The sequence below is a fragment of the Pseudomonas sp. CP4 genome, from assembly GCF_047758505.1.
GTDB lineage: Bacteria > Pseudomonadota > Gammaproteobacteria > Pseudomonadales > Pseudomonadaceae > Aquipseudomonas > Aquipseudomonas fluorescens_AO.
In genome coordinates, this window is record NZ_CP180489.1 from 2751044 (window position 1) to 2808714 (window position 57671).

The window sequence follows — 57671 nt, forward strand, 5'->3', positions numbered from 1 at the left end:
ATGGCATCCAGCGCTTCGGCCAACACGGCCGTTTGCTCATCGGCCAACACAGGCAGCGACTCGACCTTCGCCCAGGCATCACCGAGGCTTTCGGCGTCTTCGAGAAATTCAAACAGCAGCCAGCCGCCCTCGCCGTCTTCCAGCCCATCGGCCAACAGCAGCGGCGTGGTCAGGCCCTGCGCAGCGAGTAGCCGCACGCCATCCAGCTCACGCTGAAAATGCCGGGCAGCCTTGCTGCCGACCAACAACTTGGCCAGTACCGGCCGACCGCGCCATACCCCGGCACCGACGTAGCGCTGCCCGGGCAGCACCCGCAAAAGGCTCAGCAACTGCAAATCCGCAGCCCCGGCTGCATCCGCCAGAGTCACAGTCAGCGGCAACGAGGGTGAGCGCCCGGATCGGGCCAGTTCGGACAAGCGCATCAGCGGGTCTCCTTGTGACTGCGCCGTGCCGTCAGCCGATCGAGCCAGCGGTCGAGCAGCGAACTGTCAGTCGGCTGATCGAGATAAGCCGCGAGCAATTGGCGCAAGTCTGCCTCGCTCCACTGCGGCGAACGGCGCTGCAACGGCTCCAGATCTTTGACCCGATCACGCGCGCCGAACAGCAGCGGCCGGGTCTTTTCCAGATCAATCAGTTGCGCCTCGAAACCGTCGCCAGTGGCGCGCAGAAAAATATGCTTGGGATAAAAACAGCCATGCACCTGACGCATGCCGTGCAGACGCCGCGCCAGCAATCCGCAGGCCTTGAGAATCGCCGAATGTTGCGCGGCACTGAGTTGAGCCCAGCGTTCAAGCAACGAATCCAGATCGCTCCAGCCGTCCAGTGCGCGGGTCAGCAAAATGGCGCGCACTTCCCCATCAACCTTGCGCTCACCGAAAAACGCGGCCTGCAATGCCGGGATGCCAAGCTTGCGATAGCGGCTGATATTGCGGAACTCGCGGGCAAAGCTCGGCTCGCCAAGCGGTGCATGCAAGGTGCGGGTCAGATAGTTGCTCTGGCGCTTGAGGTAATAACCCTGGCCTTCCAGGTTCAGGCGGAACACGCTGCTCCAGCCGCCACCAGAAGTGTTGGGCTCATCCACCGCTTCCAGCTGTTTGGCCCACAGCGCGTCGAAAGTGCCGAGACCGTGGCGCTCCAGCAGCCCACGGTCCTGCTCGGCAATAAAATCAGTCATTCACGTCCCTCAAAAAATCTCACCACGTGCCGAATCCGTTTCTTGTCGGCGACATCGAGCCGATCGCACTGGCGGTACTGCTTATAGAAACGCAGGCGTTGGGTATTGGACAGGTGATATTTGGCCAGCTTGTCGAGACAGGCCAGGTCCTTGGTGATCCGGTACTTGAGCCAGAAGCCACGCCAGAACTCACCGTTGGGGCAGTCGATGAGAAAGATACGCGCCTGATCGTCGATCAACAGGTTGCGCCATTTCAGGTCGTTATGGGTAAAGCGGTGATCATGCATGGTCCGGGTATAACCGGCCAGTTGCCGGCTGACGCCGTCGACCCAGGCGCGATCCTTGAGTTTGGGATCCTTGCGCTCGGCCAGCGCCGAGAGGTCTTCGGTGTTGGGCAATTCGCGAGTGATCATGGCGCCACGATCATAAGCCGCACCACGTCGTTCCAGCCCCCAGGCGACCACCTCGGCGGTAGGGATGCCCCACTTGGCGAAGCGCTTGAGGTTCTGCCACTCCATCTTCACCCGCGGCTTGCCGAGGTAGCGACGCAGGCCCTTACCGGCGCCGACGTAGCGCTTGACGTAATAGTTGACGCCGGCGCGCTGCACGCGAATGACCTCCGAGAGCGGGTCGCGAGTCAGGCGTTCACCCTGCAACGCAAATACGGCGTCGAGGCTGCCAAACTCTTCGGCGAGTTCGCTGTACTGCGGCTCAAGCGTCCAGCCCGCCATCAGAGCGCATCCCCGTAACGCTGCTTGCGTTCGTAGAGCTTGTCGGCCTTGCCTTGCAGCCAGTTCAGCAGCGGCGCCTCTTCTGCCAGAATCTGCCGCAGCGGTTGCTGGAAATAACCCTTGAGGAAACGCAGCTTGTCGCGGCGAGTCAGGCCGATGTCCAGCGCGGAAAAATACAGCGCCGCCAGATCCTTGTTGCGCCAGCGCTGAGTGATTTTCGCGCGGGTCTGGGCACGGTGCAGATCGATCACCGAGAGCTTGAAATCTTCCGGCGTGATCGGTTTGTCGGTGTGCAGCAGGAAGTGGCAGATGTAGCAGTCGCGATGATTGACCCCGGCGCGGTGCATCATGCCGGTCATCCGCGCCACTTCGGCAATCAATGCGCGCTTGAGTGTTGGCTCGGGGGGGTGCTTGACCCAGTCGATGCTGAAGTCTTCCAGGCTGATGGTCGGCGCCAGTTCTTCGGTGACGATGAACGAATGCTGATCCGCCGGGTTGCTGCCCTTCTCGCCGTAGGCGACGGCGGTCATGGTCGGCACGCCGACTTCCTGCAGGCGCTGAATGGCTTTCCACTCTTGCCCGGCGCCGAGCACCGGCAGCTTGGCGGTCAGCAGGTTCTTGAAGATTTCGCCCCAGCCGATGCCACGGTGGATCTTGACGAAAAAGCCATGGCCGTCGACTTCCGTGCGCAATGTCCGGCGTGCTTCCAGCTCGCGGTATACCTCGCCCTGCAAGCCTTCGACTGCGGCGAACGGGTCGCGTCCGGCCCAAAGGCTTTTGAACGGTTCAGCCAGCATCAACTTCATTAAGCGTGCTCCGCCAGAATCACATCCGCCGCATGCTGCGGCATGCTGTAGAGGTCGGCCGTCTCGGCGAAGGCCAGACCGTTGCGGCTCCAGGCCGCACGTGCAGCGTCATTGCTCAACATCTCGGTAAGGTATTGCGTCAGCTGCGCCTGCTCGAACGGCTCGTCCAGCACTCGCCCGGCGTCGGCCTCGGCAATGTAATGGGCGTATCCGCAGACCGCGCTGACCAGCACCGGCAAACCGGCCACCAACGCTTCAAGCAGCACGGTACCGGTGTTTTCGTTGTAGGCCGGGTGAATCAACAGGTCGGCGCCGAGCAGAAAACGCGGGATATCGCTGCGCCCTTTGAGAAAGGTCACGTTGTCACCCAGGCCCAGCGTCGCACTCTGCATCTGGAACAATTTGGGGTCATCCTGGCCGATTACAAACAGCCGGGTGCGTTTGCGCAATTCGGCGGGCAGTGCGGCCAGCGCTTTGAGGCTGCGATCGACACCCTTGGTCTTGAAGCCGGAGCCGATCTGTACCAGCAGCAGCTCGTCGTCCCTGAGATCAAATTCGGCACGGAAACCGGCTCGGATTTCATCAGCATTTGCTGGGCGACGACGATCCTGGGCGATGCCCGGCGGCAGCAGATGGAAGCGCTCAAGCGGCGTGTCGTAGTGCTTGATGAACAGTGGTTGCTGCACTTCGGAAATCATCAGCACTTCGGTCTTCGCGTCCTTGGCGAACACCGCGCGCTCGTACTCGGCGAAGTGACGATAGCGGCCCCAGCGGCGATACAGCGAGTTGCGCAGGTTCTGCGCCTTGTCTTCGAAGCAGCCATCAGCCGCGTAGTACACGTCCAGGCCCGGCATCTTGTTGAAACCGATCAGACGATCGACCGGGCGCCTGGCCAGATCCGCCGCCATCCACGCGCTGAGTTTCTCATTGCGACGGTGATTGAAGAACGCCTTGACGGGCGCCACCAGCACTTCAAAACCCGGCGGTATATCGCCTTCCCAGATCAACGTGTAAACACGTATCTGATGGCCGCGCTTCTGGCATTCGAGGGCGATGCGCATGAAATCGCGCTGCAAGCCACCGAACGGAAAATATTTGTACAGGACGAATGCCAATTGCATCAGCGCAGCTCCTCAGCCATCAACAACGTGCTCAGTCGGCTGGCGACACGCTCGGGATTTACACGCGTGAAGCACAAAGGCTGCTCGCGTTTCAGGTCAAACTGACGGGCATCCTGCTCGGTCGGTTGGTAGGTACATTTTTTCTGCATGCAGGGCGCGCACGGGAAGTCGCTGGCCAGATGAATCTGCAGCTTGCCGTAGGCGCCAGTCAGGCCCGGGTTGGTCGGGCCGAACAGCGAAATGGTCGGCACGTCCAGCGCAGCGGCCAAGTGGCCGAGACCGGTGTCCACCGCCACACAAGCCTGCGCGCCGGCGAGGACTTTGCCGACGCCGGCCAGATTGAGCTTCGGCAGCACTTCGGCATGTTTGAAGCCGGCAGCGATGCGCTCGGCGCGGGCTTTTTCCTGTGGGTTGCCCCACGGCAACTTCACGCCAACGCCGAGGTAGCCGACCCGCTCGGCCAGCTCGCGCCAGTAGATTTCCGGCCAGTGCTTGGTGTCCCAAGTGGTGCCGTGGAGGAACACCACGTAGGCATTCTTGCGCGGCAACTCAACCAGTCGCTCGACGTTGAGGCCGTATTCGCCGAGGCCTTTGGGCAAGTCGTAACCCAGAGCGATGGCAAACAACTGCCGTACGCGCTCGACGGCGTGCTGGCCTCGGGCGACAGCGAGTTTACGATCATAGAAGCGCGCAGCCATCGGCTCGCGAGCGGAGGTTTTATCGAGGCCGGCCACCGGCGCTTTGACGTAGCGGGTCAGCCAGGCGCTTTTCAGCAAGCCTTGAGCGTCGATCACCAGGTCGTATTTATTCGCGCGCACGCTTTGCTTGAAGCGTTTCCACTCGCCGCTGGTGATGGTGTTCCACAGATTCTTGCGCCAGCGGCGGATGGCCACCGGAATTACCTTATCGACCGCCGGGTGCCAGCTCGGAATCTCGGCGAAGCCTTCTTCCACCACCCAGTCGAACTTGATGCCCGGGATCGCGCGGGCGGCGTCGGTCAGCGCTGGCAACGCGTGAATCACGTCGCCCAGCGATGAAGTCTTGATCAGCAATACCCGCAAGTTAATGAACCTCGATCACGGAGGCCTGCAACTTCTGCAAGGCATCGTTGACCGCGTCCGGCATCAGCTGGCGCAGGCAGTTGTAATGGCCAAAACGGCAGGTGCGATCGAAGCAAGGGCTGCATTCGATGCCCAGGCGCACGATCTCGACCTGCTCGGCCAGCGGCGGGGTGAAGCCCGGCGAGGTCGAGCCATAGACCGCGACCAGCGGGCGATTCAATGCCGCAGCGACGTGCATCAGGCCGGAATCGTTAGAGACAACCGAATCAGCACAGGACAGCAGGTCGATGGCCTCGGCCAAAGAAGTGCCGCCGCTGAGGTTGACCGATTCTTCGCGCAGGCCCGGGATCAGCCGGGCACGAATGTCCTCGCCGACCGCGTGATCGTTTTTCGAGCCGAACAGCCACACCTGCCAGCCCTCGCGAATGCGCGCTTCGGCGACCTTGGCGTAGTGCTCGGACGGCCAGCGCTTGGATTCGCCGAACTCGGCGCCAGGGCACAGGGCCAGGACCGGGCGATCGAGGCTCAGGCCGAATTTGGCCAAAGCGGCTTCGCGGGTGACCGGGTCAATTTGCAGGCTCGGGCGCGGATACGGCTTCGGCAACTCAGCGTTCGCTTCATAGGCCAAGGCCATGAAGCGCTCGATCATCAGCGGATAGCGTTGTTTGTCGAGGGTACGCACGTCGTTGAGCAGGCCATAGCGGAATTCGCCGCGCCAACCGGTACGTTTCGGGATGCCGGCAAAAAATGGCACCAGTGCCGATTTCAGCGAATTGGGCAGCAGGATCGCCTGATCGTACTGGCCGCGCAGGGATTTGCCGATGCGCCGACGCGTCGCCAGTTCCAGCGCGCCGTGGCCGAGCGGGAAGCTCAAGGCCTTGCGCACTTCGGGCATGCGCTCGAGGATCGGCCGGCTCCATTCGGGCGCCAGCACGTCGATTGCGCATTGCGGGTGGCGCTGCTTGAGACACTGAAACAGTGTCTGCGCCATCACCATGTCACCGACCCAACTGGGCCCAACGATCAGAATATTCATGTGGTTTCCAAAAACGAACCGGGGAGGCATTTACGCCTCCCCGCCTCGATAATCATTGTGGAAGCGGCGCTGCTGGCGATGGGTCATTTCCTTCAACATGACTGTCGACTGTCACTCCGCTATCGCGAGCAGGCTCACTCCTACAGGGTTTTGCATCCGGCCATACATCTGTGGTTCAGCTTAGCCCCAACTCTTTCCAGATCCGCAACACCTGTTGCCGCTCTTCGACAAACTGATCCCCGGCTATCACCCCGGCGTCCTTCTGCAAGGCCTGCCGGTGGGCGGCGGAGCGGTAGGCCTTGTAGGCCTCGCGCAACAGACTGGCATCTTCGGCGGGCATCAGCCCTTCGTGCTCCAGCTCTTCCAGAATGCGGATGTTATCGGTCCAGCGCAGCAGTGGCGGATGGCTGTGTGACCACGCCAGGGCCGCGTATTGCACCATAAATTCAATATCGACGATACCTCCGGCGTCCTGCTTGAGATCGAACGGCACGCCCGCGTCGAACGCATTCGCCGCCGTGCCGGCCGCGGTGCTGCGGGTGCCGAGGTTGTCGCGCATCTTGGCACGCATCTCGCTGACTTCCTGCTGCAGTTTGACCAAATCCCGAGGCTTGCCCAGCACCTGCGCGCGGACTTTCTCGAAGGCCTGGCCAACATCCTGGCTGCCCACCAGCACCCGCGCGCGCACCAAAGCCTGATGCTCCCACGTCCAGGCTTCATTTTCCTGATAGCGAGCGAACGCGCCGAGAGAACTCACCAGCAGCCCGGAAGCGCCGGACGGACGCAGGCGCATATCCACTTCATAGAGCTGGCCGGAGTTGGTCTGCGCCGTGAGCAGGTGAATGATCCGCTGCCCCAGACGCGTGAAGAACTGCGCGCCGTCGATGGATTTCGGCCCATCGGTTTCCGCCTGCGGATCGCCGTCATGGATGAACACCAGGTCCAGATCGGAACCATGCCCCAGTTCGATACCGCCGACTTTGCCATAACCGACAATGATGAAGCCGGGATCGCACAGCGTGCCGTCGGTGCGCAGCGGCGTGCCGTACTTGGCCACGGTCTGCCGCCAGGCCAGGGCCAGCACTTGTTCGAGAATCGCCTCGGCCAGCCAGGTCAGGTAATCGCTGACCTTCATCAACGGCAGGCTGCCGGCGATTTCCGAGGCGGCGACGCGCAAGCGGTGCGCCAGCTTGAAATGGCGCAAGGCTTCCATTTGTTGCTCGAGGTCGTCCTCGGGAATTCGCGTCAGCCGTTCGCGCAACTCGGCCGCCAGTTCCGGCGCCAGCGGCGGCTTGAACAGCCGGCCCTCGTTGAGCAATTCGTCGAGCAGCAGCGGGAAGCGCGTGATCTGTTCGGCAATCCACGGGCTCGCCGCACACAGGGTCAACAGGCGGCGCAGCGCGCCGGGGTTTTCCGTGAGCAACACCAGATACGCCGAACGCCGCGCCACCGCTTCCACCAGTGGCAGCACGCGCTCAAGCACCAAATCGGGATTGGCATGCTCCACCGCTTGCGCGAGCAGTCGTGGAATAAACGCATCGAGACGCTCGCGTCCCAGTCGCTGCATCGCGCGCAATTGCGGACTGCCGCGCAAACCGGCCAGCGCTTTCAGCGCTTTGCCGGCATCGACAAAACCGCCTTCCTGCAACTGCCGGCACGCGGCCTCTTCGTCCTGTTCTTCCTCCCACAGCGGCAGCCATTCACCACCGACCACCACTTCGCTTTCGCCGCCCTCTTCTTCGTCGGGATCAGCGATCACTTGGGCGAAATGCCAGGCCACACGCCCACGCCAGTACATCAGTTGTTCATGGAAGGCGGGCCAATCGGCGAAACCCAGCATGAAAGCGATGCGCGCCTGATCCTGAGCATTGTCCGGCAGCATTTGCGTCTGACGGTCAGCGATCGCCTGAATCGCGTGTTCGGTGTAACGCAGAAACTCGTAACCCTCGCGCAATTCGCTGACCACCGCCGGCGGCAGATAGCCTTGCCCTTCCAGCGTGCTCAGCACCTTTAATAGAGGACGCTGTTGCAGGCTCAGGTCGCGGCCACCATGGATCAGTTGAAAGGCCTGAGCGATGAACTCGACCTCACGAATGCCGCCGGAACCGAGCTTGATGTTGTCGGCCATGCCCTTGCGCCGCACTTCCTGCTGGATCAACTGCTTCATGGTGCGCAGCGCTTCGATCGCCGAGAAGTCCAGATAGCGCCTATAAACGAACGGTCGCAGCATGTCGAGCAACTGCGCGCCGGCCACCTGATCGCCAGCCACCACCCGCGCCTTGATCATCGCGTAGCGTTCCCAGTCGCGGCCCTGATCCTGGTAATACTGCTCCAGCGCATTGAAGCTCAGCACCAGCGCACCGGACGATCCGTATGGGCGCAGGCGCATGTCGACGCGGAAGACGAAGCCGTCGACCGTCATGGGATCCAGCGCCTTGATCAGACGCTGGCCGAGACGGATGAAGAATTCCTGGTTATCCAGCGAGCGTTTCACGCCGACGGTTTCGCCGCCTTCGGGGTAGGCGAAGATCAGGTCGATGTCGGAAGACAGATTCAGCTCGACCGCGCCGAGCTTGCCCATGCCGAGGATGACCATCTGCTGCGGCTCACCACTGCGCCGACCGGTCGGCGTGCCGAATTGCTCACAATGACGACTGTACAGCCATTGATAAGCCTGATCGATGGTGGCGTCCGCCATGTCCGAGAGGTCGCGGCAGGTCTGCACCAGATCGGCCTGGCGTGTCAGGTCGCGCCAGATGATCCGCACCTGATGGCGCGCGCGTTGGCGACGCAAGGCGCGGCCGAGTTCGTCTTCGCTCTGCGCGCTGTTTACGGCGGCGGCGATCTGTGCGCGCAACTCGCCGGGCGCAAAGGGCCGATCGAGTTCGCCGGACGCCACCAGTGCCAGCAACATCAAAGGGTCACGAATGCTCTGTTCAATGACAAATTCGCTGGCAGCGCTGACGCGGGCGAATTGCGCCCAGCGCTCCGGCGTCCAGCTCGACAGGCCGTGATCGTCTTCAAGGGCGGCGACGGACGTACGGAACGACTGCTCGGATCGGCTGACCAACGGCAGGAGAATGGCGGGCAGTTCGGCAAGCACGGGCAGGGTCATGGTCTATCCTTGATCGGCGTATAAAGGGCCGCTTGTAGTGAATGATGAAAACCCGCTACGTGAAGGACTGTCGAACAAAAGTTAGAAATAGCTGAAATTTGTTCTTCTTTGGCATCCAGCATCAAACTTTCACCTTATTCGGATGGAAATCGACCCGCCTTAACGATTATTCTCACAACGCAGTCGGAGGCCACAAGCCTTTCATCTGTAGTTTTACTACTCGTCTATACATTCGAAAGGCTGAAATGCCGGAAGATTTGTAGTAAAACTACACGCCGCCGGAACAACCTGTCGGCAATCCAAGAATTTTAAATCGTCTGCCCACAAGGCCAGTCGCAAACTCAGGCAACCGATTCTGGAAGCCTTTCCGCCCTGGAGCAAGCCATGCAAGACCTCGATCCCGTCGAAACCCAGGAATGGCTGGACGCCCTGGAATCGGTTCTCGACAAAGAAGGCGAAGACCGTGCTCACTATCTGATGACCCGTATGGGCGAACTCGCGACCCGCAGCGGCTCGCAGCTCCCTTACGCGATCACCACGCCTTACCGCAACACGATCCCCGTTACCCACGAAGCACGCATGCCTGGCGACCTGTTCATGGAACGCCGCATTCGCTCGCTGGTACGCTGGAACGCGATGGCCATGGTAATGCGCACGAACCTGCGAGATTCGGACCTGGGTGGTCACATCTCCAGCTTCGCTTCCAGTGCGACCCTGTATGACATCGGCTTCAACTATTTCTTCCAGGCCCCGACCGACGAACACGGCGGCGACCTGATCTACTTCCAGGGCCACACCTCGCCAGGCGTTTACGCCCGTGCATTCATGGAAGGCCGCATCACCGAAGACCAGATGAACAACTTCCGTCAGGAAGTCGATGGTCAAGGCCTGTCGTCCTATCCGCACCCTTGGCTGATGCCTGATTTCTGGCAGTTCCCGACCGTATCGATGGGTCTGGGTCCGATCCAGGCGATCTACCAGGCGCGTTTCATGAAGTACCTGGAGCACCGTGGCTTCATCCAGCCGGGCAAACAGAAAGTCTGGTGCTTCCTGGGCGACGGCGAGTGCGACGAGCCGGAATCCCTGGGCGCGATCTCCCTGGCCGGCCGCGAGAAGCTGGACAACCTGATCTTCGTCATCAACTGCAACCTGCAGCGCCTCGACGGCCCGGTTCGCGGCAACGGCAAGATCATCCAGGAACTCGAAGGCGTGTTCCGCGGTGCACAGTGGAACGTGACCAAAGTCATCTGGGGCCGTTTCTGGGACCCACTGCTGGCCAAGGACGTCGACGGCATCCTGCAGCGTCGCATGGACGAAGTCATCGACGGCGAATACCAGAACTACAAAGCCAAAGACGGCGCGTTCGTTCGCGAGCACTTCTTCAACACGCCTGAACTCAAGGCAATGGTTGCCGATCTGTCCGACGACGAGATCTGGAAACTCAACCGTGGCGGCCACGACCCGTACAAGGTCTACGCGGCGTACCACGAAGCGGTCAACCACAAGGAACAACCGACCGTCATCCTCGCCAAGACCATCAAGGGTTATGGCACCGGTGCCGGCGAAGCGAAGAACACCGCGCACAACACCAAGAAGGTCGACGTCGAGAGCCTGAAGCTGTTCCGCGATCGCTTCGATATCCCGGTCAAGGACGAAGAGCTGGAGAACCTGCCGTTCTTCAAGCCAGAGCCGAACAGTGCCGAAGGCCGCTACCTGGCCGAGCGTCGCGCTGCATTGGGCGGCTTCGTGCCACAACGCCGTGCGCAGAGCTTCAGCGTACCGACTCCGGATCTGGACACCCTCAAAGCCATCCTCGACGGCTCGGGCGACCGTGAAATTTCCACCACCATGGCCTTCGTGCGGATCCTCGCGCAACTGGTCAAGGACAAGGAAATCGGTCCGCGCATCGTCCCGATCATCCCGGACGAAGCCCGTACCTTCGGTATGGAAGGCATGTTCCGTCAGCTGGGTATCTACTCCTCCGTCGGCCAGCTCTACGAGCCAGTCGATAAAGACCAGGTGATGTTCTACAAGGAAGACCAGAAAGGTCAGATCCTTGAAGAAGGCATCAACGAAGCAGGCGCCATGAGCTCGTTCATCGCTGCCGGTACTTCGTACTCCAGCCACAACCAGCCGATGCTGCCGTTCTACATCTTCTACTCGATGTTCGGCTTCCAGCGTATCGGCGACCTGGCCTGGGCCGCTGGCGACAGCCGTACCCGTGGTTTCCTGATCGGCGGCACCGCCGGCCGTACCACCCTGAACGGTGAAGGTCTGCAGCACGAAGACGGTCACAGCCACCTGCTGGCCGCGACCATCCCGAACTGCCGCACCTACGATCCGACCTACGGCTACGAGCTGGCGGTGATCATTCAGGACGGCATGAAGAAGATGACCGAAGAGCAACAGGACATCTTCTACTACATCACCGTGATGAACGAGTCGTACCAGCAGCCAGCCATGCCGGCCGGTGCCGAAGAAGGCATCAAGAAAGGCATGTACCTGCTCGAGGAAGACACTCGCGATGCGGCGCACCACGTTCAGCTGATGGGCTCCGGTACCATCCTGCGCGAAGTGCGTGAAGCGGCGAAGATCCTGCGTGAAGAGTTCAACATCGGCGCTGACGTGTGGAGCGTTACCAGCTTCAACGAACTGCGTCGCGACGGCCTGGCCGTAGAACGCAGCAACCGTCTCAAGCCTGGCCAGAAGCCTCAGCTGAGCTACGTCGAAGAGTGCCTGAACGGCCGTAAAGGTCCGGTCATTGCCTCTACCGACTACATGAAGCTGTTCGCCGAGCAGATCCGTCAGTGGGTACCGTCCAAGGAATTCAAAGTCCTGGGCACCGACGGTTTCGGCCGCAGCGACAGCCGCAAGAAACTGCGTCATTTCTTCGAAGTCGACCGTCATTTCGTGGTGTTGGCAGCCCTGGAAGCACTGGCTGACCGTGGTGATATCGAACCTAAGGTTGTGGCTGAAGCCATCGCCAAGTTCGGCATCGACCCGGAAAAACGCAACCCACTGGACTGCTGAGGAGACATTTTGTGAGCGAACTCATTCGCGTACCTGACATCGGCAGCGGTGAAGGTGAAGTAATTGAACTGTTTGTGAAGGTCGGCGACCGCATCGAAGCCGACCAGAGCATCCTGACTCTGGAATCGGACAAGGCCAGCATGGAAGTGCCGGCCCCGAAAGCCGGCGTCATCAAGAGCCTGAAAGTGAAGCTGGGCGACCGTCTGAAAGAAGGCGACGAACTGCTCGAACTGGAAGTCGAGGGCGCCGCTGAAGCGGCCCCTGCGCCGGCCGCCGCACCTGCTGCGAAAGCCGAAGAGAAACCGGCTGCGGCACCTGCTGCTGCCGCGCCTGCCGCTGCTCCTGCTGCCGCTTCGGTACAGCAAGTGCACGTGCCGGACATCGGTTCGTCGGGCAAGGCACAGATCATCGAGATTCAGGTCAAGGTCGGCGACAGCGTCGAAGCTGATCAATCGCTGATCACCCTGGAATCCGACAAGGCGAGCATGGAAATCCCGTCGCCTGCCGCTGGCGTGGTCAAGGCCATCAGCGTCAAGCTCAACGACGAAGTCGGCACTGGCGACCTGATTCTGGACCTGGAAGTGGCGGGTGCTGCGGCCCCGGCTGCCGCCGCTCCGGCTCAGGCTGCTGCGCCTGCTGCTGCCGCTGCGCCAGCCCCGGCTGCTGCTCCGGCCGCACCGGCCGCTGACAGCGTTCAGGACATCCACGTCCCGGACATCGGCTCGGCCGGCAAGGCGAAGATCATCGAAGTGCTGGTCAAGGCCGGCGACACCGTCGAAGCCGACCAGTCGCTGATCACTCTGGAATCCGACAAGGCCAGCATGGAGATTCCATCGCCTGCCGCTGGCGTGGTCGAAAGCGTTTCGATCAAGCTGGATGACGAAGTCGGCACCGGCGACCTGATTCTCAAGCTCAAAGTCAAAGGCGCGGCACCTGCTGCTGCCCCGGCTGCACCCAGCGCGCCGGCACCTGCCGCTGCTGCTCCGGCTGCCGCTGCCGCTACACCTGCCGCCGCTCCAGCCGCCGCACCGGCCAAGCCGGGCGCGAAGGTTCACGCCGGCCCTGCCGTGCGTCAACTGGCTCGTGAGTTCGGCGTCGAGCTGAGCGCCGTTGGCGCCAGCGGTCCGCATGGTCGCATCCTCAAGGAGGACGTGCAGGTTTACGTCAAGGCGATGATGCAGAAGGCCAAGGAAGCACCGGCCGCTGCTGGCGGCGCTACCGGTGGCGCGGGCATCCCGCCGATCCCGGTGGTCGATTTCAGCCGTTTCGGCGAAATCGAAGAAGTGCCGATGACCCGCCTGATGCAAGTCGGCGCGGCCAACCTGCACCGCAGCTGGCTGAACGTGCCACACGTGACGCAATTCGACTCGGCGGACATCACCGAGCTGGAAGCCTTCCGTGTAGCGCAAAAAGCCGTGGCCGAGAAGGCTGGCGTCAAGCTGACCATCCTGCCGCTGCTGCTCAAGACCTGCGCGCACCTGCTCAAGGAGCTGCCGGACTTCAACAGTTCGCTGGCGCCAAGCGGCAAGGCGATCATCCGCAAGAAATACGTGAACATCGGCTTCGCCGTCGACACTCCGGATGGCCTGCTCGTGCCGGTGATCAAGAACGTCGACCAGAAGAGCCTGCTGCAACTGGCGGCCGAAGCGGCTTCGCTGGCTGAAAAGGCCCGCACCAAGAAGCTGTCCTCGGACGAGATGCAAGGCGCCTGCTTCACCATTTCCAGCCTCGGTCATATTGGCGGCACCGGCTTCACGCCAATCGTCAACGCGCCGGAAGTGGCGATCCTCGGTGTTTCCAAGGCAACCATCCAGCCAGTCTGGGACGGCAAAGCCTTCCAGCCGAAGCTGATGCTTCCACTGTCGCTGTCCTACGATCACCGTGTGATCAACGGCGCTGCAGCTGCACGCTTTACCCAGCGTCTGGGCAGCCTGTTGGGCGACATCCGCACCATCCTGCTGTAACCCAAACGGCCCTCCGGCAACGGAGGGCTGTTTGCTGCACCCTTTCGAGCGCCACACGCTCGTACCTCAACCCCGTCAATTGACGGGGCTTTTTTTTGCCTGAAATAAACCGGATCGCGCCTCTTTCCTACAACCTGCGCTGACATCGGCCACAGGCCTGGTCCACTTAACGCCAATATTTTCCGCCGCCGGCCAACTAACCTCTGCTCAGGAAAGTTGCTTCAATGCGCTCCGCTTATTTAATTCATCTTATTAAAATCTCGAACGGAATCGATCATGTTCAAACCGACTATCGGCCCTATTGTGGGCCACACCACAACTAACGAAGTACGCATTTTCATTCGCGGCGAACAGCAGGACAGAAAAAGAGTGTTTGCAGGAGTCCGCGCTCGCAAGGCCGGTGCGGAAAAATGGTCCAACAGCGTATTTGCACTTTTGAATCCGGCTAATGACATGTCGGGTGTGCTCGTATTGCACGATCTCGATGCCGATTGTGAATACGAATATCAAGCCGGTTGCCTAAGTCCGATGAACCCGGTGCATACCATCGACACGGTGGTCGAGTTTCCATTGCAATGGCCGCGTCAGCTCTACCGCTTTCGCACCCGAACTGCGCAGGGCAACCAGCCCCGCAGCTTTATCGTCGGTTCGTGCCGTTATCTGCGGATCACCGCAGGCATCGCTTCCCTGCCGCAACTGGGCGACCGCATCTTTGGCTCGATCAATCAACTGATCGAAAACAGTCATCTACCGGTCAGTGCGGTAATCATGACCGGCGACCAGGTTTATGTAGATGACTTGAATATCATTGCACCGGATCGCGAAGCCAAAGACATTCTGAAGAAATATCGAACGGCATTTTCGCAACCGAATATTCAACGACTGATGTCCAATACATCTACTTACATGATGCTTGACGATCATGAAATCGAAGATAACTGGCCCGCCAATGCCAAAGATGCGGACAAGGACTTGTATCGCAATGCCATGGCCGCTTATGAACTTTATCAAGCCAGCCACAGCCCGGTTTATGCATGTAACGGCAAGGGCCAGATAGACCGGGACAGCTTGAAGCATTACTGGTATCAGTTCGGCGACAGCGATATCGCTTGGTTCGTTACCGACAGTCGCACCCAGCGCAACCTGTCGAAAGACGATCGGCGCATTCTCGACGTCGAACAGGAACAAGCGCTGCTTGAATGGCTGATTCACACTCCGGCACGGGTGAAATTCGTGGTGACCAGCGTGATGTTTTATCCCGACCGCAAGCTTCACGGTGACGATGCCTGGAAAGCTTTTCCCGAACAGCGTCTGCGCCTGCTGGAAACCATTCGTACCCATCGGATCAAAAACGTGGTGTTCGTCTCAGGCGATGTCCATGGCTCGCTGACCAGTCGCTTGACTCACAGCGAAGACACCGATTTCGAAGTGCACACCATCGTGTCGTCACCGCTGCACAACAGCAAACTGTTGCCGTATGCCAAAGCCTCGACGTTTATCCTCGATCAACCGCTGGTGCGCACGGCAGCCGGGGATTATCGGCACGAGCTGACCGGTGCCGTGGTGAGTCAGGACAATTTTGCGCATGTGGTCGTTGAGGCTGATCAGATATGGGTCAACTACCATGACCGCGATGGCAAGAAGCTGCAGTCGATCAGAATGAAATTGCGTTGAAACAGCAAAAGATCGCAGCCTTCGGCAGCTCCTACACCAGGCGCATTACCCTGTTGGGGCGGCGTGAAGCTGTGATCTTTTGTTCATTTCAGTCATGCACTGGAGAAATGTTCACTGCAGCCGACATATTCTTATAGCACTTGGCCTTCATCTCTCTTGTCAGTCGGTGCCGCAATGATGCAACCTTGCCGCAGCCAACAGACAAGAGGGCGAGAGCCCGGCGCATTCAGCATATTTCCAAGCGAGTTCCCTTCATGAAGAGCCAACCCGATGCCGCCAGCCGTATGGCGGCCGAGGTAGTGACGCAGTTGCCTGTGCCCTCGCGGCTCGGCATGCTGCGTTTCGAGCGCTTGAATGAAGCCAGTTGGGCGATGCTGTTCCTCGATCCCAACTGCGAACGCCAGTTCGGCCAGCCGGCCGTCGAGCTCTGCGCCCTGGTCGGCTCGCCCTACGCCAGCCTGATGGAGCCCGAAGCGCGCTACCAACTGCATGACGCGATCCAGCAGCAGTTGAGCAAAAGCGCGCATTACGTGGTGCGCTACACCCTGCACACCGCCGCCGGCGCGTTGAACATCCTCGAGCTGGGTGAAGCCTACAAACAGCACAACCGGCATTTGCTGCGCGGCTACCTGCTGGCCGTCGACGAGGTGTTCGACGAAACCCAGGCGCTGCCTTCGGTGGATCTGGAAACCCAGAACTCGCGCCTGCAAATCGCCCTTGAGCTGAACCAGCGTGCCCAGCAGGAACAACTGCAGCATCTGGAACGCGTACGCGCCCAGCAGGATCTGATTCTGCTGCTCGCACGCCAGCGCTACAGCACCCACAATTCGCTGCAGGAAGCCGCCGAGCTGATCACCCGCTGCGCCTGCGACATTTACGAGATCGACTGCGCCAGCCTGTGGAACCTCGAAGGCCAGCGCTTGCTGCCGATCTCCGCCTACCATCGTGCGACCCAGGAATACCTGCTGCCGGAGCCGATCGATATCAGCGGCTTCCCCGATTACATGGAGGCGCTGCACAGCAGCCGCGCCATCGATGCCCACAACGCCATGCACGACCCGCGCACCCGCGAGATGGCCGAGGCGATGCGTCCGCGTGACGTTAACGCCATGCTCGACGCCAGCATTCGCGTCGACGGGCAAGTGGTCGGCGTGTTGTGTCTGGAACAGACCGGCGCGACCCGCGCCTGGCAGTCCGACGAAATTGCCTTTGCCGGCGAGCTGGCCGACCAGTTCGCGCAAGTGATCAACAACCACAACCGCCGCACTGCCACCAGCGCCCTGCACCTGTTTCAGCGCGCGGTCGAGCAAAGCGCCAACGCCTTTTTGCTGGTCAACTGCGACGGCGTTGTCGAGTACGTCAACCCGAGCTTCACCGCGATCACCCAGTACACCACCGAGGAAGTCCACGGCCAGCGCCTGTCGGAGTTGCCGGCGCTGGAAAACCTCAGCGAGCTGCTGTTCGACGCGCCCTCGGCGCTGGCCCAGAGCAACAGCTGGCAGGGTGAATTCAAGAGCCGCCGGAAAAACCTTGAACCCTACTGGGGGCAGTTGTCGATTTCCAAGGTCTATGGCGACAACCGTGAGCTGACGCATTACATCGGCATCTACGAAGACATCACCCAGACCAAACTCGCGCAGCAGCGTATCGAGCGCCTGGCCTATACCGACAACCTGACCAACCTCGGCAATCGTCCGGCATTCATCCGCAATCTCGATGAGCGTTTTGCCCGCGACAGCGATGCGCCGATCAGCCTGTTGCTGGTCGATATCGACAACTTCAAGCGGATCAACGACAGCCTCGGTCACCAGACCGGCGACAAACTGTTGATCAGCCTCGCCCGGCGCCTGCGCAACAGCCTCAGCCCGAGTGGGAGCCTGGCGCGTTTTGCCAGTAACGAATTTGCCGTATTGCTCGACGACACCGATCTTGAAGCCGGGCAGCAGATCGCCAGTCAGTTGCTCATGACCCTCGACAAGCCGATGTTCGTCGACAATCAGCTGATCAGCGTCACCGGCTCCGTCGGCCTCGCCTGCGCGCCGCTGCACGGGCGCGATCCGCAGACACTGATGCGCAACGCCGGTCTGGCGCTGCACAAGGCCAAGGCCAACGGTAAACATCAGTTGCAGGTGTTCACTGAAGCGCTGAACGCCGAAGCCAGCTACAAACTGTTCGTCGAGAACAACCTGCGCCGCGCCCTGACCCAGAACGAGCTGGACGTGTTCTACCAGCCGAAACTGTGCCTGCGCAGTGGGCGCCTGCTGGGTATGGAAGCGCTGTTGCGCTGGAACCATCCGGAACGCGGCATGATCCGCCCGGACCAGTTCATCAGCGTCGCCGAGGAAACCGGCCTGATCATTCCGATCGGCAAATGGATCGCCCGTCAGGCCTGCCGCATGAGCAAATCCTTGACCGCCGCCGGCCTGGGCAATCTGCAAGTGGCGATCAATCTGTCGCCGAAACAGTTCTCCGATCCGGATCTGGTCGCCTCGATCGCCAACATCCTCAGGGAAGAAGCGCTGCCGGCGAGTCTGCTCGAACTGGAGCTGACCGAAGGCCTGCTGCTGGAAGCCACCGAAGACACCCACTTGCAGCTCGACCAGCTCAAGCGCCTGGGCCTGACCCTGGCCATGGATGACTTCGGCACCGGATACTCGTCGCTGAGCTATCTGAAGAAATTCCCGATCGACATCATCAAGATCGATCGCAGCTTCATCCATGAAATTCCGGACAACCAGGACGACATGGAAATCACCTCCGCCGTGATCGCCATGGCCCACAACCTGAAACTCAAGGTCGTCGCCGAAGGCATCGAAACCGCCGAGCAACTGGCGTTCCTGCGCCGGCATCGTTGCGACGTCGGCCAGGGTTATCTGTTCGACCGACCGATTCCCGGTGACGAGTTGATTAAAGCCCTCAAGCGCTACCCGCGTGGGCCGCTGTGCCTCTAAAGCCTGCCTCTATGAAGATCCCTTGTGGGAGCGAGCCTGCTCGCGAAGGCGATAAAACCATCGACATCTTCGTCGCCTGACACCCCGCTTTCGCGAGCAGGCTCGCTCCCACAGTTTTGATAGTGCGAATTCCGGCATCATTCGGCACACTGGCGGTCTGACTTTTTACCTCCAACCTGACTGAGAGGAACGCTCATGGTTCTGCGCTCGGAAATTCTGGTGAACAAAAACGTGCTTCCAACCAAAGAACAAGCCCTGCCCGGCCGCGAAACCCCGATGACTCTGCCGGAAAAACACTTCGTCTTCGAAGACACCCCGCTGCTCGGTCCATTCTTTCAGGACGTCGACTTTGCAATCTTCGGGCTGGGTTGCTTCTGGGGCGCGGAACGACGTTTCTGGCAGCGCGAAGGCGTGGTCAGCACAGTCGTCGGTTACGCCGGCGGCTTCACGCCGAACCCGACGTACGAAGAAGTCTGCTCGGGCCTGACCGGCCACGCCGAAGTGGTATTGGTGGTGTATGACAAGGCCCAAGTCAGTTACGAAGAACTGCTGGCGATGTTCTGGGAACTGCACAACCCGACTCAGGGCATGCGTCAGGGCAACGACATCGGCACCCAGTACCGCTCGGTGATCTACGCGACCACCCCGGAGCAACTGGATGCGGCGCTGAAAAGCAAAGACGTATATCAGGCGGAACTGGCCAAGGCCGGTCTGGGTGAAATCAGCACCGAGATCGACCAGGCCCCGACCGTGTACTTTGCCGAGGCTTATCACCAGCAGTATCTGGCGAAGAACCCTGAAGGTTACTGCGGGATTGGCGGCACCGGCGTGTGCATGCCGAGCTAAAAGCTGCTAGCGGCAAGCTTCAAGCTGCAAGCGCTGTTTTCGCTTCAGCTTGTAGCTTGTAGCTTGTAGCTTGTAGCTTCATTCCGCTATTAACCAATCCATCTGCCAGCCACCCTGGGTCTGCCCCAGTTTCCTCGACAACCACGGCAGCAACTCACGCAACTCTTCCTCCAGCCCCCACGGCGGATTGGCGATCGCCAGCCCGGAACCGTTCAGGCTGTTCGGCGTGTCCAGCGGATGCACCAGCAGCTCCACACGCAGCAACTTCGGTGCACCCGTGCCTGCCAGGTCCTGATAAAAACGCCGCAGTGCACGCTGATCCTTCACCGGATACCAGATCGCAGCCACGGTCTGGCGCATGCGGCCGATGGCTTCTTTCATCGACGCCGCACAACGCTGCATCTCGTCCAGTTGCTCGAACGGCGGATCGATCAGCATCACCGCCCGCTTTTCCTGCACCGGCAACATCGCCCGTGCCACGTGCCAGCCCTCGCCCAGATGCACTTTTACCCGACGATCGCCGGCCATGTTGTCCTTGAGCAACACGCCATCTTCGGGGTGCTTCTCGTTGAGCATCACCCGATCCTGCGGCCGCGTCAGGCGCCGCGCCAGCTCCGGCGAACCCGGGTAATAGCGCAACTGGCCATCCGGGTTCATCTCGTGCAGCACCTTCATATAGTCGGCAGTCAGCGCCGGCAGGTCCGGCTGATCCCACAACCGCGCAATGCCTTCCAGGTACTCGCCGGTGCGATTGGCCTGATCGCCCTGCAAGTCATACAGACCAATGCCCGCGTGGCTGTCGAGATAGGCAAACGGCTGCTCCTTGCGCGACATCAGGGCGATGAGGCGGGTCAAGGTCAGGTGTTTGAACACATCGGCGTGATTGCCGGCATGGAAGGCGTGACGATAATTCATGGCTGCTCCTGCGAGGGCCGCAAAGTTTACCTTTTACCGGGCGGCAAGTCAGGGGTTCACAGCCGAGTGGACAAAAGCCTTTCCCTCACCCTAACCCTCTCCCGGAGGGAGAGGGGACTTACGGTGGCGATCTTGCGAGTTACATCGACCTGAATGATCGACGTGATATCAGGCTTGGCCAAGCGTAGATAAGCGCCCAAGTCGCAAGTCGTCACACGACCAGTTCCCAGAAAGAACTCCACCATCCAGGCTTGGCCAAGCGAAGTTCACCACTGAAGTCGCAGGTCGGCGTACATCACCCAGACAACTCGGTCAGTCCCCTCTCCCTCTGGGAGAGGGCTAGCGTGGGGGGCTTTGCTTTTATGCCGTTAAACTGGCTGACCATGAACGACAGGAAGTCAAAAACTCATGCGATATCTCATCATCTGTTCACTCAGCCTTCTAAGTCCATACCTCGCCCTTGCCGACGAAACTCACATTGAACAGGCACGCCAGACACTAAAGAACTACGGGCTGAGCCACTGCATTCTGAAGCCATTCAACGAACGCTCAGCGCTGGAAAAAGACATTGCGCTGTCCGCCAATGCCTATTCATTCATGGGCAACGGCCTACATTCCATCCTGCAAAATGAAGACACGCTGCAAGTGCTGCACGATCCCTATAAAGAAACACTGAGCTACATATCGGCGGCTTACCAGCAGACACCTTCACGCAGCAAACACTCAAATGAAAAAGTGGTGTTCCTTGCGTGCCTGAAGATCTACAACTCCGAAGCGTTCAGCCGCTTTATCAAAACTCAAGATGCCTACATCTCTGACTGACCCCCTGATTTCAATCAACATCAAAAGATCGCAGCCTTCGGCGGCTCCTACACGGGATGGGCGCTCACTCTGCCGAAGGCTGCGATCTTCTGATCTTCAGGCGGGCAAGCTGCGCAGGCGCTTGCCGATGACATCGAGCACGTCACAGCCGTCACGCAATGGGATGGCGCACAGCAGGGCGAAGTCGCTGAGGATCACAGAGTCGCATTCGATCGAGCCGCGCATGCACATGTTTTCCAGAACCTGGACCACGGCGCGGATGCGATGGTTGGCGGCGTCCATGAGGATGTCGAGGGGCACGTGGGTGTCGATGAACAGGCTGGGCATGTCGCTGCAATTGCCGGTGAGGGCCATGAAGCGGTTGTCGGGGTGAGGCGTGATTTTTTCGTAGGGTGGATCAGTATGCATATTGGTCATTTTCCGGGTCCCATGATTGATAAACGTGAGCCGCCATCACACCTTCCTACGGGTTAGGGTGGCAGCTGTGCGCAGGAGTAGGAACCGAGCAATCATGGACCTCGGCCACGCCGAAGCGTGCCCCACGCACAGCCGCCGCGAACGATCTTACGGACTTGAACCAAGTGCCGCAAAAAGCCAACGAACTGTAACGTCATGAATGCGGGGATCCTTCACCCTGCCACCGCTCTCGCAGTGACAACGAAAAGACTATCCCTGCAACCCACCACGCACCAGTTCATGAAAACCGCCGCAATTCGAAGGAAACGTCCGAAGCGTTTGCCCCGAAATTTCATTCTGCCTCTGCCAGTAAAAACTCCAGAAGCGCCGATCGTGACGAATCTTCCGACATCGATAATTTGAAAAACTGCCCGACCTTGCAGCGCAGGACCGTCTCGGGAAACGCCTCGAACACGGCCGGCTGCTCCTCGCTCAGCCACTGCAGAACATTGGCGATGCGTACGCTCGCATCAGTCTGCGCCAACAGCGATTGCGGCACGCTCCACCACGGGAAGACCCGCCCCGAAACCAGCGCACGCCCCCCGACGTCAATGGCTTGCCCATTCATCAAGGCTCGCGAAACGACCGGCAGCAATTGCGCGGGATTGACCTCGCCAGACTGCAAAAGAGGCAGCAGAAAACGACCGTCCCAAAAGCGGAAAAACACCCCTTTACCGTCCGGCATCAGCACTTGAGTCAGACTACGGAAATGTTCGACCAGCACTTCCAGATCTGCCGAAGACACCGCCAACCATCCCCAATCCCGGGATTCTGTTTCCGCCACCCAACGTAAAAACTCACTGTCCGCAGCGACAATTCCCACATAGGGCATCACCGCATCCCACTCGGCATAAATGGTCTCGGCCCACACTGGACTCGCTGTGCCCTGCCAGGCTTTGAACGCATCGGCGTCGCTGGCGCGGCTGAAAACTGAAAACAGTTGTTCTGACGCCAGCAGCGGCTGACGCGCCAGCCAATCTTCGGGGGTTAACGCTTCAGGCTGCACAAACACCATCCTTACAACGCTCACACTCTTCGCAGAACGGCGCGTCACCTTTGAAACTCATGATCTGTGCGGCCGTGAGAATCGCCGCCGGCGCAGCGGCCAGTTTCTTCGCCAAACCCGGCACCACCGGCGCCGCGCTCATCGCCGCCATCGGCGCGCCGCCAACAACAATCGGCACGCTGCTGAAAATTCCGCCGGGGCCGATGTTGATCCACTGTCCGCCGGCCTGAATCGTCGCGCTCGCGCCGCCATCGATGACCACTTGCTGGCCTGCGCTGATATGGATTTGCGCCGAGGCGCTGGTGGCTTGACTGTTCACCCGAACCTGTCGATCGCCGAGCACGGACAAATGATCATCCTGCCTCACTTCGGTCTGACGCTGGCCGTGGGTGATGCGCTGTTCGTCGGCCTTCAGTTCATGGCGGGCGGTGCCGGTGACCACCACACTGCGCTGGTTGTCGACCTGCAACTGCTGGTCGTTGAGCACATGCTGGGTCCAGTTGCGCTGGGCACGCAGGTAGATTTCCTCGGCACCCTTTTTATCCTCGATGCGCAGTTCGTTATAACCGCCACCGCCAGGGCTGCTCTGGCTGCGGAAGATGCTGCGGGTCTTGTCCGCCGGCAGGTCCAGCGGCACCGGAGTCGCCGCATTTGGCAGGCATCCCATGACCAGCGGCTTGTCGGCATCGCCATCAATGAAGCCGACCAGCACTTCCATGCCGACTCGCGGAATCAATACGCTGCCGTAGTGATCGTGAGCCCAACCGGTCGCGACGCGCAGCCAGCAACTGGAGTGCTCGTTCAATTCGCCATCGCGGTCCCAGGCCAGTTGCACTTTGACCCGGCCAAATTCATCGCAATGGACCTCCAGGTCTTTCGGTCCGGTGACCACGGCGGGCTGGTAACCGGACATGCGCGGCTTTTCCGGCGCCAGCGCCGGACGGAAGATCACGTCCCACGGCGTGGCCACGAAAGTATTGCGGTAGCCCTGGAAGGATTCGCCATCGCTGGTCACCGACTCTTCCAGCACTTGCGGCTGGCGCCCGCGATGTTCGACGGTGGTGAGCAACCACAGATCATTCCAGTCGCTGCGTGGATGCTCGGTGAGTTGCAGGAAATGCCCGCAGACCAGTGAAGACTCGTCGCTGCTGCCCTCGGCCTGACGGTAATCGGCAACGTGCCGTTCCAGCGTTCGCCGAGTCAGCTGTTTGCCGGTTTCGCGATCACTGAATTGGCCGGGGAAGTGATAGTCCTCCAGCACCGGACGCTGCTCGCCGTCACTGCGACTTTCCAGAGACAGGCGTGGTTTTTCGAAGTTGTAGTCGCGCCGGGTGACGACGCTGGTGCGGGTTTCCACGCGCACATTGAAACGTTGAATCGCCGGCGCGCCAGCGGACATGCCGCTGCCCGGCAGATAAAGCGTCGGCTCGGGCAGCCTGGGGAACACGGTCTGGTCGTCGCCGAACACCAGCAGATGGCCTTCGGGGCTGTGTTGAAAGTGGTAATGAATGCCGACTTCGGCACACAGACGCTGGATAAAGGCCAGATCGCTTTCGGCGTATTGCACACAGTACTCGCGCTGCGGGTATTCGCTGCCCAGGCGAAATTCAAAGGCATCGCGCAGGATCGAATGGTCCTTGAGAACCTGAGTGACGATTTGCGGCACGCTCTGATGCTGGAAAATCCGCTGGTTGATGCGATGCCCGAGATACGTCAGACGCGGGACGAAGCTGAGGTGATAGCGTGTCAGGCGTTTCCCGGAGTCTCCCTGTCCGACCTGATAAATCTGACCATGAATACCGCAACCCTGAGCCTCGAAACTCAGAAACGCCTGACCATGCAGCAGGCTTTCCAGATCCAGGTCCGGCCGCTCGCTGACCAGTTCCAGTTCGAAGCGAAATGGCTGGCTGATGGCTTCCCTGCCCGTGAACTCAAGAACTTTGAGGTCATGCTGGGCGCCTTCGAGGGTCAACGTGAAACGCGGTTGATTGGCAGGCGCGAACATCCGATGTCTCTCTGCAGTGTGAGGGCGGGCGATTCTGCATGAGGGGCAAGGGGTGATGGGCAGGTGACGGGGAATTCAGATTTGCCCTACGTGGTTTGCTGAAAGGACCTTTAGAAATTAGCACTTTGCCTACAGACATTCCTTCAAGCCGGTCAGTGTCCCTGTGGGAGCTGGCTTGCCAGCGATGAGGTCGGCACATTCAACTTATCGCTGACTGACACACCGTCATCGCTGGCAAGCCAGCTCCCACAGGGTTCTCCAGTGTTATTGAAGAATCACAGGCAATAAAAAACGGCCCGCCTCCTGTAGGAAACGGGCCGTTTTTATGTGAGCCGAAGCTCAGTTCATCACTTGTTCAGGTGGAAATCTTTTTCCGCCGCTTCGAAGCGCTGCACCATGCCAGCAGTCGGCGCGCCGAGCTTGCTGACGATGTAGATGGCCAGGCTGGCGAAGATGAAGCCAGGGATGATTTCGTACAGCCCCATTACTTCCCAGTGCTTCCAGGCCACCACGGTGATTGCGCCGACTAGAATACCGGCCAGTGCGCCGTTGCGGGTCATGTCTTTCCAGACTACCGAGATCAGCACGACAGGACCGAACGCAGCACCGAAACCGGCCCAGGCGTAGGACACCAGGCCCAGTACGCGGTTTTCCGGGTTGGCAGCCAGCGCGATAGCGATCAGGGCTACCAGCAGCACCATGGCACGACCGACCCAGACCAGCTCCAGTTGCGAAGCGGACTTGCGCAGGAAAGCTTTATAGAAGTCTTCGGTCAGGGCGCTCGAGCACACCAGCAACTGGCAGCTCAGGGTGCTCATTACCGCAGCCAGAATGGCCGACAGCAGTACACCGGCAACCCATGGGTTGAAGAGAATTTTCGCCAGTTCGATGAACACGCGCTCCGGGTTCTCGGTCACAGGACCGGCCACTTCCGGGTGCGCCGAGAAGTAAGCGATACCGAAGAAGCCCACCGCAACGGTGCCGCCCAGGCACAGGATCATCCAGGCCATGGAAATGCGACGTGCCTTGGCAATCGACTTCACCGAATCCGCCGCCATGAAACGCGCGAGGATGTGCGGCTGACCGAAGTAGCCCAGACCCCAACCCATCAGCGAGATGATGCCGATGAAGGTGGTGCCTTTGAGCATGTCGAAGTTGCTTGGATCTTGCGCTTCGATGGCGAGGAACGTGGTGTCAACGCCGCCTGTGGCCAGCAGGACGATGATCGGCGTAAGGATCAGCGCGAAGATCATCAGCGTGGCTTGTACGGTGTCGGTCCAGCTCACCGCGAGGAAACCGCCGATGAAGGTGTAGGCAATCGTCGCCGCAGCACCGGCCCACAGCGCCGTTTCGTAGGTCATGCCGAACGTGCTTTCGAACAGACGGGCACCGGCGACGATGCCGGAAGCGCAGTAGATGGTAAAGAACACCAGAATCACGATCGCCGAGATGATCCGCAGCAAGCCGCTTTTATCTTCGAAACGGCTGGAAAAGTAATCCGGCAGAGTCAGGGCATCGCCGTTGTGCTCGGTCTGCACACGCAGACGGCCGGCGACAAACAGCCAGTTCAGGTAGGCACCGACGATCAGGCCGATGGCGATCCAGCTTTCGGACAGACCGGACATGTAGATGGCGCCCGGCAGGCCCATCAGCAACCAGCCGCTCATGTCGGAGGCACCGGCAGACAGCGCGGTGACGACGCTGCCGAGGCTGCGACCACCGAGAATATAATCGGAAAGGTTGTTGGTGGAGCGATAGGCCATCAAGCCGATCAGCACCATTGCTGCGATGTAGATCACGAACGTGATCAGGGTTGGATTGCTTACGCTCATTGAGTTACGCCCTGGCTTTGTTTTTATGTAGCGGCGGTGGTGAACCGCTCGCAAACGACGACGTTTGGCAGACGATCCGGGATCCCGCGCATTTAAGACTGATGTTTCCCCAGGAAAGCCATCAGCCGATGCACCGGGTTATTCCCGGTTGCACCTTGGCGGCGAATGCTATGCAACAAAGCAAATAAGGTGCAACCAGTTTCGCGAGAATTAGTTGCACCCAGCCGGATTAATCGACGATCGCCCCGTTTTTGCTCCCTTTTGTCGCAGTCATGGCTCTTTGCTAGAAGCAAAAGCACCAAGCAGGAGCAGCACTTTCGTACCAGAAAATATTTCCTGACGAGCTGCGTATTATTCCGGCAAAAAAAGGGTTGCACCCGGTTGCACCTCATTCAACGCACGGCTAATCTTGCGGCCAGCTGATGCCACGCAACTGTGGCAACCATGAGGATAAAAATATGGCTACCACCACCCTTGGGGTCAAACTCGATGACCCGACCCGCGAGCGCCTGAAGGCTGCCGCAACCTCGATTGATCGCACGCCGCACTGGCTGATCAAGCAGGCAATTTTCAATTACCTGGAAAAACTCGAGGGTGGTGCAACCCTGACCGAGTTGAACGGTTTGACCGCCAAAGACGCCGATGACGCAGGCGAAGTGCAGACCGATCACGCTCACCAATGCTTCCTCGAATTCGCTGAAAGCATCCTGCCGCAATCGGTTCTGCGTGCTTCGATCACCGCCGCCTACCGCCGCCCTGAGCCGGAAGTGGTGCCGATGCTGATCGAGCAGGCGCGCCTGCCGGCCCCGATGGCTGAAGCCACCAACAAACTCGCCGCGACCATCGCCGAAAAACTGCGTAACCAGAAAAGTGCCGGCGGTCGTGCCGGTATTGTTCAAGGTCTGTTGCAGGAATTCTCCCTCTCGTCCCAGGAAGGCGTGGCGCTGATGTGCCTGGCCGAAGCGCTGCTGCGCATCCCGGACAAAGGCACCCGCGATGCGCTGATCCGTGACAAGATCAGCACCGGCAACTGGCATCCGCACTTGGGCAACAGCCCGTCGCTGTTCGTCAACGCTGCGACCTGGGGCCTGCTGCTGACTGGCAAACTCGTCTCCACCCACAACGAAGCCGGCCTGACCTCGTCGCTGAGCCGCATCATCGGCAAGAGCGGCGAGCCGATGATCCGCAAGGGCGTCGACATGGCCATGCGCCTGATGGGCGAACAGTTCGTGACCGGCGAAACCATCGCCGAAGCGCTGGCCAATGCGAGCAAGTTCGAAGCCAAGGGCTTCCGTTATTCCTACGACATGCTCGGTGAAGCGGCACTCACCGAAGTTGACGCGCAGAAATACCTGGCCTCGTACGAACAAGCGATCCACTCGATCGGCAAAGCCTCCCACGGCCGTGGGATTTATGAAGGCCCGGGCATTTCCATCAAGCTCTCGGCCCTGCACCCGCGTTACAGCCGCGCGCAGTACGAGCGGGTGATGGACGAGCTGTACCCGCGCCTGCTGTCGCTGACCCTGCTGGCCAAGCAATACGACATCGGTCTGAACATCGACGCCGAAGAAGCCGACCGCCTTGAGCTGTCGCTGGATCTGCTCGAGCGTCTGTGCTTCGAGCCGCAGCTGACTGGCTGGAACGGCATCGGTTTCGTCATCCAGGCTTACCAGAAGCGTTGCCCGTACGTGATCGACTACGTGATCGATCTGGCCCGCCGCAGCCGCCATCGCCTGATGATCCGCCTGGTGAAAGGCGCGTACTGGGACAGCGAAATCAAACGCGCCCAGGTCGAGGGTCTGGAAGGCTATCCGGTCTACACCCGCAAGGTGTACACCGACGTTTCCTACATTGCTTGCGCACGCAAACTGCTGTCGGTGCCGGAAGTCATCTACCCCCAGTTCGCTACGCACAACGCCCACACCCTGTCGGCGATTTACCACATTGCCGGTCAGAACTATTACCCGGGCCAGTACGAATTCCAGTGCCTGCACGGCATGGGCGAACCGCTCTACGAGCAGGTTGTCGGCAAGGTTTCCGAGGGCAAGCTGAACCGTCCGTGCCGCGTTTACGCCCCGGTCGGCACTCACGAAACCCTGCTGGCGTACCTCGTGCGTCGCCTGCTGGAAAACGGTGCCAACACCTCGTTCGTCAACCGTATCGCCGACCAGTCGATTTCGATTCAGGAACTGGTGGCCGATCCGGTTGCGCAGATCGAGCAGATGGCCACCGTGGAAGGCGGTTTCGGCCTGCCGCACCCGCGCATTCCACTGCCGCGTGATCTGTACGGTGCCGAGCGCGCCAACTCCAGCGGCATCGACATGGCCAACGAACATCGTCTGGCTTCGCTGTCCTGCGCTTTGCTCGCCACTGCACACAACGACTGGAAAGCCGCGCCGATGCTCGGTTGCGCCTCCAGCAACGAAACGCCGGCAGCCGTGCTGAACCCGTCCGATCACCGCGATGTGGTCGGTCACGTTCAAGAAGCTACCGTCGAAGACGTCGACAACGCCATTCAATGCGCGCTGAACGCCGCGCCGATCTGGCAGGCCACGCCGCCGGCCGAGCGCGCGGCGATTCTGGAACGTGCCGCTGACTTGATGGAAGGCGAGATCCAGCCGCTGATGGGCCTGTTGGCTCGTGAAGCCGGCAAGACCTACGCCAACGCCATCGCCGAAGTCCGCGAAGCCGTCGACTTCCTGCGTTATTACGCAGTGCAGGCGCGCAACGATTTTAGCAACGACGCCCACCGCCCACTCGGTCCGGTGGTGTGCATCAGCCCGTGGAACTTCCCGCTGGCAATCTTCAGCGGCCAGGTCGCTGCGGCATTGGCCGCCGGTAACCCGGTACTGGCCAAACCGGCTGAGCAGACTCCGCTGGTTGCGGCTCAGGCTGTGCGCCTGATGCTCGAAGCCGGCATCCCGGAAGGCGTGCTGCAACTGCTGCCGGGCCGTGGTGAAACCGTCGGCGCCGGTCTGGTCGGTGACGAACGCGTCAAAGGCGTGATGTTCACCGGTTCCACCGAAGTCGCGCGCTTGCTGCAACGCAACATCGCTGGCCGTCTCGACAGTCAGGGCCGTCCGATTCCGCTGATCGCCGAAACCGGTGGCCAGAACGCGATGATCGTCGATTCCTCGGCACTGACCGAACAAGTGGTGATCGACGTAGTGTCGTCGGCCTTCGACAGCGCCGGTCAGCGCTGCTCGGCACTGCGCGTGCTGTGCCTGCAGGAAGATTCCGCCGATCGCGTCATCGAAATGCTCAAAGGTGCGATGGCCGAAAGCCGTCTCGGCAACCCCGAGCGTCTGTCCGTGGACATCGGCCCGGTGATCGACGCCGAAGCCAAGGCCGGCATCGACAAGCACATCCAGGGCATGCGCGATAAAGGTCGCAATGTTTACCAAGTGGCGATTGCCGACAGCGAAGAGATCAAGCGCGGCACCTTCGTCATGCCGACCCTGATCGAGCTGGAAAGCTTCGACGAACTGCAACGCGAAATCTTCGGCCCGGTACTGCACGTGGTGCGCTACAAGCGCAAAGAGCTGGATAACCTGATCGGCCAGATCAACGCCTCCGGTTACGGCCTGACGCTGGGCGTGCACACGCGCATCGACGAGACCATCGCCAAGGTGATCGACAACGTCAACGCCGGTAACGTCTACGTCAACCGCAACATCGTTGGTGCCGTGGTCGGCGTGCAGCCGTTCGGCGGCGAAGGCCTGTCGGGTACTGGCCCGAAAGCCGGTGGCCCGCTGTATCTGTATCGCCTGCTGTCGACGCGTCCGACCGACGCCATCGAACAATCCTTCGCTCGCGGTGACGCCATCGTCGCCCCGGACGTGCGCTTGCGCGATGCCATGAGCCAATCGTTGAACGCGCTGAAAGCCTGGGCCGACAACAACAAGTTTGCCGACCTGAGCACTCTGTGCGTGCAATACGCGGCGCAATCGCAGAGCGGCATCACCCGCGTGCTGGCTGGCCCGACCGGCGAGAAAAACAGCTACGCGATCCTGCCGCGCGAACACGTACTGTGCCTGGCGGAAGTTGAGGGTGATCTGCTGACGCAACTGGCGGCTGTGCTGGCGGTGGGCGGTTCGGCGGTGTGGCCGGAAACCGAGCTGACCAAGGCGTTGTTCGCCCGTCTGCCGAAGGAAGTCCAGGCGCGAATCAAGCGCGTTGCCGACTGGAACAAAGACGAAGTGGTGTTCGATGCCGTGCTGCATCACGGCCACTCTGACCAGTTGCGCGGCGTCTGCCAGCAGATCGCCCAGCGTGGCGGTGCAATCGTTGGCGTTCAGGGCCTGTCCCAGGGCGAGACCAACATTGCCCTGGAGCGTCTGGTGATCGAACGGGCATTGAGCGTCAACACCGCTGCGGCGGGGGGTAATGCCAGCCTGATGACGATTGGATAAAAGCAGCTACAAGCTTCGAGCGACAAGCTGCAAGTAAAAGCAAACTGCTCTTACTTGCAGCTTGAAGCTTGTGGCTTGTGCCGCCCCATCACCCTTATCTATCTTCCTTCCCCATTTTTATGGGCCTACCTAGACTGCGGCATACTTTCTTTAAGGTAGGCCGCCATGTCCGAGACGCTGCTCAGTTCCCGCAATCTGGCTTTCGAGCTGTACGAAGTCCTCGATGCCGAGGGCCTGACCCGGCGCGAGCGCTTTGCCGAGCACAATCGCGAGACCTTCGACGCCGCCATCGGCACCGCGCGCAACATCGCCGAAAAGTATTTCGCCCCGCACAACCGCAAAGGCGATGAAAACGAGCCGCGCTATGAAAATGGCCAGGCCATTCTGATTCCCGAAGTGAAACCAGCGGTGGATGCCTTTCTCGAGGCGGGATTCCTCAACGCCGCGCGCAGTTTCGAGGCCGGCGGCATGCAATTGCCGACCCTGCTGTCGCAAGCCTGCTTCGCGCACTTCCAGTCCGCCAACGCCGCGTCGACCTCGTACCCGTTCCTGACCATGGGCGCGGCCAACCTGATCGAGAGCTTCGGCAGCGCAGAGCAGAAACAGCGCTTCCTGCAACCCATGATCGACGGACGCTTCTTCGGCACCATGGCCCTGACCGAGCCCCACGCCGGTTCATCACTGTCGGATATCCGCACCCGCGCCGAGCCTGCATCCGACGGCACCTATCGCCTGAAGGGCAACAAGATTTTCATTTCCGGTGGCGATCACCCGCTGTCGGAAAACATCGTGCACATGGTTCTGGCCAAACTGCCCGACGCCCCGCCGGGGGTGAAAGGTATTTCGCTGTTTATCGTGCCGAAGTTTCTGGTCAACGATGACGGCAGCCTCGGCCAGCGCAACGACGTGCTGCTCGCCGGCTTGTTCCACAAGATGGGCTGGCGCGGCACCACATCGACGGCGCTGAACTTCGGCGATAACGGCGAGTGCGTCGGCTATCTGGTGGGCAAGCCGCACCACGGCTTGAGCTACATGTTCCAGATGATGAACGAGGCGCGGATCGGCGTCGGCATGGGCGCAGTCATGCTCGGTTATGCGGGCTACTTGTACTCACTGGAATATGCTCGCGAACGGCCGCAGGGTCGGGTGCCCGACAGCAAGGATCCGAGCACGGCGCCGGTGGCGATCATTCAGCACGCGGACGTCAGACGCATGCTGCTGACGCAGAAATCCTACGTCGAAGGCGCATTTGACCTCGGCCTGTATGCCGCGCGGCTGTTCGATGACACCACTACGCTGGAAACCGAAGCCGAGCGTAAACAGGCACATGAGCTGCTGGACCTGCTGACGCCGATCGTCAAATCCTGGCCTTCGGAGTTCTGCCTGAAGGCCAATGAACTGGCGATCCAGATTCTTGGCGGCCACGGCTACACTCGCGAATACCCGGTAGAGCAGTACTACCGCGACAACCGCCTGAATCCAATCCACGAAGGCACCCACGGCATTCAGTCGCTGGATTTGCTCGGGCGCAAACTGTCACAAAACGGCGGCGCCGGTCTGAAGCAATTGATCAGATTGATCGCCAACACTGGCGAACGCGCCACTGAGTACGACTCGCTGACTGCGCTGCGCGAACCGCTGGAAAAACTCGTGGCCCGCCTGCAAACCGTGACCATCGGCCTGCTCACCGATCTGGCCCAAGGCAAGGTCAACAGCAGCCTGGCGAACTCGGCGCTGTACCTGAAAGTGTTCGGCCACGCAGTGATCGGCTGGCGCTGGTTGGAGCAGGCGATCCGCGCCGAGGAAGGCCTGGCCAAAGGCAATTCGGCGGATGTCGACTTCTATCAGGGCAAGTTGCAGGCGGCGCGGTATTTCCTGACATGGGAAGTGCCGGGATGCCAGCATGAGCTGGACTTGCTGGAGGCGCGGGATGATACGTGTCTGGGGATGCGCGAGGAGTGGTTCTGATCCGGATTATGCGTAGTGGCTGATGCCGTCTTCGCGGGCGAGCCCGCTCCCACAGGTATTGTGGCGTGTTCATGATGCGTGAACACCCCAGAACCCTGTGGGAGCGGGCTTGCCCGCGAAGAGGCACGAGCTGACGGAGCATCAACTCAACTTGAACCCACCCATCTGCCGCGCCAGATCATCCGCCAGCCGCTGCAACATCTGACAATCCTCACGACACGCACGAACCTCCCCCGCCGTCGCCCGCGCCAGATCGGAAATCCCCTGCACATTGCGGTTGATCTCTTCAGTCACCGCCGACTGCTCTTCGGTCGCTGTCGCCACCTGATGGTTCATATCGCTGATGCGCTCGACCTGGCCGGTGATCGCCGTCAGCGATGCACCGGTCCGCTGGCTTGATTCAACCCCGGTGCCAGTTGCCGCCTGGCCGGTGCGCATCGAAGACACGGCGTTCTCCGCACCTTGCTTGAGGCTGCCGATCATCAGTTGAATTTCGTCGGTCGAGGCCTGGGTTCTGCGGGCCAGGGTGCGCACTTCATCAGCGACCACTGCGAAGCCACGGCCCATGTCGCCAGCGCGGGCGGCTTCGATGGCGGCGTTGAGTGCCAGCAGATTGGTCTGTTCGGAAACGCCACGAATCACCGCCAGCACCGAATCGATCGACGCCACTTGCTGCGCCAGCTCAGCCACCGCCCCCGCCGCCACGCCGATGTCATCGGACATGCTTTCGATATGACGGATCGAGCCGCCGACCACCTCCCGCGCCTGCAACGCTTCATCACGGGCTGTTTGCGAGGCGAGCGCGGCATTGCCGGCGTTCTGCGCGATTTCCTGCACGGTCAGGCCCATTTCGTGAACGGCCGTGGCGACCATGTCGGTCATTTCCTGTTGGCGGCCGGATCGCTCGGCGGTGTTGTCTACCACCTTCGCCACTTGGCCCACGGCCGTGCGCAAGCGCTCGCTGGTGGTCAGCACTTCGCCGATCATCGCGCGCTGGCTGTCGAGGAAACGGTTGAAGCCGCGAGCCAGGTCGCCGAGCTCATCGGCACGACTGGAATCTAACCGGTGAGTCAAATCTCCACCACCGCTACCGATGGCCACCAGCGCCCGTGTTACTTGTCGAATCGGTCGCACCAGCCCCTGCGCCAGCCACACCACAAGCGCCAGGCAAACCAACGCCACCACCAGACCGATGCCGCCACTCATCCACATCGCTTTGCGCGCTTCGGCGTAGATCTGCGACTGTGGCACTTCGGCCACCAGCGTCCAGCCGAGATCGCGCAGGGGCAGGCTGAAGGCGAGGAAGTCTTCACCGTCGCGCTGGAAGCTGCTGTTGACCGCCTCTTTGTGGCCCATCAGCGCTTGCGCCGCGTTGGCACCGATCTGCTCGGTCAAGGTGCGTTTGCCGCTGAACTGCGCTTCAGGATGGACCTGAATCAGACCGTCGGAACGCACGAGATAGACCTTGCCGCGCTCGCCGAAGCTGAAGTTGTGAATCAGCTCCGACAGCTCTTTCATGCTCAGCCCGAGCCCGGCGACACCGACGACTTTACCGGCCTGCTCGACCTTCAAATCGATGAACAGGGCCAGCTCGCCAGTGGCGCCGTCGTTGTCGATATTGAGGGTGCGCGGCTGATTGCTGTCGAGAAAGGAATAGAACCAGGCGTCGGCCGGTTTGGCGCGACTGAGGGTGCGATCCAAGCCTTTTTCGGTGATGTAGTGGTTGGATTCAGTGCCGATGATCAGCGCGGTAAACGCTTTGTGTTCAGCGCGGATGCCTTCCAGATACTGCGCGAAGAGCGCAGTTTTGCTGCTGTCTTCGCCGGATGCCAGCCAGTCACGCACCATGCTGTTGCTGGCGATGTCTTTGGCGGCGGTGAGCGGTTGTACGAGGATCCGTTCGATGTCGTTGCGCGTCGCTTCAATGCTCGACGGCAGCGCTTGTTCGACCAGATAGCTCTGGGCGAGGCGGTTGACCACCAGGGTATAAATGCCAACCACAATCACGATGCTGATCAGCAGGGCCGCGCCCATGCCGAGAATCAACTGCCACTGAATACTGCGTCGCCACCACTGCATGGAACACCCCCAAGGAATAAGTGGCCGAAACACTGCAACAGCCGTGCCGATTGTATACATCCCAACCGACAATCTATTCCCTGGTTGTGCGCAACCTCATCAGCCCTGACTGATGGTCTTGGCAATCGTCTCGACCGTGGCGCTGACTTGCTCTTGATAACGCTCGAGTTCTTCTTTGTGCTGCTTCTTCATTTCGATCTGCTGCGAGCACAGATTCATCGCTGCCAGCACCAGCAAACGGTCACCGATCAGCGTCGGGTATTTGCGCTTGGTGTCTTCCAGCGCTGCCTTGAGCATCATCGCCGCGTCCAGCAGGGTCTGTTCTTCCCCGGCCGGTGCCTTGATCGAATAGTCCTCGCCGAGAATGGAGATGACTTTTACCCCTGCTGTGCCGTGGTTCATGCGCTGACGGGACCGGCGTTGACGCGATCAACCAGCGCCTGAATGCGCGCGGCGGTGGCGCCGTGTTTTTCTTCCTGCTCCATCAGGTTCAGTTGCAGGTTTTCGTTTTCATCCTTGGCCTGGGCCAGTTCCGTGGACAGGGTCTGGTTGGTCTGCAGCAGGGTCTGGTTCTGTTGCACCAGGTCGCTGACGAGCTGTTCCAATTGGCTGAGGGATGCTTCCAACATTTTGATCTTCCAAGCGTTTTTCAAAGGGCGCGTACGATAAAGAAAAGTCACCACGGATGCCAGGGTTAAACCGGCGCAAGGCCTTGATTTTCCTGGGTGGCGAAGCTTCTCGCGAGTTTAAAAGACTGTGAATGGTCGATCTGGTTCCTGCACTTCGTCGCACAGAGCCGTCTGCGACAAATACGCACACCACCTCAAGACTTTAGTCGTATGACCGATAAGTCACCCATACAGCAGTCTCAGCCCGCATGGATGCGGCCCTTTTCGGTATCCGCCCATGTCCCTTCGCAATATGAATATCGCCCCACGGGCGTTTACTGGTTTCGCCCTGATCGGCGGCCTGATGTTGATCCTCGGCGTGTTTGCGCTGAACCAGATGAGCAAAATCCGCGCGGCCGGCGAAGACATCGCCACCGCCAGCGTGCCATCGATCAAGGCCCTCGATGAGTTCACTCAACTGACCCTGCGCCTGCGTGTGCTTTCTTACCGCCTGCTGATCAACCGCGAACCCGACGTGCAGCAGAAAACCATCGAGCTGTTCGACCTGCGCAACCGCCAGATCGCCGATGCGCAACGCGCCTATGAGCCACTGATCGAAGGCCCGCAGGAACGTGCGGCGTACGATCAGTACGTGCAATTGCTGGCGCAGTACCGTCAGCTTGAAGAGCGCATGAAAACCCTGTCGCGCAACAATCAGGTCGACGAGTTGCGGCAGATGCTCAACAGCGATTTGCTGAGCAATTCGGAAGCGGTGAATACCGCGCTGGCGCGCTTGCTGGAGATCAACACCCAGCAGATCGCCGAGACCAATCAAGGTGCCAGTGACCAGTATTCAATGTCGTTCAACCTGGTCGTCACCCTGTTGGTGATTGCCAGCGGCCTGACGTTGCTGTTCGCCTGGTTATTGACCACTAGCATCACCAAGCCGATTTCCAAGGCACTCGAAGCGGCGGAAACCATCGCCGAAGGCAACCTGACCCAGCCGATCCATGTCGATGGCGAAGATGAAGCCGGGCGCCTGCTGGCGGCCATGGCGAAGATGCAATCGAAGCTGCGCGACACCCTGCAGCGCATCTCCGGTTCGGCCACACAGCTTGCGTCTGCTGCGGAAGAGCTGAACAGCGTCACCGACGAAAGTGCTCGCGGCCTGACCCAGCAGAACAATGAAATCGAGCAGGCGGCCACTGCGGTCAATGAGATGACCAGCGCCGTCGAGGAAGTCGCGCGCAACGCGGTCAGCACTTCGGAAGCCTCGAAGAACGCCACCACTTCGGCGGGCGACGGTCGTGATCTGGTGCAGGAAACCGTCAGCGCCATCGAACGCATGAGCGCCGATGTGCAAAGCACCGCGTCCCTGATCGGCGATCTGGCCAATGAATCCCGCGACATCGGCAAGGTGCTCGACGTGATTCGTGGCCTCGCCGATCAGACCAACCTGCTGGCCTTGAACGCAGCGATCGAAGCGGCTCGTGCCGGTGAGGCCGGTCGTGGTTTTGCCGTTGTGGCGGACGAAGTGCGCGCACTGGCCCATCGCACCCAGCAGTCGACCAGCGAAATCGAGCGCATGATCGGCAGCATCCAGAGCGGCACCGAACACGCCGTGGATTCAATGCGCAACAGCACCGAACGCGCCGAATCGACGCTGAACATCGCCCGTGGCGCGGGGATGTCGCTGGACACCATCAACAGCGCCATCGTTGAGATCAACGAGCGCAACCTGGTCATCGCCAGCGCCGCCGAAGAGCAGGCGCAGGTAGCGCGTGAAGTCGATCGCAACCTGGTCAACATCCGTGATCTGTCGGTGCAATCGGCGACCGGGGCGAATCAGACCAGCGCGGCGAGCAATGAGCTGTCGCGCTTGGCGCTGGATCTGAACAACATGGTTGGGCGGTTCAGCCTGTAACACACTTCGCTGGAACTTCCCCTGTGGTGAGGGGATTTATCCCCGTTGGGTGGCGAAGCCGCCCCAAAAACAGCGTATGCGGTTCCACCTGAGGACCCGCGTACAACGGTTTTACGACGGCTGCGCCGCCGAACGGGGATGAATCCCCTCGCCACAGTCATCACTCGCCGCATCTGCAAGGCGATTCTGCACAAAAGCTTTTTGACAGCATCACATTTCAACAGGTTAGAATCGCTGGCACGCAGACTGCATGGTCAGTTTGTGCCTCGTCTTTACGCTTCTGGAGTACTGCCTTTGAATGCGACGACCATCAACAGCCTGTTCTTGATCGGCGCGTTGCTGGTAGGCGCAAGCATTCTGGTCAGCTCGCTTTCTTCACGTCTCGGCATTCCGATTCTGGTCATCATTCTCGCGGTCGGCATGGCGGCCGGGGTCGATGGTGGCGGGATCATTTTCGACAACTACCCGACGGCCTATCTGGTCGGCAACCTCGCCCTGGCGGTGATCCTGCTCGACGGCGGTTTGCGCACGCGGGTATCGAGTTTCCGCGTGGCGTTATGGCCGGCGCTGTCGCTGGCCACGGTCGGCGTCTTGATCACCACCGGGCTGACCGGCATGGCCGCTGCGTGGCTGTTCGACCTCAATCTGATTCAGGGTCTGCTGATCGGTGCCATTGTCGGTTCAACCGATGCCGCTGCGGTGTTCTCGTTGCTCGGCGGTAAAGGCCTCAACGAACGGGTCAGCGCCAGCCTGGAAATCGAATCCGGCAGCAACGACCCGATGGCGGTGTTTCTCACCGTGACCCTGATCGACATGCTCGCCAGCGGCGAGACCGGCCTGCACTGGAGTCTGCTGACCCACTTGATCCGCGAATTCGGCATCGGTGGCGTGATCGGTCTGGGCGGCGGTTGGGTGATGCTGCAATTGGTCAACCGCATCAATCTTGCCGCCGGGCTGTATCCGATCCTGATCATCGCTGGCGGGCTGGTGGTGTTTGCGCTGACCAACGCCTTGCACGGCAGTGGCTTCCTTGCCGTGTACCTGTGCGGTCTGGTCATCGGCAACCGCCCGGTGCGCAGCCGCCACGGCATTCTGCACATGCTCGACGGCATGGCGTGGCTGGCGCAGATCGGCATGTTCCTGGTGCTGGGCCTGCTGGTCACGCCCCACGATCTACTGCCGATCGCCCTGCCCGCCCTCGGTCTGGCGCTGTGGATGATCCTGTTCGCGCGGCCGCTGTCAGTGATGGTCGGCTTGCTGCCGTTCAAAGCCTTCCACGGTCGTGAAAAGGCTTTTATTTCCTGGGTCGGCCTGCGCGGCGCGGTGCCGATCATTCTCGCGGTGTTCCCGCTGATGGCCGGCCTGCCGCAAGCGCAGCTGTATTTCAATCTGGCGTTCTTCATCGTGCTGGTGTCGCTGCTGGTGCAGGGTACGAGCCTGCCGTGGGTGGCCAAATTGCTCAAGGTGACCGTTCCGCCAGAACCCGCGCCGATATCCCGGGCGGCACTGGAAGTGCATGTGACCAGCGAGTGGGAGCTGTTCGTTTACAAGCTCGGCGCGGAGAAATGGTGCATCGGTTCGCCCCTGCGTGAGCTGAAAATGCCCGAAGGCACACGCATCGCCGCCCTGTTTCGTGGCCAGCAACTGCTCCATCCGTCGGGTAGTACGGTGCTGGAAGTCGATGATTTACTGTGTGTTATTGGCCATGAACACAACCTGCCGGCCCTCGGCAAACTGTTCAGCCAGGCGCCGCAACGTGGCCTCGATCTGCGTTTCTTCGGCGACTTCGTGCTTGAAGGAGACGCCCAGCTTAAAGCGGTTGCAGCGTTGTATGGCTTACCGGCCGAAGGCATCGATCCGGACATGACTTTGGGCGCGTTCATTGCGCAAAAAGTCGGGGGTGCCCCCATCGTCGGTGACCAGGTGGAATGGAACAACACCCACTGGACGGTGGCGGTCATGGACGGGAACAAGATCGGCAAAGTGGGCGTCAGATTCCCCGAAGGAAGTCGCCCGGGCCCCGGACTCTTCCTCTAAACTGCCTCCACTCTCACTTGCTTGACCGGTCTCTATGCCTACCCTGCGCTCCTTTTTCGCCGCGGCCCTGCTGGGCCTCAGTCTTGTCGTCGGCCCGCTGCATGCTGCCGAACCACCGTCCAGCGATGCCGTGCAGGCCAGCCTCGACAAGCTGGCCGACAGCAAACTGCCGGACGCCGACAAGAAGACCCTGCAGACCGTCATGCAGAACACCCTGAATCAGCTGAACAACCAGCGTGATTACGAGCAGAAGCTGATCGATCTCAAGCGTCAGCTGGCCAACGCGCCGAAGCAGACGATCGAGAACACCCGCGAACTCAGCCGCCTCAAGGCCACCGCACCAGTGCCGGTCGCGCAGCGTTTTCCGAAAGAGTCGATCCAGCAACTGGAGCAGATCCTCACCGATCGCTCGACCCAGCAAAGCGATCTGCAGAAAGCCCTGGCCGAAGCCAACAGCCTGATCATCACCGCGCAGACTCGCCCCGAGCGCGCTCAGGCGGAGATTTCCGCCAGCCAGACGCGCATCCAGCAGATCAACACTATCCTCAAATCCGGCAAGGACACGGGCAAAACGGTCACCGCCGAACAGCGCGACCAGTTGAACGCCGAACTCGCCGCACTCAATGCACTGATTCCGCTGCGCCGCCAGGAACTGGCCGGCAACACCCAGTTGCAGGATCTGGGCAACGCTCAGCACGACTTGCTTTCGGAGAAATCCGATCGGCTCGACCGCGAGATCCAGGAATTGCAAACCCTGATCAATCAGAAGCGTCTGGCGCAGTCGCAGGAAACCGTCACCCAGCAATCGATCGAAGCGCAGAAGGCCGGCGGCAGCAGCCTGCTGGCGAGTGAGAGCGCGACCAACCTCAAGCTTTCCGATTACTTGCTCAAGAGCACCGACCGTCTCAACGAAGTCACGCAGCAGAACCTGCAGACCAAACAGCAACTCGATACCCTGACCCAGAGCGATTCGGCACTGGATGAGCAGATCAGTGTGCTCAAGGGCAGCCTGCTACTATCGAAAATTCTCTATAAACAGAAGCAGGCACTGCCGCACTTGAAGGTCGACCGCGACCTCGCCGACCAGATTGCCGATATTCGCCTGTATCAGTTCGATGTCAGCCAGCAACGCGAGCTGCTGAGCAGTCCGGCCACCTACGTCGACAATCTGCTGGCCACGCAGCCGCCGGAGCAGGTCACGCCGCAATTGCGCAAAAGCCTGCTTGATCTGGCCAACACCCGCGCTGATCTGCTCGAGCGGCTGAACCGCGAGTTGAGCGCGATGCTCAACGAATCGATCACCCTGCAGCTCAACCAGAAGCAATTGCTGAGCACCGCGCAAAGCCTGCGCGCGACGCTCGACGAACAGATGTTCTGGATCCCCAGCAACAAGCCGCTGGACGTGGAATGGATGCGCGGCGTGCCCGAGCGCCTTGAGCGGCAGGTCAACACCTTGCCGTGGGCGTCGAGCCTGAGCGAGCTGACTGACGGCCTGACCCAGCGGCCATTGTTGTTCCTGCCATTGGCGCTGCTGATCGGCGCCCTGTTGTGGCGACGCAAGGCCCTGTACGGACGACTCAACAAGGTTCACCAGGACATCGGCCATTTCAAGCGCGACAGCCAGTGGCACACGCCGCAGGCGATTCTGATCAATATTCTGTTGGCGATGCCGGTGGCGCTGGGTCTGGCGCTGTGCGGTCTGGCCTTGCAGATCGACGCGCGCGGGCAGAACGCCAATATGGGCGCGGCGCTGCTGCAGATGGGGCAGGCCTGGCTGGTGTTCTACACCGCGTACCGGATTCTCGCGCCCGGTGGCGTGGCGGAATTGCACTTCCGCTGGGAAAAGCCACAGGTCGAGTTCCTTCAGGGCTGGGTGCGTCGACTCGGCCTTGTAGTAATGGCGCTGGTGGCCGTGGTGGCCGTCGCCGAGTTGCAACCGGCGGCGCTGGCCGATGACGTGCTCGGCATGCCGGTGGTGCTGACCTGTTACGCCTTGATGGCCTGGCTGCTCAGTCGCCTGCTGATCAGCAGCCCGACGCACCAGAACGCTTCGCTGTTCCGCAAAGCCGTCGGGGTGATGTTCACCCTGCTGCCGATCGCCCTGTTTGTCGCGGTGTGCTTCGGCTACTACTACACCGCGCTGAAACTCAGCGACCGCTTGATCAACACCCTGTACCTGCTGATGTTCTGGCTGGTGATCGAGGCCACTTTCGTCCGGGGCCTGAGCGTTGCCGCGCGGCGCCTGGCTTACCAGCGCGCGCTGGCCAAACGGCAGGCGGCGAAAGAGGCCGGCGACGGCGAAGCGGTGATCGAAGAGCCAACCCTGGACATCGAAAAGGTCAACGAACAGTCCCTGCGCCTGATCCGCCTGGCCCTGCTCGGCGGTTTCATCGCGGCGCTGTACTGGGTCTGGTCGGACCTGATTTCGGTGTTCTCGTATCTGGACAACATCACCCTCTACGAATACACCAGCGGCACCGGCGCCAACATGAGCATGGTGCCGATCAGCATCGGCGACATGCTCGGCGCGCTGATCATCATCGGCATCACCTTCGCGCTGGCGCGCAACTTGCCCGGTCTGCTCGAAGTGTTCGTGCTGTCCAAGCTCAATCTGGCGCAGGGCAGCGCTTATGCGACAACCACGCTGCTGTCCTACGTGATTGCCGGCGTCGGTTTCGTCACCACCCTGTCGACCCTCGGCGTCAGTTGGGACAAGTTGCAGTGGCTAGTGGCGGCGCTGTCGGTGGGCCTCGGTTTCGGCATGCAGGAGATCTTCGCCAACTTCATCTCCGGCATCATGATTCTCTTCGAACGCCCGGTGCGGATCGGCGACACCATCACCATCGGCAACCTGTCGGGCACGGTAAGCAAGATCCGCATCCGCGCCACGACCATCACCGATTTTGACCGCAAGGACATCATTGTCCCGAACAAGACGTTCATCACCGGGCAACTGATCAACTGGTCGCTGACCGACACCATCACCCGCGTCACGTTGAAACTCGGCGTCGATTACGGCTCGGATCTGGACCTGGTCAAGGAACTGCTGCTCAAAGCAGCTCGGGAGAACCCGCGTGTGCTCAAAGAACCAGAGCCGCACGTGTACTTCCTCAACTTCGGCGAAAGCACCCTCGATCACGAACTGCGCATGCATGTGCGCGATCTCGGTGACCGCAACCCGGTGCTGGATGAGGTCAACCGCTTCATCAACCGAGAGTTCAAGAAGCAGCACATCAACATCTCGTTCCGGCAGATGGAGGTTTATCTGAAGAACCTGCACGGTCAGGAATACAAGATGGTGCCTGTGGAGCCGGAGAACAAAACCATCGTGCCGGTCGTCGACGGGCAGAAACCGTTGCCGGAACCGCCACCGAGCAAACTCGACTAACCGACATGGTCCCAGCAGAATGCTCGGACATTCTGCTGGAGCCGGCCCGTGAAAGCCCTCGACGAACTGACTTTCGACAACCGCTTTGCCCGTCTGGGCGACGCGTTCTCCGCGCACGTGCTGCCCGAGCCGATCGACAATCCGCGCCTGGTGGTCGCCAGCCCGGCCGCTCTGGCCTTGCTCGATCTCGATGCGGCCAGCGCCGACACCGAAGAATTCGCGCAACTGTTCGGCGGCCACAAACTGTGGGCCGATGCCGAGCCACGGGCGATGGTGTATTCCGGCCATCAGTTCGGCGGCTACACCCCGCAACTGGGTGACGGTCGCGGCCTGCTGCTGGGCGAGGTCTACAACAACGCCGGCGAGCATTGGGATTTGCACCTCAAAGGCGCCGGGCAGACGCCGTTTTCGCGCATGGGCGATGGCCGCGCGGTGCTGCGCTCATCGATCCGTGAGTTCCTCGCCTCTGAAGCGCTGTACGCGCTGAACATTCCGTCTTCGCGGGCCGCCTGCGTCATCGGCTCCGACACGCCGGTCTGGCGGGAAAAGCAGGAACGCGCGGCGATGGTGCTGCGTCTGGCGCCGAGCCATATCCGCTTCGGCCACTTCGAATATTTCTACTACACCAAGCGCCCCGAGCAGCAGAAACAGCTCGGTGAGCATGTGCTGGCGATGCACTTCCCCGAATGCCTCGAACAACCGGAACCGTATCTGGCGATGTTTCGCGAGATCGTCGAGCGCAACGCCGAGCTGATCGCCAAGTGGCAAGCCTATGGCTTCTGCCATGGCGTGATGAACACCGACAACATGTCGATCCTCGGCATTACCTTCGACTTCGGCCCGTTCGCCTTCCTCGATGACTTCGACGCGCATTTCATCTGCAATCACTCCGATGATCAGGGCCGCTACTCGTTCAGCAATCAGGTACCGGTGGGCCAGTGGAACCTCAGCGCCCTCGCACAGGCACTGACGCCGTTCATCAGCGTCGAGGCCCTGCGCGAAACTCTCGGCTTGTACCTGCCGCTGTTCCAGGCACATTACCTCGACCTGATGCGCCGCCGCTTCGGCTTCACCACTGCCGAGGACGACGACCAGCAACTGCTGGAAAACCTGCTGCAACTGATGCAGAACAGCGGCGTCGACTACACGCTGTTCTTCCGCCGCCTCGGTGAAGAGTCAGCCGAACAGGCCATCGCCCGCCTGCGCGACGATTTTGTCGATATCAAAGGTTTCGATGCCTGGGGCGAACGCTACGTCGCCCGGGTGACTCGCGACGGCAATGCCGATCAGGCACAACGCCGAGCACGGATGCATGCGGTCAATCCGCTGTACATCCTGCGCAATTACCTGGCGCAAAAAGCCATCGATGCCGCCGAGCAAGGCGATTATTCCGAGGTGCGCCGGCTGCATGCGGTGTTGAGCAAGCCGTTTGAGGAACAGCCGGGAATGGAAGGTTATGCCGAGCGGCCACCGGAGTGGGGCAAGCATTTGGAGATCAGTTGTTCTTCGTAGGCGCTTCAGCTTAGCGGGTCGATTGCACTGATTACACGGTCGACGATGTCAGACATTGTCACGTCATCCAGTCGCTCGATGAATTTGGCCGTGCCGTCTCGTACCCGTTGTTCTATGTCAAAACTGCGAACCTGATTACACACCGCTACACCATTGGTTTCGTGGCCAGTAATGGCGACCGCCAAACCCATATTCCGGCTGAAATTCCCACCGCTAGTAACAGGCACCGTCATGCTCAGGCCCAATGCGTTGATCTCTCTGGGCGTGATCACCACAAAGCGATGTCTGTTCATCATCTCCCGCCCCGCCACTGGGTTTGGATCAATCCAGTAAACGTCACCCCGCTGAGGGGGCTGTCGGCGCACCATCAACCCAGCTCCCGGCCGACAGAATCACCTTCAAGGGTCTCGCTAGTCTGGGCGTTAAGTTTCTGCAATTCTTCTGCGCCTTCGAGTAGCTCTGACAAACTATAACGCTTACGCGTAGCGGCTACGGCTGGACGAGCAATCAGTTCGCCATCGACCACATTCAGCTCTAGCTGTGCGCCAACCTCCAGATGCAACAACTTTAAAAGCGTGGGCGGAATCGTAATGACGGCAGCGCCGCCTTGGCGGCGTATCTTGGAAGTTACGGACATTATGTCGCTCCGATTTGATGCATAGGAACCATCGATTCCTGGATTAGTGCAACAAAAGTAGCACGCAGATAAAGACAAAGCGATCTCCTCACGACAAGCGTAAAACGCCGAATTGGTCTTCAGACTAGCCATCGATCCCGGAACTGTTTTGAGAAAAATGTGAGCAGTTGCGACATTGATAAGTTGGCAGATCGACTTCAAATCAGTTCTATAGACTCCTATCAGAGAACCAATCATGACCACCCCACTCCTCATCCCCTGCCCCACCTGCAACGGCCTCAACCGCATCCCCGCCGAGCGCCTGGCTGACCAGCCCAAATGCGGGCGCTGCAAGTCTGCGGTGCTGTTGAGCAAACCGTTCGAGCTCAAGCAAGGCGATTACGCCAGTCAGATCAAGGGCGATCTGCCGTTACTGGTGGATGTCTGGGCGGACTGGTGCGGGCCGTGCAAGTCGTTCGCGCCGGTGTTCGAACAGGCTGCGGCGCAGTTGGCGGGCAAGTGTCGGCTGGCCAAGCTCGACAGCGAGGCGAACCAGCAGTTGTCGGCGCAGTTGGGGATTCGCTCGATTCCAAGTCTGATTCTGTTTAGAAACGGCAGGGAAGTGGCGCGGCAGAGCGGTGCGTTGCCATTGCCGCAGTTGATGGCGTGGCTGCGTAGCCAAGGGATCTGACCCAACACAGAAACCTGTGGGAGCTGGCTTGCCAGCGATTGCGATCGATCAGTCACGAAAGATGCAGAGTCTGCCGCCCTTATCGCTGGCAAGCCAGCTCCCACAGGGATTAAGAATTCTTCGAGGGATCAGTGGTCTTCCAGCAGATTGTGCAGTTCCACAAACTGCTGCGTCAGCTTGTGCCGTGGATCGAGGTGGATCAGCGGCATGCTGGCCTGGTGCGACTCGCGCATGCGCACCGAACTGCTCAGGTACACCGGCAATACCGGCAAGCCTTCGGCAATCAACTCATCGAGCATCTGCTGCGGCAGGCTGGCCCGCGCCTGAAACTGATTGACCACAATGCCTTCTACCTCCAGGCCTTCGTTATGGTCATCCTTCAATTCCTCGATCTCGGCGATCAGTCCGTACAGGGCCTGACGGGAAAAGCTGTCGCAGTCGAAGGGAATCAGCACGCGATCCGCCGCAATCAGCGCCGATACCGCGTAAAAATTCAGTGCTGGCGGGGTATCGAGATAGATCCGGTCGTAGTCTTCCGATAGCTCATCGAGCAACTTACGCAGCTTGTTGATCTTGTGTTTCGCCTCTAGCTTGGGCTGTAGGTCGGCCAGCTCGGCGGTGGCGGTAATGATGTGCAGGTTGTCGAACGGAGTTTCGTAGATGTCCGCCTGATTCTTTTTCGAGAACGGCCCGGACGACAGTGTCTGTTTGAAGAAATCGGCGATGCCCATCGGAATGTCATCGCCGGTGAGCCCGGTCAGATACTGAGTGGAATTGGCCTGAGCATCGAGGTCGACCAACAACGTGCGATAACCCTCGCTGGCGCTGACCGCCGCCAGATTGCAGGCAATGCTCGATTTGCCCACGCCACCTTTCTGATTGAACACCACGCGCCGCATGACCAAACCTCCGTGTATCAAAGAATGACCGAGTGTAGTTGGCGGTGGCCGCGCTTCGCTACCTTCACCGACATGGACTACGCCGCCAGGTGTAAATATCGGCGCCCACGCATGGAAAAAACCGCCAGCCGTCACAGAGACACCTGACAGACTGACCCTGGGGAATATGGATAATGGCCAAGTGATAGCCACTCCAGCGAACCGCTCGGTACATTTTGTTGAGCAAAATGTAACCAACATTTGCTACACACCCGTCGCACCGGGATAATGCGCGCCACCCGGCGCCCTGCGCCAAGCCAAGCCTGCTGCGGCGCTGGCGACTCAACGCGTCAACGAAAGCCCGCAGGGGCGGGATGAATGTCCGTGATCAACTTCAACATCGCCCAATGGCGCGCGTGGGCCCCGGGGCTCGACAGCGTGGACGCCTGGCAGGCCTGGAGCCGACAACCGGTCGTGCTGCAGAGCAGTGATGCCGCGCCCGATGTGTCGTTTCTGCCGGCCATGCAACGCCGTCGCCTCAGCCGCCTGGCGCGGATGGCCTTCAGCGTTGGCTGGCCGCTGGCCGAAGGCCGGGACCATCTGCCGCTGGTGTTCGTTTCCCGGCACGGCGAAACCCCCCGCACGTTTGAAATTCTCCGTGACCTGGCCACCGAACAGCCTTTGTCGCCGACCCAATTCAGCCTTTCGGTGCATAACGCGATCATCGGTTTGTGGTCGATCATGCGCGGTGAAACCAGCGAAATGACCGCCCTCGCCGCCGCTGGCGACGGTCTGGAGCACGGCATGCTTGAAGCTGCCGCACTGCTCGAAGAAGGCGCCCCGGCCGTGCTGTTGGTGATCACCGAAGAACAACCGCCCGAGGCGTATTCGCAGTGGGTCGATGACGTGCCATTCCCTTACGCGCTGGGTTTATTGCTCACGCCCGGTACCGACTGGCGGCTGACCCTGAGCAGCAGCCCAAAACCACAGTCCAAAGTGCACTGGCCCCACGCGCTGAACCTGCTGCGAACCCTGCTCGGCCAGCAACCTGACTGCCAACATGCGTGGAAGAATCGTGTATGGACCTGGCATCGCAACCCGTGACCGCCAAATACCGCGACGCCTACTACTGGCGCCTGCTGGCCACTGCTGCGAGCTTCGCTTTGTTCGGGCTCGGCGGGCTGTGTCTACGCGTGCTGGTATTCCCGTTGCTCGGTTGCCTGCCCGGTGACGCACTTGAACATCGCCTGCGCGCCCGGCGCACGGTCAGCCGATTGTTCTGGTTTTTCGTGCGGTTCATGGCCCGCACTGGCGTGCTCACCTATGACATCGAGGGCGCCGAACGCCTTGGCCGGCCGGGACAGATGATCATCGCCAACCACCCGTCGCTGATCGACGTGGTTTTTCTCATCGGTCTGGTGCGCCACGCCAACTGCGTGGTGAAGAAAACCCTTTGGGAAAACCCATTCACCCGTGGCCCGCTGCGCCGCACCGAGTACATCAGCAACGACGGCAGCATGGACATGCTCGACGCCGCCGCACAGTCGTTGCAGGACGGCCAGACCCTGATCATTTTCCCCGAAGGCACGCGCACCCAGCCGGGGCAGGCGCCGGCCTTTCATCGGGGGGCGGCGGCGATTGCCCTGCGCGGTGCGAAAATCGTTACCCCGGTGATCATCAAGGTCAGCCCGACCACCCTGACCAAAGCCGAGCCGTGGTATCGCATCCCCCATCGCCGCGTGCACTTCAGTTTTCGCGTGGGGGCCGATATAGACCCACAGACCTTCGCCGCGCAAGGCCCCGCACCGCAGGCCTCGCGCAAGCTCAACGATTATTTGCATGACTATTTCATTAAGGAGCTCGCCGCAGATGAGCGAACTGAACACCGCTAGCCTGGTGCGTGACATCAAACTGCTGATCATCGACGCCTTGGGCCTGGAAGACATCAGCCCAGAAGACATCGGCGACGAGCAGACACTCTTCGGCGAAGGCCTCGGCCTGGATTCCGTGGACGCGCTGGAACTGGGCCTGGCGATCCAGAAAAAATACGGCATCAAGATCGACGCCGATGCCAAAGACACCCGTAACCATTTCACCAACGTGGCCAGCCTTGCGGCGTTCGTCACGGCAAAACAGGCAGCTTGAGACCGGACCATGCAAACTCGTGACGATATTTTCAACACCCTGCGCGATGCCCTGGTCGAGCTGTTCGAACTGGATCCGGCCCGTGTAAGCATGGACGCCAACTTGTATCAGGACCTGGAAATCGACAGCATCGACGCCGTCGACCTGATCGATCACATCAAACGCCAGACCGGGAAGAAAATCGCCGCCGAAGAATTCAAGTCGGTGCGCACTGTCGGTGACGTGGTCGAGGCGGTGTTCCGTCTGGTTCAACCGGCCGCATGAGCCGACTGATCGGCCTGGGCCTGCTGCTGGCCGGTCTGCTGTACCCCTTTGCGGTGTATTTCGGCATGGAGCATTTCGCCCCGTGGCAATTTGCGCTGCTGCTGGGCAGCCTGTGGCTGGCGCGCGCCCTGACCGGCGAACGCAAGTCCGGCAGCCTGTGGATGGCCTGCACAGCGATCGGGTTCTGCCTGTTGTTAGCGGTGTTCGACAGCCCGCAGCTGTTGCGCTGGTACCCGGTGCTGATCAGCGCGTTCATGCTGGTGCTGTTCGGCGTGAGCCTGAAATACGGCCCGCCGATGGTCGAGCGCCTGGCGCGGTTGCGCGAGCCGGAACTGCCTGAGGTTGCCATTCGCTATACGCGCAAGGTGACGCTGGCCTGGAGCGTGTTTTTCTTTTGCAACGGTTTGTGCGCCGCCCTCCTCACTCTGTGGGCGCCGCTGGATTGGTGGATGTTGTACACCGGCCTGATCTCCTATGGATTGATCGGCCTGATGTTTGCCATTGAATGGCTGATACGACAACGGGTAAGAGGCCGTACATGAATTGGATAAAACTTGAGCAGCTGTTGCTCAAGGCACTGCCGGCACGGGCGATCTGCCATGCGCCGGCCCTCGATCACACGCAACTGCGGGAGCAGGCTCTGAGCGTTGCCGCAGGCCTGCAAAGCCGGGGCGTGAAACGACTGGCCGTGCATCTGGAAGATGCTGCCGACCTCGCCATCGCCCTGCTCGGTGCCTGGCGAGCCGGCGTCAGCGTGTTGCTGCCGGCGGATCTGCAAGCGCAGACGCGTCAGCGCTGGTCGCAGGAAGTCGATCTATGGCTGACCGATCAACCCGGCGACGCCCAGTTGCACGACTTCACTCAACCCGGCCTGCACGGCGCCGAACTGGATCTGGGTCGGTGTCGGCTGAGCCTGTGCACCTCCGGCTCCAGCGGCGACCCCAAGCGCATCGACAAGACCCTGCGCCAATTGGCCAACGAGGTCGAAGCGCTGGAACAGTTGTGGGGCGCAGACCTCGGTCAAGCCTGCATCATCGGCAGTGTCGCCACGCAACACATCTATGGCCTGCTGTTTCGCGTGTTGTGGCCACTGTGCGCCGGGCGCCCGTTTGTGCGCCGGCAACTGGCCTTTTCCGAAGACCTGCAGCGCGCCAGTCGCGAGCATTCGGCCTTTGCCTGGGTCGCCAGCCCGGCGCTGCTCAAGCGCATGGGCGACAACCTCGACTGGCCGGCCCTGAGCGCGGTGCGCCGGGTGTTTTCCTCCGGGGGCGCGTTGCCACTGGAGGCTGCGCAAAGCCTGCAACAGCGCTTGCAGCAATGGCCGACGGAAATCCTCGGCAGCTCGGAAACCGGCGGCATCGCCTGGCGTCAGGGCGAGTCGTTGTGGCAACCGTTTGCTGGCGTCGAACTGAGCCAGGACAGCGACGGCGCCCTGCTGATCGCCTCGCCTTACCTGCCTGCCGGCCATGTCGAACACAGCGCCGATGCCGCGCGCATTGCCGCCGATGGTCGTTTCGAACTGCTGGGGCGACTGGACCGCATCGTCAAACTGGAAGAAAAACGCATCTCGCTGCCGATGCTTGAGCAGGCCTTGGCAGCCCATGACTGGGTCGCCGAAGCGCGCCTCGGTGTGGTCCAGGAAAACCGCGCCTCGCTCGGTGCGCTGCTGGTGCTCAGCGAATCGGGCCTGTTCGCCCTGCGCGAGCACGGCCGCCGTGGCCTGACCGAAACCCTGCGCAAACATCTGAACCAACATTGCGAAGCCCTCGCCCTGCCCCGACGCTGGCGCCTGCTGCGGCAAATGCCGTTGAACAGCCAGGGCAAACTGGCGCAAGCCGACGTCGAAGCGCTGCTGCTGGCCGCACGGCCGAAAGCCCCCGAAGTGCTGGAGCAGAGCGCAAGCGACGGCGAATGGAGCCTGCAACTCAGCGTGCCGCCGGATCTGGCCTACTTCAGCGGACACTTTCCCAAGGTGCCGGTTTTGCCCGGCGTGGTGCAGGTGGAGTGGGCGCTGAATCTGGGTCGGCAGTTGCTGAATCTGGACGGCGCGTTTGCCGGAATGGAAGTGCTGAAATTCCAGCAACTGGTGCGCCCGGGTGATGAAATCCAGCTGCATCTGCGTTTCGATGCCGAGCGCGGCAAGTTGTATTTCGCTTATCGCAATGACACGGCGACGTGTTCCAGCGGACGCATTCTCCTGGGGCCTGCCCATGCATAACCCCTGCGCCGTAATCCCGGTGTACAACCACGAAACCGCAATCACCACCGTGGTCGATGCCCTGCTCGCACAAGGTCTGCCGTGCATTCTGGTGGACGATGCCAGCGAGCCGTCCTGCGCACGGGTGCTCGACGCCCTGGCCGAGCGCGACAGGGTTTTCCTGGTGCGTCTCACAGCCAATCAGGGCAAGGGCGGCGCGGTGATGACCGGTCTGCGCGAAGCCTCGCGTCTGGGCTACAGCCATGCCTTGCAGGTCGATGCCGACGGTCAGCACGATTTGCACGACGTCTCGCGCTTCGTCGGCGAATCCCGCGCCCATCCCGAGGCGATGATCTGCGGCTATCCGCTGTTCGACGAGAGCGTGCCGAAAGGGCGTTTGTACGCGCGCTACCTGACCCACGTGATGGTGTGGATCAACACCCTGTCGTTGCAGATTCGCGATTCGATGTGCGGCTTCCGCGTCTATCCACTGGCGCCGACTTTGGCGGTGATCGACTCGGCCAAAGTCGGCAAACGCATGGATTTCGACTCGAACATTCTCGTGCGTCTGGCCTGGCGCAATCAGCCGATGCGCTGGCTGCAGACCAGCGTGCATTACCCGTTGGACGGTGTATCGCACTTTCGCCTGTTCCACGACAACGCGCTGATTTCCAGCATGCACACGCGGCTGTTCTTCGGCATGTTGCTGCGTTGGCCAGTGATCCTCTGGCGGCGGTGGAAACCATGAGCGAAGAAGTCGACAAGAAGCACTGGGCCGACCGCGAAGAGCGCGGCAGTTTCCTGCTGATGAAATTCACCGCGTTCGCCGCCAAAGTCCTCGGCCGCCGCCTGCTCAGTCCGTTGCTCTATGGCATCGTCCTGTATTTTTTCCTCTTCGGCCGCGTCGCCCGGCGCAGTGCCTGGCAGTACCAGCAGCGGCTGGCCGAGTGGAGCCGGCGCGACGACCTGCGCCCGAGCCACTGGCGGGTGTTCGGCCAATTCATGACCTTTGCCGATTCGCTGCTCGACAAGCTCGATGTATGGAACGGCAAGCTGAGCATCGAGCAGATCGAAATCATCGACCCGGCGCTGCTGCGCAAGCAGTTGCGCGGCAGTCGCGGACAACTGCTGGTCGGCGCGCATCTGGGCAATCTCGAAGTGTGCCGCGCGCTGGCGGAGATCGGCGAAAAGGTCACCATGAACGTGCTGGTGCACACCAAGCATGCCGAGCAATTCAACCGCTTGCTCGGCGAGGCCGGGGCGACCAATCTGCGCCTGATCCAGGTCAGCGAACTCGACCCGGTGATCATGCTGCAACTGCATGAACGGCTGGAACGCGGCGAGTGGCTGGCGATTGCCGGCGACCGCGTGCCGCTGCACGGCGGGCGCAGCGTGATGGTGGATTTTCTCGGCCATCCGGCGCCATTTCCGCAAGGCCCGTGGTTGCTGGCCGGCCTGCTCAAGTGCCCGGTCAATCTGCTGATGTGCCTCAAGCAACCCGACGGCCACTATCGCCTGACCCTCGAACCGTTCGCCGACGCGGTGGTATGGACACGCCGCGAGCGCGAGCAGGTCATTCATCAGTGGGCCACGCGCTACGCGCAGCGCCTGAGTCACTATTGCCTCGAAGCCCCGCAGCAATGGTTCAACTTTTACCCTTTCTGGAAGACCGATGACGACGCCAACCCATGAGCCGGTAACCTTCGGCGAACGCCCTTTGCGCATCGAAGACGTGCTGGCCCTGGCCAACCGTCAGGCGCCCGTGCAGTTGCAGGCTGACGCCGACTATCGCGAGCGCATCGCCAAGGGCGCGCGGTTTCTCGATTCGCTGCTGGACAAGGAAGGCGTGATCTACGGCGTCACCACCGGTTACGGCGATTCCTGCGTGGTCGCGGTGCCGCTGCATCACGTCGAGGCGCTGCCGCGTCATCTCTACACCTTTCATGGTTGCGGCCTGGGCAAACTGCTCGACGCGCAGGCGACCCGTGCGGTGCTGGCGGCGCGTTTGCAGTCGCTGTGTCACGGCGTCTCCGGGGTGCGCGTCGAACTACTTGAGCGTCTGCATGCGTTTCTCGAATACGACATCCTGCCGTTGATTCCCGAAGAGGGTTCGGTGGGTGCCAGCGGCGATCTGACGCCGCTGTCCTATGTCGCCGCAACCCTGTCCGGCGAGCGCGAAGTGATGTTCCGTGGCGAACGTCGTCAGGCTGCCGACGTGCATCGCGAACTCGGCTGGACGCCGCTGGTGCTGCGCCCGAAAGAAGCGCTGGCACTGATGAACGGCACAGCGGTGATGACCGGCCTCGCCTGCCTCGCCTTCGCTCGCGCCGATTACCTGCTGCAACTGGCCACGCGCATCACCGCGCTCAACGTTGTCGCGCTGCAAGGCAACCCGGAGCACTTCGACGAACGTCTGTTCGCCGCCAAGCCGCATCCGGGACAGATGCAGGTCGCCGCGTGGCTGCGCAAGGATCTGGCAATCGACGCGCCAACTGCACCGCTGCATCGTCTGCAGGATCGCTACTCGCTGCGTTGCGCGCCGCATGTGCTCGGCGTGTTGGCCGACAGTCTGAACTGGCTGCGCGGCTTCATCGAAACCGAGCTGAACAGCGCCAACGACAACCCGATCATCGACGCCGAAGCCGAGCGCGTCCTGCATGGCGGGCACTTCTACGGCGGGCACATCGCGTTCGCCATGGACAGCCTGAAAAACCTTGTGGCCAACGTCGCCGATCTGCTCGATCGGCAACTGGCGCTGCTGGTCGACGAACGCTACAACCACGGCTTGCCGAGCAACCTCTCCGGCGCGCCAGCCGATCGGGCGATGATCAACCATGGCTTCAAAGCGGTGCAGATCGGCACCAGCGCCTGGACCGCCGAAGCGCTGAAAAATACCATGCCGGCCAGCGTGTTCTCGCGCTCCACCGAATGCCACAACCAGGACAAGGTGAGCATGGGCACCATCGCCGCCCGTGATGCGATTCGCGTGCTGGAGCTGACCGAACAGGTCGCCGCCGCCACCCTGCTTGCCGCCAACCAAGGCGTGTGGCTGCGCGCTCAAGCCTTCGATGCGCGCCCGCTGCCGCCGGCGCTGGCGGCGATGCACGAAGAACTCGGCAAGGATTTCCCGCCGGTCATCGAAGACCGCGCCCTGGAAGGCGAACTGCGCCTGTGCCTGCAACGCATCGCCGCGCAACACTGGAGGCTGCATGCGTAGTGCCGGAGTGCTTCACGCCGATACCGAAATTCTCGTGCCGTTTTTCGACGTCGACACCATGCACGTGGTCTGGCACGGCCATTACGTCAAATACCTCGAAGTGGCGCGCTGTGCGCTGCTGGACAAGATCGGCCACAACTACACGCACATGGTCGAGTCGGGTTACGCCTGGCCGATCATCGACCTGCAATTGCGCTACGTGCGCGGCGCGGTGTTCGGCCAGCGGCTGAACGTGCGAGCCAGTCTGGTCGAGTGGGAAAACCGTCTGAAGATCAATTATCTGATCACCGACCTGCAGACCGGCGAACGCCTGACTCGCGCCAGCTCAGTGCAGGTCGCTGTTGAAGTCAGCAGCCGCGAGATGCAACTGGCTTCACCAAAAGTCTTCACCGATGCCGTGGAAAGGATGCTGCGATGAATGTGTTTTTCAGAAGCCTCGGCGCGCTGGCGCTGCTGGCCGTGTCGTCATGGGCCAATGCCTTCGACCTGCAACAACTCAGTGAACAACTGGCGAAACCGGACGTGATCCACGGCCAGTTCATTCAGGAAAAACACCTGCGCGCCCTGCCGCAGCCGCTGGTCAGCAAGGGCAGCTTCGTCCTCGCCAAAAATCATGGCCTGCTGTGGCTGTTGAAAACCCCGTTGCAACAGGACTACCGCATCACCGCCAATGGCATTGCCCGCCGTGACGCCAGCGGCTGGCAACTGCTGCCGAACAAGAGCGCCGGTGCCGAGCAGAACCGGCTGTTTCTCGCCGTGCTGCAAGGTGACAGCAGCGGTCTGCAACGGGATTTCGAACTGGCCCTGAGCGGCACGGCGCAGCAGTGGCAACTGACCCTGACGCCGCGTTCGGTGCTGCTCAAGCAAGTGTTCAAGCAAATCAATATTGACGGCGGTGCTCTGGTGCAAAGCATCGAACTGCTGGAAACCCAGGGCGACAGCACACTGCTGCGCATGCAGGACAGCACGGCCGGGCAACCCCTGAGCGAAGCGGAGCAACATGACTTTGCCGAGTGAACGCAGGCTGCCCTGGCTGTTTCTGAGCCTGCTGCTGGCCGTCGTCGCGCTGGCTGCCTGGCAGTGGCGCGACGGTGCGCCGCTGTCGGCCAATCTCATGGAGCTGGTGCCTGGCACCAATCCAGACGCGCTGGAATTGCGCGCCGAGCAGCGCATGCAAGAGCCGCTCAACCGCGAAATGCTGGTGCTGGTCGGCCACGCCGATCGCCAGCAAGCGCTGACCATGGCTCAGCAACTGGGCGAACAATGGCAGGCCAGCGGTCTGTTCGAAACCGTGCAGTGGAACCTGCAAGCCGACTTGCCGGCGCTACGTACGCAATTGCTGCAAGGGCGTTTGGCGATGCTCTCGGCGGATGACCGGCAACTGCTCAGCGAGCATCCCGAGGTGTTCATTCAGCAGCGGGTGCAGGCGCTGTTCGACCCGTTCAACGGCTTCACCCTGGTGCCGAGCCAGGACGATTGGCTGGGCCTGACCGGACGCATCCAGAACAGCCAGCCAAAGCATGGCGCGGTGCAACTGGACATCGGCAGCGGCGCATTGGTCGCCGATGCTGGCGGCAAGAGCTGGGTGATGCTGCGGGCGCGTACCACCGGCAACGCCTTCGACATGAACCTGCCGCTGCAAGTGGCAGAACTGCTCCAGCACAGCCGTGAACAGGCGGCGCAAAGCGACGTGCAGTTGCTTGCCGCCAGTGGCCTGCTCTACGCCGCCAACGGCCAGCAACAAGCCACCCGCGAAATGACCTGGGTCGGCGGTGGTGCGACGGTCGGCATTCTGCTGTTGCTGCTGTTGGCGTTTCGTCGCTGGGGCGTGCTGCTGGCGTTTGTGCCGGTGCTGGTCGGCATGCTGTTCGGCGCGGTGGCCTGCGTGGCGCTGTTCGGTCACATGCATGTGATGACGCTGGTGCTCGGCTCGAGTCTGATCGGCGTTGCCGTCGATTACCCGCTGCACTATCTGTCCAAGAGCTGGAGCCTCAAGCCCTGGCGCAGCTGGCCGGCCCTGCGCCTGACCTTGCCGGGGTTGACCCTGAGCCTGATCACCAGCGTCATCGGCTATCTGGCGCTGGCGTGGACACCGTTTCCGGCATTGACGCAGATCGCGGTGTTCTCCGCTGCCGGCTTGCTCGGTGCCTATCTGTCGGCGGTCTGCCTGCTACCAGCGCTGCTGAGGAATGTCGAACTGCGCCCGGCGCAATGGCCGCTGCGTCTGGCCGAACGCCTGATTCAGCTGCGCGAGGCACTGCTCGCTTGCATCCGCACGCCCGTGTTGCTGGCGCTGCTGATCGCCTTCTGCGTCGGCGGCCTGATGCAATTGCAGAGCAAAAACGACATCCGCCAATGGGTCGGTGCGCCGCAGCATCTGACCGACGAAGCGCAGACCATCGCGCGCATCACCGGGTATCAACCGACCAGCCAGTTCTTCCTGATCCGCGCGGCCAATCAGGAGCAGTTGCTCGAGCGCCAGGCGGCGCTGAGCGAGCGGCTGCAGCAACTGGTCAATCTCGACAAGCTGCAAGGCTTTCTGGCCCTCGATCAACTGGTCAGCGCGCCGAGTCAGCAACAGCAGGTGCGCGAATCGCTGAACAAGCTGCCGTCGCTCTGGCAACCGCTGCTCGATCTCGGCGTGCCAGCAGCGGCTTTGCAAAACGAACTGCAGCAGTTACAGACGCTGCCCACTGAAGACATCGACGCCGCGCTGGCCGGCCCGCTCGGCGAGCCGTATCGCACACTGTGGCTTGGCCCGACGGAAGACGGCGTTGCGGCAATGACCAGCCTGCAGGGCTTGAACAATCCGTCGTTGTTGCGTGTGCAGGCGCTCGATCTGCCGGGAGTGGTGCTGGTTGATCGTCTCGGTGACCTGAACAAGGTCTTTGCCGCCACACAGATCAGCGCCGCTGAACTGAAACTCGCCTCCTGCGTGTTGATCGTGCTGGTCCTGTTCCTGCCGTTCGGCCTCACTGGCGCGCTGCGTATCGTTGCCCTGCCGCTGCTGGCGGCGCTGTGCAGTCTGGCCAGCCTCGGCTGGCTCGGTCAGCCGCTGACCCTGTTCAGCCTGTTCGGCCTGTTGCTGGTGACGGCGATCAGCGTCGATTACGCGATCCTCATGCGCGAGCAGGTCGGCGGTGCAGCGGTGAGCCTGCTCGGCACCTTGCTCGCTGCGCTGACAACGTGG

43 protein-coding genes and 3 pseudogenes (2 of these 46 running past the window's edge) are annotated in these 57671 nt (G+C 60.9%); 26 read left to right on the top strand and 20 right to left on the bottom strand.

Features of this window, described 5'->3' with window-relative positions:
* From ACMYUN_RS12210 to glnE, 8 genes are all read right to left on the bottom strand, one after another.
* Positions 1-422, bottom strand: partial view of a lipopolysaccharide kinase InaA family protein gene (locus ACMYUN_RS12210; protein ID WP_415763830.1) — the start only. 1030 nt of this gene lie to the left of the window's left edge; only the first 422 of its 1452 coding nucleotides appear in the window; it begins with the start codon at positions 420-422; its stop codon lies off the left edge, out of view.
* Positions 422-1174 (bottom strand): lipopolysaccharide kinase InaA family protein, encoded by a 753-nt coding sequence (locus tag ACMYUN_RS12215; RefSeq protein WP_129998216.1) that lies wholly within the window; start codon positions 1172-1174, stop codon positions 422-424. The genes ACMYUN_RS12210 and ACMYUN_RS12215 overlap by 1 nt, the downstream gene beginning before the upstream one ends.
* Positions 1171-1905, bottom strand: a complete 735-nt coding sequence (locus tag ACMYUN_RS12220) for a lipopolysaccharide kinase InaA family protein (protein WP_415763831.1) — start codon at positions 1903-1905, stop codon at positions 1171-1173. The genes ACMYUN_RS12215 and ACMYUN_RS12220 overlap by 4 nt, the downstream gene beginning before the upstream one ends.
* Positions 1905-2711 carry a lipopolysaccharide core heptose(I) kinase RfaP gene (gene rfaP / locus ACMYUN_RS12225; protein ID WP_039756771.1) on the bottom strand — a complete coding sequence of 269 codons (807 nt, stop codon included), beginning with the start codon at positions 2709-2711 and terminating at the stop codon, positions 1905-1907. The genes ACMYUN_RS12220 and rfaP overlap by 1 nt, the downstream gene beginning before the upstream one ends.
* Positions 2711-3832, bottom strand: coding sequence for a glycosyltransferase family 4 protein (locus ACMYUN_RS12230; protein WP_310404031.1), 1122 nt, complete (start codon positions 3830-3832; stop codon positions 2711-2713). Before ACMYUN_RS12230 ends, rfaP begins: the two co-directional genes overlap by 1 nt.
* A complete protein-coding gene (gene waaC / locus ACMYUN_RS12235) occupies positions 3832-4893 on the bottom strand; it encodes a lipopolysaccharide heptosyltransferase I (RefSeq protein ID WP_415763832.1) in 1062 nt (353 codons plus the stop codon). Before waaC ends, ACMYUN_RS12230 begins: the two co-directional genes overlap by 1 nt.
* Position 4894: 1 nt before the next feature.
* The gene (waaF, locus tag ACMYUN_RS12240; RefSeq protein ID WP_415763833.1) at positions 4895-5929 is read right to left on the bottom strand and encodes a lipopolysaccharide heptosyltransferase II; all 1035 of its coding nucleotides are present in this window, start codon (positions 5927-5929) and stop codon (positions 4895-4897) included.
* Positions 5930-6104: 175 nt separating this feature from the next.
* Positions 6105-9044 (bottom strand): bifunctional [glutamate--ammonia ligase]-adenylyl-L-tyrosine phosphorylase/[glutamate--ammonia-ligase] adenylyltransferase, encoded by a 2940-nt coding sequence (gene glnE / locus ACMYUN_RS12245; protein ID WP_415763834.1) that lies wholly within the window; start codon positions 9042-9044, stop codon positions 6105-6107.
* A gap of 384 nt (positions 9045-9428) precedes the next feature.
* On the opposite strand from glnE, the gene aceE reads away from it, so the two are divergent.
* The 5 genes from aceE to msrA all read left to right on the top strand — a co-directional run bounded on the left by aceE (position 9429) and on the right by msrA (position 19509).
* Entirely contained in the window at positions 9429-12074 is a 2646-nt protein-coding gene (gene aceE, locus ACMYUN_RS12250; protein ID WP_415763835.1) for a pyruvate dehydrogenase (acetyl-transferring), homodimeric type, read from the top strand.
* Between the two features lie 11 nt (positions 12075-12085).
* Positions 12086-14038 carry a dihydrolipoyllysine-residue acetyltransferase gene (aceF, locus tag ACMYUN_RS12255; protein ID WP_415763836.1) on the top strand — a complete coding sequence of 651 codons (1953 nt, stop codon included), beginning with the start codon at positions 12086-12088 and terminating at the stop codon, positions 14036-14038.
* A gap of 276 nt (positions 14039-14314) precedes the next feature.
* Positions 14315-15712, top strand: a complete 1398-nt coding sequence (locus ACMYUN_RS12260; protein WP_415763837.1) for an alkaline phosphatase D family protein — start codon at positions 14315-14317, stop codon at positions 15710-15712.
* A gap of 254 nt (positions 15713-15966) precedes the next feature.
* A complete protein-coding gene (locus ACMYUN_RS12265) occupies positions 15967-18663 on the top strand; it encodes a putative bifunctional diguanylate cyclase/phosphodiesterase (protein ID WP_415763838.1) in 2697 nt (898 codons plus the stop codon).
* A gap of 195 nt (positions 18664-18858) precedes the next feature.
* The gene (gene msrA, locus ACMYUN_RS12270) at positions 18859-19509 is read left to right on the top strand and encodes a peptide-methionine (S)-S-oxide reductase MsrA (RefSeq protein WP_129998224.1); all 651 of its coding nucleotides are present in this window, start codon (positions 18859-18861) and stop codon (positions 19507-19509) included.
* A gap of 78 nt (positions 19510-19587) precedes the next feature.
* Here msrA and ACMYUN_RS12275 read toward each other — a convergent pair whose 3' ends face one another.
* On the bottom strand, positions 19588-20424 hold the full coding sequence (locus tag ACMYUN_RS12275) for a 23S rRNA (adenine(2030)-N(6))-methyltransferase RlmJ (protein ID WP_415763839.1): 837 nt from the start codon (positions 20422-20424) through the stop codon (positions 19588-19590).
* Positions 20425-20832: 408 nt separating this feature from the next.
* On the opposite strand from ACMYUN_RS12275, the gene ACMYUN_RS12280 reads away from it, so the two are divergent.
* Positions 20833-21246 carry a hypothetical protein gene (locus tag ACMYUN_RS12280; protein WP_415763840.1) on the top strand — a complete coding sequence of 138 codons (414 nt, stop codon included), beginning with the start codon at positions 20833-20835 and terminating at the stop codon, positions 21244-21246.
* Between the two features lie 96 nt (positions 21247-21342).
* On the opposite strand, the gene ACMYUN_RS12285 is transcribed toward ACMYUN_RS12280, so the two are convergent.
* The 4 genes from ACMYUN_RS12285 to putP all read right to left on the bottom strand — a co-directional run bounded on the left by ACMYUN_RS12285 (position 21343) and on the right by putP (position 26545).
* On the bottom strand, positions 21343-21663 hold the full coding sequence (locus ACMYUN_RS12285) for a hypothetical protein (protein WP_415763841.1): 321 nt from the start codon (positions 21661-21663) through the stop codon (positions 21343-21345).
* 331 nt (positions 21664-21994) lie between these two features.
* Positions 21995-22708: a DUF4123 domain-containing protein gene (locus tag ACMYUN_RS12290; protein WP_415763842.1), complete on the bottom strand. Its 714-nt coding sequence runs from the start codon at positions 22706-22708 to the stop codon at positions 21995-21997.
* The gene (gene tssI, locus ACMYUN_RS12295) at positions 22698-24713 is read right to left on the bottom strand and encodes a type VI secretion system tip protein TssI/VgrG (protein WP_415763843.1); all 2016 of its coding nucleotides are present in this window, start codon (positions 24711-24713) and stop codon (positions 22698-22700) included. The genes ACMYUN_RS12290 and tssI overlap by 11 nt, the downstream gene beginning before the upstream one ends.
* Positions 24714-25060: 347 nt before the next feature.
* A complete protein-coding gene (gene putP / locus ACMYUN_RS12300; RefSeq protein ID WP_415763844.1) occupies positions 25061-26545 on the bottom strand; it encodes a sodium/proline symporter PutP in 1485 nt (494 codons plus the stop codon).
* A 458-nt stretch (positions 26546-27003) separates the two neighbouring features.
* Here putP and putA point away from each other — a divergent pair, with 458 nt between their 5' ends.
* Positions 27004-30957, top strand: a complete 3954-nt coding sequence (gene putA / locus ACMYUN_RS12305; protein ID WP_415763845.1) for a trifunctional transcriptional regulator/proline dehydrogenase/L-glutamate gamma-semialdehyde dehydrogenase — start codon at positions 27004-27006, stop codon at positions 30955-30957.
* A 165-nt stretch (positions 30958-31122) separates the two neighbouring features.
* Positions 31123-32925: an acyl-CoA dehydrogenase gene (locus tag ACMYUN_RS12310; protein ID WP_415763846.1), complete on the top strand. Its 1803-nt coding sequence runs from the start codon at positions 31123-31125 to the stop codon at positions 32923-32925.
* Between the two features lie 141 nt (positions 32926-33066).
* Here the strand turns inward: ACMYUN_RS12310 and ACMYUN_RS12315 are convergent, their stop codons facing one another.
* From ACMYUN_RS12315 to ACMYUN_RS12330, 4 genes and pseudogenes are all read right to left on the bottom strand, one after another.
* Complete coding sequence (locus tag ACMYUN_RS12315; protein WP_405045556.1) at positions 33067-33912, bottom strand: methyl-accepting chemotaxis protein; 846 nt, start codon at positions 33910-33912, stop codon at positions 33067-33069.
* A gap of 69 nt (positions 33913-33981) precedes the next feature.
* Positions 33982-35064 (bottom strand): annotated as a pseudogene (locus ACMYUN_RS12320) (cache domain-containing protein); the annotation flags it as partial.
* Positions 35065-35103: 39 nt separating this feature from the next.
* Positions 35104-35406 (bottom strand): cell division protein ZapA, encoded by a 303-nt coding sequence (locus ACMYUN_RS12325; RefSeq protein ID WP_039756738.1) that lies wholly within the window; start codon positions 35404-35406, stop codon positions 35104-35106.
* Positions 35403-35633, bottom strand: coding sequence for a hypothetical protein (locus tag ACMYUN_RS12330; RefSeq protein ID WP_016772015.1), 231 nt, complete (start codon positions 35631-35633; stop codon positions 35403-35405). Before ACMYUN_RS12330 ends, ACMYUN_RS12325 begins: the two co-directional genes overlap by 4 nt.
* A 343-nt stretch (positions 35634-35976) precedes the next feature.
* Here ACMYUN_RS12330 and ACMYUN_RS12335 point away from each other — a divergent pair.
* The 5 genes and pseudogenes from ACMYUN_RS12335 to selO all read left to right on the top strand — a co-directional run.
* Positions 35977-36633: pseudogene (locus ACMYUN_RS12335) on the top strand (MCP four helix bundle domain-containing protein); the annotation flags it as partial.
* A 303-nt stretch (positions 36634-36936) separates the two neighbouring features.
* Positions 36937-37536, top strand: a pseudogene (locus tag ACMYUN_RS12340) (methyl-accepting chemotaxis protein); the annotation flags it as partial.
* 294 nt (positions 37537-37830) lie between these two features.
* Positions 37831-39573: a potassium/proton antiporter gene (locus ACMYUN_RS12345; protein ID WP_024011302.1), complete on the top strand. Its 1743-nt coding sequence runs from the start codon at positions 37831-37833 to the stop codon at positions 39571-39573.
* A 34-nt stretch (positions 39574-39607) separates the two neighbouring features.
* Complete coding sequence (mscK, locus tag ACMYUN_RS12350; protein WP_415763847.1) at positions 39608-42961, top strand: mechanosensitive channel MscK; 3354 nt, start codon at positions 39608-39610, stop codon at positions 42959-42961.
* A 48-nt stretch (positions 42962-43009) separates the two neighbouring features.
* Positions 43010-44473, top strand: a complete 1464-nt coding sequence (gene selO, locus ACMYUN_RS12355; protein ID WP_415763848.1) for a protein adenylyltransferase SelO — start codon at positions 43010-43012, stop codon at positions 44471-44473.
* A gap of 5 nt (positions 44474-44478) precedes the next feature.
* On the opposite strand, the gene ACMYUN_RS12360 is transcribed toward selO, so the two are convergent.
* A complete protein-coding gene (locus tag ACMYUN_RS12360) occupies positions 44479-44766 on the bottom strand; it encodes a type II toxin-antitoxin system PemK/MazF family toxin (RefSeq protein ID WP_415763849.1) in 288 nt (95 codons plus the stop codon).
* A gap of 74 nt (positions 44767-44840) precedes the next feature.
* Positions 44841-45347, bottom strand: a complete 507-nt coding sequence (locus tag ACMYUN_RS12365) for a hypothetical protein (RefSeq protein WP_415763850.1) — start codon at positions 45345-45347, stop codon at positions 44841-44843.
* Between ACMYUN_RS12365 and trxC the strand changes: the two genes are divergently transcribed.
* Positions 45346-45780: a thioredoxin TrxC gene (gene trxC, locus ACMYUN_RS12370; protein WP_129998237.1), complete on the top strand. Its 435-nt coding sequence runs from the start codon at positions 45346-45348 to the stop codon at positions 45778-45780. The genes ACMYUN_RS12365 and trxC overlap by 2 nt on opposite strands.
* Positions 45781-45908: 128 nt before the next feature.
* Here the strand turns inward: trxC and ACMYUN_RS12375 are convergent, their stop codons facing one another.
* Positions 45909-46679, bottom strand: coding sequence for a ParA family protein (locus ACMYUN_RS12375; protein WP_024011296.1), 771 nt, complete (start codon positions 46677-46679; stop codon positions 45909-45911).
* Between the two features lie 357 nt (positions 46680-47036).
* Between ACMYUN_RS12375 and ACMYUN_RS12380 the strand changes: the two genes are divergently transcribed.
* The 12 genes in view from ACMYUN_RS12380 to ACMYUN_RS12435 are tightly spaced (at most 9 nt apart) and all read left to right on the top strand, a layout consistent with a single transcriptional unit that may run on beyond the window.
* A complete protein-coding gene (locus tag ACMYUN_RS12380) occupies positions 47037-47762 on the top strand; it encodes a beta-ketoacyl synthase chain length factor (RefSeq protein WP_415763851.1) in 726 nt (241 codons plus the stop codon).
* Positions 47738-48550, top strand: coding sequence for a lysophospholipid acyltransferase family protein (locus tag ACMYUN_RS12385; protein WP_415763852.1), 813 nt, complete (start codon positions 47738-47740; stop codon positions 48548-48550). The genes ACMYUN_RS12380 and ACMYUN_RS12385 overlap by 25 nt, the downstream gene beginning before the upstream one ends.
* Positions 48528-48803 carry a phosphopantetheine-binding protein gene (locus tag ACMYUN_RS12390; protein WP_039756723.1) on the top strand — a complete coding sequence of 92 codons (276 nt, stop codon included), beginning with the start codon at positions 48528-48530 and terminating at the stop codon, positions 48801-48803. The genes ACMYUN_RS12385 and ACMYUN_RS12390 overlap by 23 nt, the downstream gene beginning before the upstream one ends.
* A gap of 9 nt (positions 48804-48812) precedes the next feature.
* The gene (locus ACMYUN_RS12395) at positions 48813-49067 is read left to right on the top strand and encodes an acyl carrier protein (protein WP_016772026.1); all 255 of its coding nucleotides are present in this window, start codon (positions 48813-48815) and stop codon (positions 49065-49067) included.
* Complete coding sequence (locus tag ACMYUN_RS12400) at positions 49064-49609, top strand: hypothetical protein (protein WP_415763853.1); 546 nt, start codon at positions 49064-49066, stop codon at positions 49607-49609. Before ACMYUN_RS12395 ends, ACMYUN_RS12400 begins: the two co-directional genes overlap by 4 nt.
* The gene (locus tag ACMYUN_RS12405) at positions 49606-51285 is read left to right on the top strand and encodes an AMP-binding protein (protein WP_415763854.1); all 1680 of its coding nucleotides are present in this window, start codon (positions 49606-49608) and stop codon (positions 51283-51285) included. The genes ACMYUN_RS12400 and ACMYUN_RS12405 overlap by 4 nt, the downstream gene beginning before the upstream one ends.
* Positions 51278-52012: a glycosyltransferase family 2 protein gene (locus ACMYUN_RS12410; protein ID WP_415763855.1), complete on the top strand. Its 735-nt coding sequence runs from the start codon at positions 51278-51280 to the stop codon at positions 52010-52012. Before ACMYUN_RS12405 ends, ACMYUN_RS12410 begins: the two co-directional genes overlap by 8 nt.
* Entirely contained in the window at positions 52009-52956 is a 948-nt protein-coding gene (locus ACMYUN_RS12415) for a glycosyl transferase (RefSeq protein WP_415763856.1), read from the top strand. Before ACMYUN_RS12410 ends, ACMYUN_RS12415 begins: the two co-directional genes overlap by 4 nt.
* On the top strand, positions 52937-54481 hold the full coding sequence (locus ACMYUN_RS12420) for an HAL/PAL/TAL family ammonia-lyase (RefSeq protein ID WP_039756715.1): 1545 nt from the start codon (positions 52937-52939) through the stop codon (positions 54479-54481). Before ACMYUN_RS12415 ends, ACMYUN_RS12420 begins: the two co-directional genes overlap by 20 nt.
* Complete coding sequence (locus ACMYUN_RS12425) at positions 54474-54899, top strand: acyl-CoA thioesterase (RefSeq protein ID WP_039756713.1); 426 nt, start codon at positions 54474-54476, stop codon at positions 54897-54899. The genes ACMYUN_RS12420 and ACMYUN_RS12425 overlap by 8 nt, the downstream gene beginning before the upstream one ends.
* Positions 54896-55498, top strand: a complete 603-nt coding sequence (locus ACMYUN_RS12430; RefSeq protein ID WP_039756710.1) for an outer membrane lipoprotein carrier protein LolA — start codon at positions 54896-54898, stop codon at positions 55496-55498. The genes ACMYUN_RS12425 and ACMYUN_RS12430 overlap by 4 nt, the downstream gene beginning before the upstream one ends.
* Positions 55482-57671, top strand: partial view of an MMPL family transporter gene (locus tag ACMYUN_RS12435; protein WP_415763857.1) — the 5' portion only. It continues 141 nt past the right edge of the window; 2190 of the gene's 2331 nt are visible here — the first part of the coding sequence; it begins with the start codon at positions 55482-55484; the stop codon falls past the right edge of the window. Before ACMYUN_RS12430 ends, ACMYUN_RS12435 begins: the two co-directional genes overlap by 17 nt.

Coding starts and splice junctions, on each gene's coding strand:
- glnE (WP_415763834.1), bottom strand. CDS start 9,044: ATGACCCTGCCCGTGCTTGCCGAACTGCCCGCCATTCTCCTGCCGTTG.
- ACMYUN_RS12315 (WP_405045556.1), bottom strand. CDS start 33,912: ATGATCGGCGAAGTGCTGACCACCAGCGAGCGCTTGCGCACGGCCGTG.
- rfaP (WP_039756771.1), bottom strand. CDS start 2,711: ATGAAGTTGATGCTGGCTGAACCGTTCAAAAGCCTTTGGGCCGGACGC.
- waaF (WP_415763833.1), bottom strand. CDS start 5,929: ATGAATATTCTGATCGTTGGGCCCAGTTGGGTCGGTGACATGGTGATG.
- ACMYUN_RS12260 (WP_415763837.1), top strand. CDS start 14,315: ATGTTCAAACCGACTATCGGCCCTATTGTGGGCCACACCACAACTAAC.
- ACMYUN_RS12375 (WP_024011296.1), bottom strand. CDS start 46,679: ATGCGGCGCGTGGTGTTCAATCAGAAAGGTGGCGTGGGCAAATCGAGC.
- msrA (WP_129998224.1), top strand. CDS start 18,859: ATGGTTCTGCGCTCGGAAATTCTGGTGAACAAAAACGTGCTTCCAACC.
- putP (WP_415763844.1), bottom strand. CDS start 26,545: ATGAGCGTAAGCAATCCAACCCTGATCACGTTCGTGATCTACATCGCA.
- ACMYUN_RS12380 (WP_415763851.1), top strand. CDS start 47,037: ATGTCCGTGATCAACTTCAACATCGCCCAATGGCGCGCGTGGGCCCCG.
- ACMYUN_RS12405 (WP_415763854.1), top strand. CDS start 49,606: ATGAATTGGATAAAACTTGAGCAGCTGTTGCTCAAGGCACTGCCGGCA.
- ACMYUN_RS12385 (WP_415763852.1), top strand. CDS start 47,738: ATGGACCTGGCATCGCAACCCGTGACCGCCAAATACCGCGACGCCTAC.
- ACMYUN_RS12265 (WP_415763838.1), top strand. CDS start 15,967: ATGAAGAGCCAACCCGATGCCGCCAGCCGTATGGCGGCCGAGGTAGTG.
- ACMYUN_RS12215 (WP_129998216.1), bottom strand. CDS start 1,174: ATGACTGATTTTATTGCCGAGCAGGACCGTGGGCTGCTGGAGCGCCAC.
- ACMYUN_RS12410 (WP_415763855.1), top strand. CDS start 51,278: ATGCATAACCCCTGCGCCGTAATCCCGGTGTACAACCACGAAACCGCA.
- ACMYUN_RS12275 (WP_415763839.1), bottom strand. CDS start 20,424: ATGAATTATCGTCACGCCTTCCATGCCGGCAATCACGCCGATGTGTTC.
- ACMYUN_RS12360 (WP_415763849.1), bottom strand. CDS start 44,766: ATGAACAGACATCGCTTTGTGGTGATCACGCCCAGAGAGATCAACGCA.
- ACMYUN_RS12415 (WP_415763856.1), top strand. CDS start 52,009: ATGAGCGAAGAAGTCGACAAGAAGCACTGGGCCGACCGCGAAGAGCGC.
- ACMYUN_RS12310 (WP_415763846.1), top strand. CDS start 31,123: ATGTCCGAGACGCTGCTCAGTTCCCGCAATCTGGCTTTCGAGCTGTAC.
- tssI (WP_415763843.1), bottom strand. CDS start 24,713: ATGTTCGCGCCTGCCAATCAACCGCGTTTCACGTTGACCCTCGAAGGC.
- ACMYUN_RS12390 (WP_039756723.1), top strand. CDS start 48,528: ATGAGCGAACTGAACACCGCTAGCCTGGTGCGTGACATCAAACTGCTG.
- ACMYUN_RS12400 (WP_415763853.1), top strand. CDS start 49,064: ATGAGCCGACTGATCGGCCTGGGCCTGCTGCTGGCCGGTCTGCTGTAC.
- ACMYUN_RS12420 (WP_039756715.1), top strand. CDS start 52,937: ATGACGACGCCAACCCATGAGCCGGTAACCTTCGGCGAACGCCCTTTG.
- ACMYUN_RS12285 (WP_415763841.1), bottom strand. CDS start 21,663: ATGACCAATATGCATACTGATCCACCCTACGAAAAAATCACGCCTCAC.
- aceE (WP_415763835.1), top strand. CDS start 9,429: ATGCAAGACCTCGATCCCGTCGAAACCCAGGAATGGCTGGACGCCCTG.
- ACMYUN_RS12220 (WP_415763831.1), bottom strand. CDS start 1,905: ATGGCGGGCTGGACGCTTGAGCCGCAGTACAGCGAACTCGCCGAAGAG.
- trxC (WP_129998237.1), top strand. CDS start 45,346: ATGACCACCCCACTCCTCATCCCCTGCCCCACCTGCAACGGCCTCAAC.
- ACMYUN_RS12230 (WP_310404031.1), bottom strand. CDS start 3,832: ATGCAATTGGCATTCGTCCTGTACAAATATTTTCCGTTCGGTGGCTTG.
- mscK (WP_415763847.1), top strand. CDS start 39,608: ATGCCTACCCTGCGCTCCTTTTTCGCCGCGGCCCTGCTGGGCCTCAGT.
- putA (WP_415763845.1), top strand. CDS start 27,004: ATGGCTACCACCACCCTTGGGGTCAAACTCGATGACCCGACCCGCGAG.
- ACMYUN_RS12395 (WP_016772026.1), top strand. CDS start 48,813: ATGCAAACTCGTGACGATATTTTCAACACCCTGCGCGATGCCCTGGTC.
- ACMYUN_RS12330 (WP_016772015.1), bottom strand. CDS start 35,633: ATGTTGGAAGCATCCCTCAGCCAATTGGAACAGCTCGTCAGCGACCTG.
- ACMYUN_RS12430 (WP_039756710.1), top strand. CDS start 54,896: ATGAATGTGTTTTTCAGAAGCCTCGGCGCGCTGGCGCTGCTGGCCGTG.
- ACMYUN_RS12365 (WP_415763850.1), bottom strand. CDS start 45,347: ATGATTGGTTCTCTGATAGGAGTCTATAGAACTGATTTGAAGTCGATC.
- ACMYUN_RS12325 (WP_039756738.1), bottom strand. CDS start 35,406: ATGAACCACGGCACAGCAGGGGTAAAAGTCATCTCCATTCTCGGCGAG.
- ACMYUN_RS12280 (WP_415763840.1), top strand. CDS start 20,833: ATGCGATATCTCATCATCTGTTCACTCAGCCTTCTAAGTCCATACCTC.
- ACMYUN_RS12425 (WP_039756713.1), top strand. CDS start 54,474: ATGCGTAGTGCCGGAGTGCTTCACGCCGATACCGAAATTCTCGTGCCG.